The 54,193-nt window shown below is 58.9% G+C and carries 59 protein-coding genes (2 of these 59 running past the window's edge); 30 read left to right on the top strand and 29 right to left on the bottom strand.

Annotated features, from left to right (window positions below):
* Window positions 1-404, top strand: the 3' portion of a protein-coding gene (locus A3OQ_RS0103705) for a hypothetical protein (protein ID WP_020174014.1). 67 nt of this gene lie to the left of the window's left edge; the window shows 404 of its 471 coding nt (coding positions 68-471); its start codon lies beyond the left edge, outside the window; the stop codon is at window positions 402-404.
* Window positions 405-554: 150 nt separating this feature from the next.
* Here A3OQ_RS0103705 and msrP read toward each other — a convergent pair whose 3' ends face one another.
* Window positions 555-1,541: a protein-methionine-sulfoxide reductase catalytic subunit MsrP gene (msrP, locus tag A3OQ_RS0103700; RefSeq protein ID WP_020174013.1), complete on the bottom strand. Its 987-nt coding sequence runs from the start codon at window positions 1,539-1,541 to the stop codon at window positions 555-557.
* 190 nt (window positions 1,542-1,731) lie between these two features.
* Here msrP and A3OQ_RS0103690 point away from each other — a divergent pair, with 190 nt between their 5' ends.
* Complete coding sequence (locus A3OQ_RS0103690) at window positions 1,732-2,604, top strand: S-methyl-5'-thioadenosine phosphorylase (RefSeq protein ID WP_020174011.1); 873 nt, start codon at window positions 1,732-1,734, stop codon at window positions 2,602-2,604.
* On the top strand, window positions 2,601-3,140 hold the full coding sequence (locus A3OQ_RS0103685; RefSeq protein ID WP_020174010.1) for an adenine phosphoribosyltransferase: 540 nt from the start codon (window positions 2,601-2,603) through the stop codon (window positions 3,138-3,140). Before A3OQ_RS0103690 ends, A3OQ_RS0103685 begins: the two co-directional genes overlap by 4 nt.
* A gap of 2 nt (window positions 3,141-3,142) precedes the next feature.
* On the opposite strand, the gene A3OQ_RS0103680 is transcribed toward A3OQ_RS0103685, so the two are convergent.
* Together A3OQ_RS0103680 and A3OQ_RS0103675 are read right to left on the bottom strand one after the other, a co-directional pair.
* Complete coding sequence (locus tag A3OQ_RS0103680; RefSeq protein WP_083931473.1) at window positions 3,143-5,044, bottom strand: DUF4236 domain-containing protein; 1,902 nt, start codon at window positions 5,042-5,044, stop codon at window positions 3,143-3,145.
* Window positions 5,045-5,142: 98 nt separating this feature from the next.
* Complete coding sequence (locus tag A3OQ_RS0103675; protein WP_020174008.1) at window positions 5,143-5,985, bottom strand: DUF4339 domain-containing protein; 843 nt, start codon at window positions 5,983-5,985, stop codon at window positions 5,143-5,145.
* Between the two features lie 400 nt (window positions 5,986-6,385).
* Here A3OQ_RS0103675 and A3OQ_RS0103670 point away from each other — a divergent pair, with 400 nt between their 5' ends.
* Both A3OQ_RS0103670 and A3OQ_RS0103665 read left to right on the top strand, forming a co-directional pair.
* Entirely contained in the window at window positions 6,386-6,673 is a 288-nt protein-coding gene (locus A3OQ_RS0103670) for a DUF4282 domain-containing protein (RefSeq protein ID WP_020174007.1), read from the top strand.
* 93 nt (window positions 6,674-6,766) lie between these two features.
* The gene (locus A3OQ_RS0103665; RefSeq protein WP_083931651.1) at window positions 6,767-7,702 is read left to right on the top strand and encodes an alpha/beta hydrolase; all 936 of its coding nucleotides are present in this window, start codon (window positions 6,767-6,769) and stop codon (window positions 7,700-7,702) included.
* A gap of 87 nt (window positions 7,703-7,789) precedes the next feature.
* Here A3OQ_RS0103665 and A3OQ_RS0103660 read toward each other — a convergent pair whose 3' ends face one another.
* The 6 genes from A3OQ_RS0103660 to A3OQ_RS0103630 all read right to left on the bottom strand — a co-directional run bounded on the left by A3OQ_RS0103660 (window position 7,790) and on the right by A3OQ_RS0103630 (window position 13,934).
* On the bottom strand, window positions 7,790-8,056 hold the full coding sequence (locus A3OQ_RS0103660) for a hypothetical protein (protein ID WP_152428309.1): 267 nt from the start codon (window positions 8,054-8,056) through the stop codon (window positions 7,790-7,792).
* Window positions 8,057-8,357: 301 nt separating this feature from the next.
* Window positions 8,358-8,567, bottom strand: coding sequence for a cold-shock protein (locus A3OQ_RS0103655; RefSeq protein ID WP_020174004.1), 210 nt, complete (start codon window positions 8,565-8,567; stop codon window positions 8,358-8,360).
* Between the two features lie 221 nt (window positions 8,568-8,788).
* Entirely contained in the window at window positions 8,789-11,041 is a 2,253-nt protein-coding gene (locus A3OQ_RS23920; RefSeq protein ID WP_020174003.1) for a methyl-accepting chemotaxis protein, read from the bottom strand.
* 170 nt (window positions 11,042-11,211) lie between these two features.
* Window positions 11,212-12,309: a redox-regulated ATPase YchF gene (ychF, locus tag A3OQ_RS0103645; protein WP_020174002.1), complete on the bottom strand. Its 1,098-nt coding sequence runs from the start codon at window positions 12,307-12,309 to the stop codon at window positions 11,212-11,214.
* Between the two features lie 122 nt (window positions 12,310-12,431).
* On the bottom strand, window positions 12,432-13,028 hold the full coding sequence (gene pth / locus A3OQ_RS0103640; RefSeq protein WP_020174001.1) for an aminoacyl-tRNA hydrolase: 597 nt from the start codon (window positions 13,026-13,028) through the stop codon (window positions 12,432-12,434).
* Between the two features lie 210 nt (window positions 13,029-13,238).
* Window positions 13,239-13,934, bottom strand: a complete 696-nt coding sequence (locus A3OQ_RS0103630) for a 50S ribosomal protein L25/general stress protein Ctc (RefSeq protein ID WP_020173999.1) — start codon at window positions 13,932-13,934, stop codon at window positions 13,239-13,241.
* Between the two features lie 183 nt (window positions 13,935-14,117).
* Here A3OQ_RS0103630 and A3OQ_RS0103625 point away from each other — a divergent pair, with 183 nt between their 5' ends.
* Together A3OQ_RS0103625 and A3OQ_RS0103620 are read left to right on the top strand one after the other, a co-directional pair.
* Complete coding sequence (locus A3OQ_RS0103625; RefSeq protein WP_020173998.1) at window positions 14,118-15,029, top strand: class I SAM-dependent methyltransferase; 912 nt, start codon at window positions 14,118-14,120, stop codon at window positions 15,027-15,029.
* A 123-nt stretch (window positions 15,030-15,152) separates the two neighbouring features.
* The gene (locus A3OQ_RS0103620; RefSeq protein WP_040580533.1) at window positions 15,153-15,386 is read left to right on the top strand and encodes a con-10 family general stress protein; all 234 of its coding nucleotides are present in this window, start codon (window positions 15,153-15,155) and stop codon (window positions 15,384-15,386) included.
* 72 nt (window positions 15,387-15,458) lie between these two features.
* Here A3OQ_RS0103620 and A3OQ_RS0103615 read toward each other — a convergent pair whose 3' ends face one another.
* On the bottom strand, window positions 15,459-15,740 hold the full coding sequence (locus tag A3OQ_RS0103615) for a con-10 family general stress protein (RefSeq protein ID WP_040579858.1): 282 nt from the start codon (window positions 15,738-15,740) through the stop codon (window positions 15,459-15,461).
* Between the two features lie 644 nt (window positions 15,741-16,384).
* Between A3OQ_RS0103615 and A3OQ_RS24615 the strand changes: the two genes are divergently transcribed.
* From A3OQ_RS24615 to A3OQ_RS0103600, 3 genes are read left to right on the top strand one after another with little or no spacing between them, the layout of a single operon-like run.
* Window positions 16,385-16,525: a hypothetical protein gene (locus A3OQ_RS24615; RefSeq protein WP_020173995.1), complete on the top strand. Its 141-nt coding sequence runs from the start codon at window positions 16,385-16,387 to the stop codon at window positions 16,523-16,525.
* Window positions 16,509-16,823, top strand: coding sequence for an ElaB/YgaM/YqjD family protein (locus tag A3OQ_RS0103605; protein WP_020173994.1), 315 nt, complete (start codon window positions 16,509-16,511; stop codon window positions 16,821-16,823). Before A3OQ_RS24615 ends, A3OQ_RS0103605 begins: the two co-directional genes overlap by 17 nt.
* Complete coding sequence (locus tag A3OQ_RS0103600; RefSeq protein WP_020173993.1) at window positions 16,820-17,395, top strand: phage holin family protein; 576 nt, start codon at window positions 16,820-16,822, stop codon at window positions 17,393-17,395. The genes A3OQ_RS0103605 and A3OQ_RS0103600 overlap by 4 nt, the downstream gene beginning before the upstream one ends.
* Window positions 17,396-17,455: 60 nt before the next feature.
* Here the strand turns inward: A3OQ_RS0103600 and A3OQ_RS0103595 are convergent, their stop codons facing one another.
* A complete protein-coding gene (locus A3OQ_RS0103595) occupies window positions 17,456-18,280 on the bottom strand; it encodes a response regulator (RefSeq protein ID WP_020173992.1) in 825 nt (274 codons plus the stop codon).
* A 208-nt stretch (window positions 18,281-18,488) separates the two neighbouring features.
* Here A3OQ_RS0103595 and A3OQ_RS21250 point away from each other — a divergent pair, with 208 nt between their 5' ends.
* Complete coding sequence (locus A3OQ_RS21250; protein ID WP_020173991.1) at window positions 18,489-18,809, top strand: NepR family anti-sigma factor; 321 nt, start codon at window positions 18,489-18,491, stop codon at window positions 18,807-18,809.
* A 41-nt stretch (window positions 18,810-18,850) separates the two neighbouring features.
* Window positions 18,851-19,408: a sigma-70 family RNA polymerase sigma factor gene (locus tag A3OQ_RS0103585; RefSeq protein ID WP_040580532.1), complete on the top strand. Its 558-nt coding sequence runs from the start codon at window positions 18,851-18,853 to the stop codon at window positions 19,406-19,408.
* Between the two features lie 67 nt (window positions 19,409-19,475).
* Here the strand turns inward: A3OQ_RS0103585 and A3OQ_RS0103580 are convergent, their stop codons facing one another.
* The 5 genes from A3OQ_RS0103580 to mnmE form a co-directional block, all read right to left on the bottom strand.
* Window positions 19,476-20,357 carry a ParB/RepB/Spo0J family partition protein gene (locus A3OQ_RS0103580; protein ID WP_020173989.1) on the bottom strand — a complete coding sequence of 294 codons (882 nt, stop codon included), beginning with the start codon at window positions 20,355-20,357 and terminating at the stop codon, window positions 19,476-19,478.
* 83 nt (window positions 20,358-20,440) lie between these two features.
* On the bottom strand, window positions 20,441-21,262 hold the full coding sequence (locus A3OQ_RS0103575; RefSeq protein ID WP_020173988.1) for a ParA family protein: 822 nt from the start codon (window positions 21,260-21,262) through the stop codon (window positions 20,441-20,443).
* 41 nt (window positions 21,263-21,303) lie between these two features.
* Entirely contained in the window at window positions 21,304-21,972 is a 669-nt protein-coding gene (rsmG, locus tag A3OQ_RS0103570; protein WP_020173987.1) for a 16S rRNA (guanine(527)-N(7))-methyltransferase RsmG, read from the bottom strand.
* 109 nt (window positions 21,973-22,081) lie between these two features.
* Window positions 22,082-23,935, bottom strand: a complete 1,854-nt coding sequence (gene mnmG / locus A3OQ_RS0103565) for a tRNA uridine-5-carboxymethylaminomethyl(34) synthesis enzyme MnmG (protein WP_020173986.1) — start codon at window positions 23,933-23,935, stop codon at window positions 22,082-22,084.
* 200 nt (window positions 23,936-24,135) lie between these two features.
* The gene (mnmE, locus tag A3OQ_RS0103560) at window positions 24,136-25,602 is read right to left on the bottom strand and encodes a tRNA uridine-5-carboxymethylaminomethyl(34) synthesis GTPase MnmE (RefSeq protein ID WP_020173985.1); all 1,467 of its coding nucleotides are present in this window, start codon (window positions 25,600-25,602) and stop codon (window positions 24,136-24,138) included.
* Window positions 25,603-25,679: 77 nt separating this feature from the next.
* On the opposite strand from mnmE, the gene A3OQ_RS0103555 reads away from it, so the two are divergent.
* Window positions 25,680-27,740, top strand: coding sequence for a thioredoxin domain-containing protein (locus A3OQ_RS0103555; protein ID WP_020173984.1), 2,061 nt, complete (start codon window positions 25,680-25,682; stop codon window positions 27,738-27,740).
* A gap of 18 nt (window positions 27,741-27,758) precedes the next feature.
* Here A3OQ_RS0103555 and A3OQ_RS0103550 read toward each other — a convergent pair whose 3' ends face one another.
* A complete protein-coding gene (locus A3OQ_RS0103550; RefSeq protein ID WP_020173983.1) occupies window positions 27,759-28,562 on the bottom strand; it encodes a hypothetical protein in 804 nt (267 codons plus the stop codon).
* Between the two features lie 358 nt (window positions 28,563-28,920).
* Between A3OQ_RS0103550 and A3OQ_RS0103545 the strand changes: the two genes are divergently transcribed.
* Window positions 28,921-29,307, top strand: coding sequence for an acyl-CoA thioesterase (locus tag A3OQ_RS0103545; protein ID WP_020173982.1), 387 nt, complete (start codon window positions 28,921-28,923; stop codon window positions 29,305-29,307).
* Between the two features lie 376 nt (window positions 29,308-29,683).
* On the opposite strand, the gene A3OQ_RS25180 is transcribed toward A3OQ_RS0103545, so the two are convergent.
* A complete protein-coding gene (locus A3OQ_RS25180) occupies window positions 29,684-29,806 on the bottom strand; it encodes a hypothetical protein (protein WP_020173981.1) in 123 nt (40 codons plus the stop codon).
* On the opposite strand from A3OQ_RS25180, the gene A3OQ_RS21245 reads away from it, so the two are divergent.
* Window positions 29,783-31,369, top strand: coding sequence for a methyl-accepting chemotaxis protein (locus tag A3OQ_RS21245; protein WP_020173980.1), 1,587 nt, complete (start codon window positions 29,783-29,785; stop codon window positions 31,367-31,369). The two genes, A3OQ_RS25180 and A3OQ_RS21245, sit on opposite strands and share 24 nt — an antisense overlap.
* A gap of 102 nt (window positions 31,370-31,471) precedes the next feature.
* Here A3OQ_RS21245 and rho read toward each other — a convergent pair whose 3' ends face one another.
* From rho to hemE, 3 genes are all read right to left on the bottom strand, one after another.
* Window positions 31,472-32,740 carry a transcription termination factor Rho gene (gene rho / locus A3OQ_RS0103530; protein ID WP_020173979.1) on the bottom strand — a complete coding sequence of 423 codons (1,269 nt, stop codon included), beginning with the start codon at window positions 32,738-32,740 and terminating at the stop codon, window positions 31,472-31,474.
* A 211-nt stretch (window positions 32,741-32,951) separates the two neighbouring features.
* Entirely contained in the window at window positions 32,952-33,386 is a 435-nt protein-coding gene (gene hemJ / locus A3OQ_RS0103525; RefSeq protein ID WP_020173978.1) for a protoporphyrinogen oxidase HemJ, read from the bottom strand.
* A 3-nt stretch (window positions 33,387-33,389) separates the two neighbouring features.
* Entirely contained in the window at window positions 33,390-34,439 is a 1,050-nt protein-coding gene (gene hemE / locus A3OQ_RS0103520; protein WP_020173977.1) for a uroporphyrinogen decarboxylase, read from the bottom strand.
* A gap of 385 nt (window positions 34,440-34,824) precedes the next feature.
* Between hemE and A3OQ_RS0103515 the strand changes: the two genes are divergently transcribed.
* From A3OQ_RS0103515 to dnaQ, 5 genes are all read left to right on the top strand, one after another.
* Window positions 34,825-35,658: a pyruvate, water dikinase regulatory protein gene (locus A3OQ_RS0103515; protein WP_020173976.1), complete on the top strand. Its 834-nt coding sequence runs from the start codon at window positions 34,825-34,827 to the stop codon at window positions 35,656-35,658.
* A gap of 3 nt (window positions 35,659-35,661) precedes the next feature.
* Entirely contained in the window at window positions 35,662-36,288 is a 627-nt protein-coding gene (locus tag A3OQ_RS0103510; RefSeq protein WP_026595457.1) for a Maf family protein, read from the top strand.
* Window positions 36,285-37,133: a shikimate dehydrogenase gene (locus tag A3OQ_RS0103505; protein WP_020173974.1), complete on the top strand. Its 849-nt coding sequence runs from the start codon at window positions 36,285-36,287 to the stop codon at window positions 37,131-37,133. The genes A3OQ_RS0103510 and A3OQ_RS0103505 overlap by 4 nt, the downstream gene beginning before the upstream one ends.
* Entirely contained in the window at window positions 37,130-37,720 is a 591-nt protein-coding gene (gene coaE, locus A3OQ_RS0103500; RefSeq protein ID WP_020173973.1) for a dephospho-CoA kinase, read from the top strand. The genes A3OQ_RS0103505 and coaE overlap by 4 nt, the downstream gene beginning before the upstream one ends.
* An 84-nt stretch (window positions 37,721-37,804) precedes the next feature.
* Window positions 37,805-38,512 carry a DNA polymerase III subunit epsilon gene (gene dnaQ, locus A3OQ_RS0103490; protein WP_020173971.1) on the top strand — a complete coding sequence of 236 codons (708 nt, stop codon included), beginning with the start codon at window positions 37,805-37,807 and terminating at the stop codon, window positions 38,510-38,512.
* Between the two features lie 30 nt (window positions 38,513-38,542).
* Here the strand turns inward: dnaQ and secB are convergent, their stop codons facing one another.
* Together secB and A3OQ_RS21240 are read right to left on the bottom strand one after the other, a co-directional pair.
* The gene (gene secB / locus A3OQ_RS0103485) at window positions 38,543-39,034 is read right to left on the bottom strand and encodes a protein-export chaperone SecB (RefSeq protein ID WP_020173970.1); all 492 of its coding nucleotides are present in this window, start codon (window positions 39,032-39,034) and stop codon (window positions 38,543-38,545) included.
* 111 nt (window positions 39,035-39,145) lie between these two features.
* Window positions 39,146-39,640 carry an FxsA family protein gene (locus A3OQ_RS21240; protein WP_020173969.1) on the bottom strand — a complete coding sequence of 165 codons (495 nt, stop codon included), beginning with the start codon at window positions 39,638-39,640 and terminating at the stop codon, window positions 39,146-39,148.
* Between the two features lie 224 nt (window positions 39,641-39,864).
* On the opposite strand from A3OQ_RS21240, the gene A3OQ_RS0103475 reads away from it, so the two are divergent.
* From A3OQ_RS0103475 to A3OQ_RS0103460, 4 genes are read left to right on the top strand one after another with little or no spacing between them, the layout of a single operon-like run.
* A complete protein-coding gene (locus A3OQ_RS0103475) occupies window positions 39,865-40,572 on the top strand; it encodes a Tim44/TimA family putative adaptor protein (RefSeq protein WP_020173968.1) in 708 nt (235 codons plus the stop codon).
* 18 nt (window positions 40,573-40,590) lie between these two features.
* The gene (gene mltA / locus A3OQ_RS0103470) at window positions 40,591-41,703 is read left to right on the top strand and encodes a murein transglycosylase A (protein ID WP_020173967.1); all 1,113 of its coding nucleotides are present in this window, start codon (window positions 40,591-40,593) and stop codon (window positions 41,701-41,703) included.
* Window positions 41,700-42,323 (top strand): Smr/MutS family protein, encoded by a 624-nt coding sequence (locus A3OQ_RS0103465; protein ID WP_020173966.1) that lies wholly within the window; start codon window positions 41,700-41,702, stop codon window positions 42,321-42,323. The genes mltA and A3OQ_RS0103465 overlap by 4 nt, the downstream gene beginning before the upstream one ends.
* A complete protein-coding gene (locus A3OQ_RS0103460; RefSeq protein WP_020173965.1) occupies window positions 42,313-42,747 on the top strand; it encodes a metallopeptidase family protein in 435 nt (144 codons plus the stop codon). The genes A3OQ_RS0103465 and A3OQ_RS0103460 overlap by 11 nt, the downstream gene beginning before the upstream one ends.
* Window positions 42,748-42,764: 17 nt before the next feature.
* Here A3OQ_RS0103460 and A3OQ_RS0103455 read toward each other — a convergent pair whose 3' ends face one another.
* Window positions 42,765-43,268, bottom strand: a complete 504-nt coding sequence (locus A3OQ_RS0103455; RefSeq protein WP_020173964.1) for a pyridoxamine 5'-phosphate oxidase family protein — start codon at window positions 43,266-43,268, stop codon at window positions 42,765-42,767.
* Between the two features lie 111 nt (window positions 43,269-43,379).
* On the opposite strand from A3OQ_RS0103455, the gene leuD reads away from it, so the two are divergent.
* The 3 genes from leuD (at window position 43,380) to rpmB (ending at window position 44,839) form a co-directional block, all read left to right on the top strand.
* Entirely contained in the window at window positions 43,380-43,985 is a 606-nt protein-coding gene (gene leuD, locus A3OQ_RS0103450) for a 3-isopropylmalate dehydratase small subunit (protein WP_020173963.1), read from the top strand.
* A gap of 199 nt (window positions 43,986-44,184) precedes the next feature.
* Complete coding sequence (locus A3OQ_RS23915) at window positions 44,185-44,340, top strand: DUF3309 family protein (protein ID WP_083931650.1); 156 nt, start codon at window positions 44,185-44,187, stop codon at window positions 44,338-44,340.
* Between the two features lie 208 nt (window positions 44,341-44,548).
* Entirely contained in the window at window positions 44,549-44,839 is a 291-nt protein-coding gene (rpmB, locus tag A3OQ_RS0103440) for a 50S ribosomal protein L28 (RefSeq protein ID WP_020173961.1), read from the top strand.
* Between the two features lie 100 nt (window positions 44,840-44,939).
* Here rpmB and A3OQ_RS0103435 read toward each other — a convergent pair whose 3' ends face one another.
* The gene (locus A3OQ_RS0103435; RefSeq protein WP_020173960.1) at window positions 44,940-45,932 is read right to left on the bottom strand and encodes an aldo/keto reductase; all 993 of its coding nucleotides are present in this window, start codon (window positions 45,930-45,932) and stop codon (window positions 44,940-44,942) included.
* A 106-nt stretch (window positions 45,933-46,038) separates the two neighbouring features.
* Here A3OQ_RS0103435 and A3OQ_RS0103430 point away from each other — a divergent pair, with 106 nt between their 5' ends.
* On the top strand, window positions 46,039-46,932 hold the full coding sequence (locus tag A3OQ_RS0103430; RefSeq protein WP_026595453.1) for a LysR family transcriptional regulator: 894 nt from the start codon (window positions 46,039-46,041) through the stop codon (window positions 46,930-46,932).
* A gap of 113 nt (window positions 46,933-47,045) precedes the next feature.
* On the opposite strand, the gene acpA is transcribed toward A3OQ_RS0103430, so the two are convergent.
* From acpA to A3OQ_RS0103410, 4 genes are all read right to left on the bottom strand, one after another.
* Window positions 47,046-48,419 (bottom strand): acid phosphatase, encoded by a 1,374-nt coding sequence (gene acpA, locus A3OQ_RS0103425; RefSeq protein WP_020173958.1) that lies wholly within the window; start codon window positions 48,417-48,419, stop codon window positions 47,046-47,048.
* A gap of 103 nt (window positions 48,420-48,522) precedes the next feature.
* Entirely contained in the window at window positions 48,523-50,457 is a 1,935-nt protein-coding gene (gene cobT, locus A3OQ_RS0103420; RefSeq protein WP_020173957.1) for a cobaltochelatase subunit CobT, read from the bottom strand.
* A 240-nt stretch (window positions 50,458-50,697) separates the two neighbouring features.
* The gene (gene cobS / locus A3OQ_RS0103415) at window positions 50,698-51,693 is read right to left on the bottom strand and encodes a cobaltochelatase subunit CobS (protein WP_020173956.1); all 996 of its coding nucleotides are present in this window, start codon (window positions 51,691-51,693) and stop codon (window positions 50,698-50,700) included.
* Between the two features lie 124 nt (window positions 51,694-51,817).
* Window positions 51,818-52,420: a J domain-containing protein gene (locus A3OQ_RS0103410; protein WP_026595452.1), complete on the bottom strand. Its 603-nt coding sequence runs from the start codon at window positions 52,418-52,420 to the stop codon at window positions 51,818-51,820.
* 98 nt (window positions 52,421-52,518) lie between these two features.
* Between A3OQ_RS0103410 and A3OQ_RS0103405 the strand changes: the two genes are divergently transcribed.
* Together A3OQ_RS0103405 and A3OQ_RS21230 are read left to right on the top strand one after the other, a co-directional pair.
* Window positions 52,519-52,824 (top strand): BolA family protein, encoded by a 306-nt coding sequence (locus tag A3OQ_RS0103405; protein WP_020173953.1) that lies wholly within the window; start codon window positions 52,519-52,521, stop codon window positions 52,822-52,824.
* Between the two features lie 308 nt (window positions 52,825-53,132).
* On the top strand, window positions 53,133-54,193 hold the 5' portion of the coding sequence (locus tag A3OQ_RS21230) for a serine hydrolase (RefSeq protein WP_020173952.1). Its footprint extends 472 nt past the window's final position; 1,061 of the gene's 1,533 nt are visible here — the first part of the coding sequence; the start codon lies at window positions 53,133-53,135; its stop codon lies off the right edge, out of view.

Here is a 54,193-nt window from a genome sequence, read left to right as displayed (position 1 = left end):
CATTTTCCTTCGCGTCTTTGCAGATAAGGTATCCGCATCAGGACGAACTCGTCGCCGCCTTGAAACAAATGGGCGACGAGGGCGTGATCGAAGACGCCACCGCGGGCTCCTACAAAATGACCAAAGCCGGATATGTGAAATTCTTCGGCGCGCCGCCGTCCGAGGACGACACGATCAAAGCGATCATGAACGAGATCGGCGCGCGCGGCATCAAGGTCGGCAAATCGTTTCTCTGGGCGCCGCTGCAAGAAAGCCTGCAGTTGAAACGCTTCCGCGACGGCGATCTCAAACCGGCCTTGGACAAGATCGTCGGCAGTGGCTGGATGGCGAATGCGCCCATGCCGGGTTTTTATAAACTGACGGAAGCGGGGTTGGCCGCGTTTAGAACGGCCGAAGCCAAGTAACCGAAAAAGCCCTCACCCTGAGGAGGTGGCGAAGCCACCGTCTCGAAGGGCGACGGCGGTTATCGCATGTGTTGAAACCCTCGTCCTTCGAGACGCGCTCCGCTGCGCGAAGCGCTCCTCAGGATGAGGGTTTCGGAAGACGCCTCTTTCTCACATAAACAGCGGCTCTTTTTCGAGGCCGGTGTAGAGCGAAGCAACGTAATCCCCATAGCCGTTATAGAGCATCGTCGGACGGCGTTGCCCCGTGCCGAGCACTTCCTCGCTCGCCTGGCTCCAGCGCGGATGCGGCACGGCCGGATTGACGTTGGCCCAGAACCCATATTCCGACGGGCCCAATTGCTCCCAGAAGGTCTTGGGCCGCTCGGCGACGAATGAAATCTTGGTGATCGATTTCACCGATTTGAACCCGTATTTCCACGGTGTCGCGAGCCGCAAAGGCGCGCCCATGCTTTTCGGCAGAGGCTTGCCATAGGCGCCCGTCACGAGGAAGGCGAGATCGTTCGTCGCTTCCGCCATGGTCAGCCCCTCGACATAGGGCCAGGGGTACCAGAACTGCCTTTGCCCCGGCGCCATTTTGGAATCGAGGAAAGTCTCCATCCGCACATATTTGGCGCCCGATTGCGGCTTGGCGTAATCGATAAGCGCTTTCAGCGGGAATCCCGTCCAGGGCACCGCCATGGACCAGGCCTCGACGCAGCGGTGCCGGTAGAGCCTTTCTTCGAGCGGCATAGCCTTCAAGAGATCGTCGATCGCGATCATGCCCGGCTTTTCGATCAAGCCGTCGAGCTTTACCGTCCAAGGCCGGATCTTCAACGCCTCGGCGGCGTCGGCGATATTCTTGGTCATGCCGAATTCGTAGAAATTATTGTAATGCGTATTCACCGCTTCGGGCGTGATCTCGCGGTCGAGCGTGAACATCTCGTTGCGCTTGGCGGGATAGAGCCCGAGCGAAGGATCGGGCATGGCCGGCGCGGGCGCATCCGACGAAAAGAAGCCCGCCTCCGCCAAACCGCCGCTGGCGAGCAACGCGCCCGCGGCAACCGCGCTTTTGACCAGAGCCCGGCGGTTCAGAAAGAGGGATTCGGGTGTTGCCTCCCGCTCGGGGATTTCCCAGCCCTTTTTATGGCGAATGAACATTGGCAGCTCTCCTCGGAGATCATTTTATATCAATTCGCCCAAGATCCGGTTTTGTTTCATGCCACCGAAAGCGTTGGGGCAGAGATCCATTGCGGGCGTAACGTAAAAAATCCGCAAGCCGCTGCCCATCATCGCAAAAATGGTCTAAGCAACGCCGCTGCGGCTCTGCTTGCGTTGGACGGATAAACCCATGACCAAAGCCCTCGTCGGCATTATCGGCGGCTCCGGCGTCTATGACCTTCCGGGTCTCGCCGATCAGCGGGAAGAGAAGATCGAAACGCCCTGGGGTGAGCCTTCGGATATTTTGCGCTTCGGCCGTATCGGCGCAACGGAGGCCGTGTTTCTGCCGAGGCACGGGCGCGGCCATAGACTCTCGCCGTCGGGCATCAATTATCGCGCCAATATCGATGCTTTGAAACGCGCCGGCGTCACCGACATCGTATCGGTCTCGGCCTGCGGCTCGTTCAAGAACGAGCTGGCGCCGGGGCTTTTCGTGCTGGTCGATCAATTCGTCGACCGCACGGTCGCGCGGCAATCCTCCTTCTTCGGCAATGGCTGCGTCGCGCATGTTTCGATGGCGCATCCCATCGCGCCGCTTTTGGCCAAGAGGATCGCCGCCGCGGCGGCGGCCGAATCCATCGCCCTCGTCGAGGGCGGCACTTACGTCTGCATGGAAGGCCCGCAATTTTCATCGCTCGCCGAATCGCTCGCCTATAAGGGTGCCGGCTATGACGTCATCGGCATGACCGCCATGCCGGAAGCCAAGCTCGCGCGCGAGGCGGAAATCTCCTATGCGACGGTCGCCATGGTCACCGATTACGATTGCTGGCATCCGGGTCACGACAATGTCGACGTCGCCTCGGTCATCAAGATCGTGCAGGCCAATAGCGGCAATGCCGCGCGCCTCCTGGCCCGCCTGCTGCTTGACTTCCCGGCCGAACATGAGCCCTGTCCGATCGGCTCCGACCGCGCGCTCGATGCGGCTTTCCTCACAGCGCCCGAGGCGCGCGATCCGGCGCTTTTGCAGAAACTCGATGCCATCATGAAACGAGTGAATTCATGAACGAACCTTTCGATCTCAAGGCCTCGATCCGCACCATTCCGGATTATCCCAAGCCCGGCATCATGTTTCGCGACATCACGACCTTGCTCGGCGATGCAAGAGCCTTTCGCCGCGCGATCGATGAATTGGTGCAGCCTTGGGCCGGTACCAAGGTCGACAAAGTGGCGGGGATGGAGGCGCGCGGTTTTATTCTGGGCGGCGCCATCGCGCATCAGCTCTCGATCGGCTTCGTGCCGATCCGAAAGAAAGGCAAATTGCCCTACAAGAAAGTGACGATCGGCTATTCGCTCGAATATGGCATCGACGAAATGGAGATGCATGTCGATGCCGTTCTTCCCGGCGAGAAAGTGATCCTCGTCGACGATCTGATCGCGACCGGCGGCACGGCGGAAGGCGCGGTGAAGCTCCTGCAGAAGATCGGCGCTGACGTGATCGCGGCCTGTTTCGTTATCGATCTGCCGGAACTCGGCGGCGCCAAGAAGATCGAAGCGCTTGGCGTGCCGGTGCGCACGCTCATCGAATTCTCAGGCCACTAGCTTCATTGGCATCTGTGATATTGAGTTAAGCGTCCGTCTCTTCCAGTCCAAATCAGCGTTTCTCCACTAACCGCTAAATGGATGTTCGCTTTCCATCTCTCTCCAGCATTCGAACACGCGGTTTCAACACTCCAACCATACGGCGACCGTCGGATATTGAAAAACTCACAAATGCCTCCGGCGGATGAGACGGCACGGCGAGAGGTGATGAAAATATCGGGCTTGGCATCGGTTCTACAGGCGCTTTCCGACCATGAACCGATAAATGTTTGCTCCATCCCAAACGCGGGACCAGACGCGAGTAGTTCTTGCGCTTTCAAATCCCACTTGTCATCGGCAGCGAGGTTGTTTGTCGTTTTAAAATCGCGAAGAGCCAACCGTGAAACGGAATCCCAACCCTTTGTACGGCCGCGCAAGAACCCTAGCTCTCTGAGGCGCGATTGCGCCCAAACGACATTCTGCGGGTCCTCCAAGTTGAGAAGGTGATCCGAATTCTGCGCGTCAGTCGTGGCCGGCGGCCCAGAATCGGAGGGTGCGGGAGGCTGTTTCAAGTCGAGTGGCGCGTTTTGTGGCTCCGCAGCTACGTAGTTCTTGCCGCCAATTTCTGGAGACGCTTCGACATCAGGCTGAATGATCGGTCCGGTCGCGGTTTGCCTTCTATCGGATGCCCCGTGCGAATTGAGGCCCGCGAAACCCCTGAGAGCATCGTCTTTAAGAAAGGCAATTTGAAACGACGTTAAAACTGCAAAAACAAGGATAAATGCTATAGTCGGCCAGCGTTTCGCTGTTTTTATGTATGTGACCGATTTAGGTATCTTGGCCGATGTTTGTCTTAGCGCTTCGATCACCTTGTAAAGGGAATCGATCGCTGATGATTTCGATACCTGGACTTTGCAATTCAATCCTCCAGCAGAATGAAACGCCACTTCGCCGTAAAGGCAGACAGGCAGCTGTCTGTTATTGATGAAGCGGCGGTCTGGACCACCTGACTTGTTTACGTAGCGCCAAGTGTGCTCAACGATTGTCGCATCTGAGGGCACTCTTCCTTCCTCAATAAATTGGACGACGTGGCTGGAGAATTCCAATTCGCGATAACTGACAGACGCAACCTTACCTCTAACAACAGCTAATGCTGCGTCGGGCAAAAGATAAAGCTGATCAGAACCTATCTGAAAGGCAGGGAACTTTTTTCTTCCCCGAATACAAGTTGGTTTCCCGAAATGCAGCAATATTTGTTTACGCCCAGCAAGACTTGTTGCTCCGGCATTTCGCTTCCAATCAGTTGTTCGCCCTTCAGCGTGCACGATCCATGTAACCTTGCATTGCATAAGCTCGGTGAAAGCTGCGGATAGAGCGTCGGAGGTGCGAGCAATCACGCCTTCCGGGTCGAGAGTCACTTTCACAGAACGGCGATAACGGTCTACCGCAATTGCAATCGGAACGAAGATCGCTGCGTAAAGGGCTGTTAAATTAACCCACGCCCGATTGGTCTGACTCAAAGCCGCAACAAACAGCAAGAGGCAGAAGACCAATACTGTCGGTGCAAGTCGGATACGACGATTTGCACGATCTAAAATGGGCGCTAGTTCGCTGGTAGAGAGGGCGTTTATTTGATCCGCAGAAGCATTTTGAATGATCTGAAGCGATTCGTGATGCTGTAGTAGAGGTGGATCGGGAAGTGGCGGTGGTAAGATATCCGGGACTTCGGGGTGCTTCTGTACGTACGGACTATATTCAGTCCAAGACAGGCCCGTTCCCGGAATCCCGGCTGTGACTCGCGTCCCCTTCGGCCCGATTGTGTAGTGGAAGCCTCGCCCACCCAGCGACACCGATGCGCTGCTCTTGCTGAGATTTATTCTTACGCCCGGTAGTATTTTAACCGAACGACGAAAACGGAATCCCATCTGGCTACCCCGATCCTAATTAGGATACTGGTAGTCACGCACCATTTCTGCAAGCAAAAGTTTGCGGAACGAAGGCTTTGGAGAAGAGCTGGATTAGCTTACGTCGTCGGCGCACCGACCGAGAATTGCGACACGTACCAACGCGCGAGCCAACGCGTCATCCATGGGATGGGTATGATGAAAATGCAGGTCAGGACGTAGACCCATGTCCGCCACAGCACCTGCCATCCGCTGGCGTTGAAGAAAACCTCGCGGTGCGTGCCGGCGATGTTCCGGCACATCCAGCGCATGAAGGCTGTAGCCACCCAGGCCCAGCCGATGATCGTGATGAACGACACATAGAGGAAAATATACCAGCCGATATAGGCCCAAAAGCTGCCTGTGAAACTCAAAGGAAGAGGCTGTCCCTCAGAGCTGAAATGACTGATCACCCATCGGATCACGAGCCAGCTCAAAAACACCTGTATCGGCAGGAAAAGATAGGGCAGGTACCAGTAATGATGCGCGAGCCCGGCGTAGCTGCCGAGCGCGATGAGAATGAAAACCCACCAGATGTCGCCGGGCTGCCCCGTGAACGCGAGGTTCGGCCTTTGCGGCACGCGCACATGCGCAACGGCCCACCGGTAGAACCCTGTCATGACCCATGGCGCCGGGATGACCAACAAAGTGCCGACCAGCACGAGAAGGGTCCAGCCGAACAGCGACCAGACGCCGAAATCGGCTTCGACCGGACCGCCGGCCGTCAGGGCCGGCGGCTGTCCCGCGCCACCATATATGAGGCCGGGAACGTCACTCGCCTTTTCCCAGCCGGACATGCCGTCGCTCCACACGAGCGTATCCGGCGTGACACGCCCGGTCGCGATTAGGTCGCGAAATTGGGGCTCCGGAAAAGGGCCCTCCTGCTTGCCCGCGGAGGCAAAGAACCAAGCTCGCTCCGACATGCCGTCCCCCCGAAATGCGCGAAATTGGCGAACCTCTTCGCCATATCCCGCTTAAGGGGAATGCTACAGGCCAAGGACAGAACCTAGCAATTGCTTTTTCGGATTCTCCCCCGCCTCGCCTTAATAATGCTCTTTTACAGGCGGCTGTGGCACCGAACCTATCACCGGCATGTCGCATGTCGAATTTTTGAGACGTTGAAAGATAGAAGAATTCAAAACCCGTCTTATCTTTGAAGAAATCATTCATCAAAACATAAACATAAACGGAAGTTCCGCGACTTCGGGCGGCATGCCCGGCATTTGCGCGTCGTCAACCGGTCAATCGCCCGTGACAAAATCCGGCGAAACGGTATTTTCGGCGCCAAGGCAAAGAAATAGAAGCCGTCATGTGGGGAACAACATGCTTCAGGATTTTCTGAATTTCGACCGCTATCTCACGCCGTCGATCATCCGCCTTTTCTATTTCCTTCAGATCGCACTGATCTGCGTCTTCGGCCTTTCCGGAATTTTCGCGGCGCTGACGATTCTCTTTTATTCCTTTTTCGCGGGTGTTCTTATGCTCTGCGAGACATTGATCGCAATGGCCGTCGGCATTGTCGCGGCGCGAATCGTGACCGAGATCATCATGGTCCTGTTTCAGAACAACGAACATCTCGCCGCGATCCGCGCGCGGGCGGAAGGGCGCTAAGCCCGGGACTTGCGCGCGATCGATCGCAAGGCTTTCAAGCGATTCGACAGGCTCATGCTGCCGGAATCACTCAGCGTTTTTGAGACGCCCATCATGCCCCATATTGATCGCCGATCCCTGCTCGGCATGGCAGCCGTGCTCGCCGCGTCGGGCAAAGCCGGCGCAGAGACACAGCCGGAAACCATCGCGCTTTGGCCCGATGCACCGCCCGGCAACATGGGCCCTTCAGGCAGGGAAACCGTCAGCTCCAAAGGATCGCTCACGAATGTGTCCCGGCCGCGTCTCATCGTCTATCGCCCGGCACATCCGGACGGCACAGCCGCCGTCGTGATCGCAGGCGGCGGTTACGCGCATATAGAGGCGGGCAATGAAAGCACGCCGACGTGCCAGTGGCTGCAGTCTTTAGGCATTACGGCGTTCGAACTCATCTACCGGCTCCCGGAAGATGGCTGGCCAGCGGCCGCGCCGTTTCAGGATGGGCAGCGCGCCATGCGGATCGTGCGCGGTCGCGCGACAGACTTCGGCATCGATCCGGCGCGTATCGGCATCATCGGCTTTTCCGCCGGAGGCCATCTTGCCGGTATGACGGCCGTGCAACCGGCAAAATCGCTCTATGCGCCGGTCGATTCCACCGACAGCGTTTCAGCCCGGCCGGATTTTGCCGCGCTGATCTATCCGGTGCTGACGATGATGCCGCCCTTCGACCATACCCATTCGCGCCGCGAGATTTTAGGCTCGCATCCAAGTGAAGCAGACAGCATCGCTTATTCGGTCGAGCGCCATGTGGATGCGCAAACGCCGCCGACCTTCCTCGCCCAAGCCGCGGACGATCCAATCTCGCCATTGGACAATAGTCTGATGATGTTTGCTGCGCTTCGCGCCGCAAAAGTCGCGGCCGAACTGCATGTCTTCCAATCGGGCGGGCATGGATGGGGCTTGGGGCGGCCGGGAACAGAGGTTCACGCGTGGCCGGAGCTCTTCATCACCTGGGGAAAGGCCGATCCATTCCGGGCGCCGCAGCCGGGATGACTGTGGCGCAAAAGCACAGGGCGCCGTTCGGAAGAACGGGCCCTGTTGGCTTTCATGTCGGAAAGGCTGGATGGACGCCGGGTGGCGTTATTCGCGGCCCCAAGCGACGTAACCAACCGGTGCTTCGACCGTGCCGGCTTCGGTGAGCGTCACGAATTTCGAGTCCTTACCGATCGTATACCAGCCCTTTTCGACGCCGTATGGCAGACCGGCCTCGAGATCGGCCATGGTCCAGCCGTCCTGAGCGAAAGGCAGGGTGAGGTTGTTCATCAGCACGGTGCCGTTCTTACGGGTGTTATGCCGCTGAAAAATCGTCAGAATATAGCGGGCGCCCTCTTCTGCGCTCTTAGCCATCATTTTCTCCTATAATGTCAAAGCTTTGCTGATCTTCCGGACCCGCCCCAAGGGGCCGGCCCGCCTCAGCGGGTTGAGTTACACCACCGGCTCATTCGAATCCACATCATTTTTTCGAAGCGTCATGAAGGTGCCATGGCGCCGCATGTGGGCACCCGCCGTAGAGGACTCTCAACGGAACAGGCTGAGCTTTAAATGAAAAGGGCCAGGGCATAGCCCCGACCCTTTCAATATTTGGAAGATCCGCTTGTCAAAGCGCCATTACATCCATGGTCGCCGACGCGGATTCATTTGGTTTGCTTCAAGCAGCCTGAAGCTGATCGGCCGAGGTCTTGCCGGAACGACGGTCGGTCGTCAGCTCGAAGCTGACCTTCTGACCCTCGACGAGGCTGCGCATGCCAGCCCGCTCGACGGCGCTGACATGGACGAAAACGTCCGGGCCGCCATCGGCGCTCTGAATGAAGCCATAGCCCTTTTCGGTATTGAACCACTTAACTGTGCCGGTGCTCATGACGAACTCCCTTTTAGGTAGATAGAAATGCCACGCAGGCGCCATAGGCACCGTGCGGCGTGAAATCGAAATTTGAGGAGAAGGTCTTGAGCATGCGCACGACACCTGAGTGTTTTCGCGCGCGGGGGCTTAAACGTACAGCCTTTAGTTCGATGAGCTATCGTGAGCCCGGCGATGGCGAAAGTCAAGTTCGCGAGTTGGAAGCAGCCTGAATGGCCGCCTCAGAACTCTTCCCAGCCGCCCGCCGCGGCATTCACGGCCGCCTTCGGCGCGGCGCGGGTCCCGCGTGGCACGGGCTGTCGAAACGCATGCGGTGCCACCTTCTGCAATTCGCGGCGCATGGCTTCGGCGCCTTGACCGGAGTCAACCCGGAATTGGCCGATCAGGCTCGACAATTGTTCGGTCTCCTGCGACAGCGAGTGGCTGGCCGCCGTCGATTGTTCAACCATCGCCGCATTTTGTTGCGTCACCTGATCCATTTGATTGATGGCCGTGTTGACCTCGGCAAGGCCGGTCGCTTGCTCTCTGGCCCCGGTCGCGATCTCGGCGACGACAGCATTGATGTCGTTCACCTGGGTCATGATACGTTCCAGCGCCTTGCCGGTCTCGGCGACGAGCTTGACGCCATGATCGACCTGCGTGGTCGAAGTCGAAATCAGGCTCTTGATCTCTTTCGCGGCTTCGGCCGAACGCTGCGCCAGCGCCCGCACCTCCGAAGCGACGACCGCGAAGCCACGGCCTGCGTCACCCGCGCGCGCCGCCTCGACCCCCGCGTTCAAGGCGAGCAGATTGGTCTGAAACGCGATTTCGTCGATGACGCCGATGATCTGGCTGATCTGCTGCGCCGATTTGGCGATGCCCTCCATGGCTTGAACTGCCTCGCGAACCACGACCGCGCTCTTTTTCGCGTCCTCATCGGCAGCGCCAACCACCTGACGGGCATGGCTTGCGCCTTCCGCCGATTTCCGGACAGTCGCCGTGATTTCATCGAGCGCAGCGGCCGTCTCTTCAAGGCTCGCGGCCTGCTGTTCGGTGCGGCGCGACAGATCGTCGGAGGCCTGAGCGATCTCACCCGTACCCGATCTGATGCCCTGCGTGGTTTCGGCGATGACCTTCATCGTCTGGCGCAGCCGCGAAACAGCGCGGTTGAAATCATCCTTGAGTTTTTCATATTCAGGCGCGAAAGCCGCATCGATATTGGAGGTCAGATCGCCTTCGGACAGACGTTCGAGGCTCGCGGCTAAAGCCTGCACAACCTCTTCCTGCTGGCGTGCGAGACTTTGCCGTTCCGCCTCGTTGCGGCGCCGGTCTGTATCGGAAGCCGTTTCCATGCGTTCGCGATCGGCGGTCGCCTGTTCCAGGGCCACGGCATTGTCCTTGAAAACCTGGACCGCGGCGGCCATGGCGCCAATCTCGTCGGGCCGCCCCTGGCCTTCGATCGGCGATTGAAGATCGCCGGACGCCAGCCGGCGCATCGTGAGCGTCAGATTGCGGATCGGCCGCGATAGCGAAATGGCGAATATGACGAACAAGACGAGCGACAGAGCGGCGATCAGCGCGGAGCCTACAATCGTCACCAGAAGGGTCGTACGGCCCCGGCCGACGATCGCCGAGACATCGTCGACCAATTCGAGAAGGCCGATTTTGCGGCCGGAAAAATCCGGCAATGGAAGCGCCGTGACCGCGAGGCTTCTGCCGCCCTCGTTCACGATCTTCTGGATCTCGTGTCCATCGATAGCCGACCGGGCCTCCTCGGGCGTCAGATATGTCTTCGCCGCGAAGGTCGCATTTTGCGTATGGAACTGACCATCCGCGTCGATCTGGATGGCGAGATCGACGTTATTGGTCTTTTTCACCCGCTCGAAATAAGCATCGGTCAATTGCGTGCCGACATCGACAGTACCGACAACCCCCTTGGCAGTGATGAGGGGAACCGTCGCGAAAGTGCTCAGCGCCCCGCTGCGCGCCGGCTCAATGCCGACCATGGTTTTCCCCTGACGGAGCGCCTCGACGATCATTCGACGGCGCTGTGTCAGGTCGTCACCGAAATCGTTAGGGGTCTGTATACGCGCGACAACGACACCCGGCGCCTTGGCGAAGGTGACCAGCTGGAGGTTCGCGTCGTTCTTAAGAATTGGCAGAGCATTGATGTAACGCTGTATCAAGTCTTCACGGGCGCCGGCGGCGACCAACTCGGCGATACCCGGTTCGCCCGCGATTGTTGCCGCGACGCTGGCCGCCGTGCGGTTTTGAGCGCCAAGGGCATCGAAGACCGAACTTCCAGCTCGGGTCAGTTCGGTCTCGATCGCATGATCGACCATGTTCGACTGCATGACCCAAGACAAAGTGCCGATCGCAGCGCAGGCGAGAAACACGGTGCCCGATCCGATCGCCGCCAGGCGTTTCCATAAGGGACTGCGGACTTCGAGCGAGTCAGACCCGCGGGCAAATGAAGACGTATCGGAAAATGACATTGCGATGACCCAGACGAATGAGTTTTCGTTTGAGTCGATAGTGGCTTACAAACCTTAAAAAAAATTACATCGCTGCATTTGCCGACGACGTTTCCCAGGCTGGGATGCGGGAGAAAATATGTCTCCGCCTTGTCATCCGCCGTCGGCACCCACTCGAACAGGCTAGTGCGTTAATTCGCAAACCGGAAATGCATCACGTCGCCGTCCTCGACGACATAATCCTTGCCTTCGAGCCGGAATTTGCCCGCCTCGCGTGCGCCGGACTCGCCCTTGAACGCGATGTAATCGTCGCAGCCGATCGTCTCGGCGCGGATGAAGCCCTTTTCGAAATCCGTATGGATGACACCCGCTGCCTGCGGGCCCTTGGTGCCTTGCGGGATCGTCCAGGCGCGGGCCTCTTTCGGACCAACGGTGAAATAAGTGATCAGCCCCAGGAGCTGATAGCCGGCGCGGATGACGCGATTGAGGCCCGGTTCTTCGAGACCGACGGCTTCGAGATATTCCTTCTGCTCGTCCGGCGGGAGAACCGCGATCTCGCTTTCGATCTTGGCTGAGACGATGACCGCGACCGCGCCTTCTTCGGCGGCGCGCTTTAGCACTTCCGCCGAGAAGTTATTGCCTTTGTCGGCAGCCGACTCTTCGACATTGCAGACGTAGAGCACCGGCTTCGACGACAAAAGCCCGAGGCCCTTGAAGGTCTTCATCTCCTCCGGCTTCACTTCGGCAAGACGCGCCGGCTTGCCCTCGCGCAGCAGCACGAGACAGCGCATCATCAGATCCAAGAGTTCCTTAGCCTCTTTGTCGGCGCCCTTGGCTTTCTTTTCGAGCGCGCTTGCGCGTTTCTCCAGGCTTTCGAGATCGGAGAGCATCAGCTCAGTCTCGATCGTCTCGATGTCGTTGATGGGTGCGATCTTGCCTTCGACATGGGTGATGTCGGAATCCTCGAAACAGCGCACGACATGGGCGATCGCATCGCATTCGCGGATGTTTGCGAGAAACTGATTGCCGAGGCCTTCGCCCTTGGAGGCGCCGCGCACGAGCCCCGCGATGTCGACGAAGGTCAGCCGCGTCGGGATGATCTCTTTCGAATGGGCGATTTCAGCCAAGGTCTCAAGCCGAGAATCCGGCACGGCGACGTCGCCGACGTTAGGCTCGATCGTGCAGAAAGGATAATTCGCCGCTTGCGCCGCAGCCGTCTGCGTGAGCGCATTGAAGAGGGTCGATTTGCCGACATTGGGCAGACCGACGATGCCGCATTTAAAGCCCATAATTCATCCTCGATCGATCGTCATGCCCGGACTTGATCCGGGCATCCAAGCAGCTATCTCTTCGATTGACCATCGCGCCTGGATGCGCGGGTCAAGCTCGCGCATGACGCCGTATTCATAATTTAAAAAAGCCCCTCGGACGTGAAGCCCGCGCTCTCCATGGCGAGATAGACTTTGTTCTGAAATGTCGCATCGTCGCCTTCGACAAGCTCGCCGACATTTTTGGCGACGGCCCCGCAGAGAGCCTCGACCCATAACTGCTCGACCTGCGGGAAATTGCCGAGCACATAATCATGCACGCGGGCTTTGTCACCCGGATGGCCGATGCCGAGGCGTACGCGGCGATAGTCGTTGTTGAAACGCTCGGTGATCGAACGCAGGCCGTTGTGGCCGGCATTGCCGCCGCCCTTCTTCACCCGCACCTTGCCCGGCGCAAGATCGAGCTCGTCGTGAAAGACCACGACTTCGCGCGGGCTCAATTTATAAAAATGCGTGGCATCGGAGACCGACCGGCCAGAGTCGTTCATGAAGGTTTCGGGCTTCAACAGCAGCACTTTTTCGCCATTGATCGGCGCCTCGCTGACCTGGCCCTGAAAACGCGATTTGAACGGCGGAAAATTATGAACGCGGGCAATCGCGTCCACGGCCATGAAACCGATATTGTGCCGGTTCATGTGATAGGCCCTGCCCGGATTGCCGAGGCCGACGAAAAGAAGCATGGCGCCGCCTAAGGCTTTTAGGCCCATTCGCTTGACTCTCGCCCTTCGAGACGCGCTTTGCGCGCTCCTCAGGGTGAGGGGCAAGTGGCTTGGTTTTATCAAAACCCTCATGCTGAGGAGCAGCTCCTATTGGAGCTGCGTCTCGAAGCACGAGGGTTTTTGAATGGAATCGGCGCGCTCTCTTTGGTCAGGGAGCCCGCCGAGCATGTCTTACTTCTTCTTGGCGGCCGGCTTCGCAGCGGCCGCAGGCGCGGCGGCAGCCTTCGGAGGGGCCTTGCCGCCCTTGCCGCCTTTGGCCTTCGCGGCGGCTGCGGCTGCGGCGGCCGGATCTTCCGCTACAACCACAGGCGGCACGATCGTCGCGATCGTAAAATCGCGCTCCGCCGACATCAGCTTGCAGCCTTCCGGCAAGGGAATGCTCGAAATGCGCATCGATTCCGCGACGTCGAGCGTTGCAAGATCGGCGATGATCGCATCCGGGATATTGTCCGCCGGCACCCGCATGTCGAGATCGTGGCGCACGATGTTCAGCGTACCGCCCTTCTTGATGCCGGGGCAGGTTTCCTGATTGATGTAATGCAGCGGCACATGCACGCGCAGGCTGGCGCCCGGCTTCAACCGCAGAAAATCGACATGCAGCGGCTGATCCTTGATCGGATCGAGCTGATAGTCGCGCGGGATCACGCGCTGTTTCTTGCCATCGACGTCGATTTCGAAAATCGTCGTGAGGAAATGTCCGGCATAGATCAGCTTATTCACTTCGCGGTAATCGAGCGCGATCGGTTCGGCGGCATCGCCGCCGCCATATATGACGCCTGGAATGCGGCCCTCACGGCGAACGCTACGGGCGGCCCCCTTGCCTATCCCGTCGCGCACCGCGGCCGCGAGCATTTTCGTCTCAGCCATGGTGGTGTCCTTTGATTGAATATGGCCGCAGCTGCGGCCGTCCGGTTCTTGCCTCCAGGGGTGTCGGAGAAACCGGTGGGCCACTCTATAAACGGGCCGGGGGCACGGCGCAACGGCGGGTTCGGCGGGCGTGAAGCCGGTTCTGCCGCCGCAGCGCCGCAAAACCTTGTTAAGCAGAGCGGCATGGAACCTGAAACCGCAAGCCTCAATGCCGCGCAGATCGAACTTTGGAACGGACGCGGCGGCGAGATCTGGACGCGTCTTCAAGCCCGTCTCGACCGGCTCTTCGAACCTCTCACCGCCATATTGCTATCGGCAGCGGCGGCAAAGCCAGGCGAATCGATCCTCGACATAGGCTGCGGCTGCGGCGATCTGACCCTGAGAGTTGCCAAAGCCTGCGGCGCGCAAAGCTATATCCGCGGCATCGATATTTCGGCACCCATGCTCGAACGCGCCAAGGCCCGTGAGGCTGAATGGCGTGCGGCGGAGCCCGGCATGGGGCGTATCGAATGGTCTCTTTCGGATGCCATGCTGCATCGCTTCGAACCGCGAGCCGATCTGGTGATGTCGCGCTTCGGCGTCATGTTTTTTGCCGATCCCGTCGTTGCTTTCACCAATATCAGGCGGGCTCTGAAACCAGGCGGCCGCCTCGCGATTCTGTGCTGGGCGGCGCTCGACGACAATCCCTGGATCAAGGTGCCGCTCGCAGCCGTGCATCAGCTGATCGATCCGCCGCCGCCATTGCCGGATGGTGCTCCAGGACCCTTCGCTTTCGCCGATACTCAGCGCGTCCAAGCCATTTTGGGGGAGGCGGGTTTTGCCAATGCCGCCGCGCGATCGGTCGAGGTACCGCTTCGTTTGGGCCAAGCATCCGCCTACGCCGGCGATCGCGCCCAATCGGCATTGGAAGATGCGCTTTGTCTCGCGCTAGAATCGGGACCCGTCGCCGCCTTGCTGCGCAACGCCGACGAAACGACGCGTCTGAAAGTGCGGGAAAAACTCGCCGCAGCGCTTCAGCTTTCCTACGATGAAACCCGGGGCGAGATCGTGCTCGCAGCCAGATGCCGGCTCTACGAGGCGACTGCGGCGGGCTAGATATATTTCGCTCTCTTATGGCCTAGGCAAGGACCTGAACTCTCTTCGCAACCGCAAACTCTCGTGAGGGAACCGTCTGTGGATTTGACGGTTAGCCTGACGATTGTCGATGAGGAGACCGGAATGGTAGAGAACAGGAAGACTTCGGCTCGCGGATTTGCGTCGATGAACGCGGAGAAACAACGCGAAATCGCCCGCAAAGGCGGACGTAGCGTTCCGAACGAAAAACGCAGTTTTTCGCAGAACCATCAATTGGCGTCGGAAGCCGGCCGCAAAGGTGGCCATTCCTCGCATGGGAGCCGCCGCTCACCGGATTCGGAAGACGCCGCCACCACACCACACCCAACCGAAGTCTAAACACAGATATGCGGCCGGCGGCGTTATAGAACGCCACCGGCGCTATTTGCGCATCACGCAAGCTTCAGAAGCTTATGCTTCCTCGACGGCCTTGCGCGCGACGCCATGCGACGCGTGCCCGCCCTTGCGGCCGGCTTCAGAGGCCAGCGTGTGATTCTGAGAAAAGCTGCGTTTCGTCGGGCTGACGCTTTGCCCTCCCTTGCGACCGGCTTGCGCCGCCAGCTCGGGATTTTGCGAAAAGCTGCGCTTCTCATGGGGCACGCTTTCGCCCCCTTTGCGCGCAATCGCGCGCTGCTTTTCAGGATCCATCGAAGCGAAGCCTCGACTTGATCTGACCTTTTTGACCGTGTCCATTGTAATGCCTAGCCTCAGCAGAGAACTACCTGGGAGCATAACGAAAAGGTCAAGCGAAGGTTCCAGATTTAAAGTCAGGGCAAAGCCGGCCCGAATCTAGAATGTATCCGGTAAAATACCACCGTTTTCAGTTAGAATAGGTCTCGTGATCGATAATTTACGTATTTATACTTAGAATATAAATGGCTTGATCGACTTGAGAGATCATATGCAGCTCTAGGATCATGGCAGAAAGAGTTGCGTGGGACCCGCTAAGCTCATGCATTATTATTTTAGTCCAAGAAATTGGATTGTGTTCTGTCTGGCCGACTGGAGCTTGAACTCCACCAAAGCGGAACCGCCGCGACTTCCTCGGTTTTGACCTCGGGCCTTCAATTTCAATCTTGCGCTTGGGCTTTTGGCCCCAAGCAACCCTGGCTCAAGTGATTTTGGCTCAAGTGATTTGAATCAAGGCTCCGCCGGCCGTGATGGACAATTGTAGACGGGCTTTGCTTCATCGAACAAAGGCTCTCGCAATTCGGCTCATGAGATTTTGCCGGAAGCATCGAGGCTCAAGGAACTCCGCATCAAGCGCCACGTTAAGCCGTCAATCCGATAGCACCTACATCATCCTGTAACGTGCAAGGTCGAATCTGCGTGGATGAATGACAGAGGAAATCGCCGTGGCCATCAGCCCTCTGTTTTTGTTTCCGCACGTTTCAGATCATGACCTGTCAAGCAGCCGCAATTCGATCCTCATCACCACGCTCAAGGAGTTGGAACATGCAGATGACAAAACCTATTGAAGAAGCCACACAAGATTTCACCGCCGATCTCGCCGCGCTGCGTGATGACATCACCAAACTGACGCAATCGGTCACCGACCTCGTACGGTCGCAAGCAACGAGCACCGCCGATTCCATGCTCGGCGCCATCGATTCCACACGCCGGAAAATTTCGGATACGGCCGCCGACGCCCAGGACCGCGTCGGTGCCATCAGCTCGGATCTCGAAAGCACGATCGAGCGCAATCCTCTGACCGCCATTTTCGTCGCGATCGGCGCCGGCATTCTGATTGGACTGTTGAGCCGCTCGCGCAAATGAACTTTGGACTTCGGGGGCTCGTCCAGCAGTCAATCATTCTCCCGTTGCAACGCAAAGGCGCCCGCCTTCTGATGAAGGCGGCGCTTTTTCTCGTTGCCCTCATCGCTTTGCTGGTCGCCGCGATCTTTCTGACTGCGGCCTTCTTCATCTGGATCGATCAGCTCGCAGGTCCGCTGATCGCCGCTCTCGCGGTCGCCGGTCTCTATCTCGTCATAGCCGTCGGCGCGCTTTTATTCGCTATCTACGGCGGCAATGAAAAGCCGCGCGACGTATCGAAGGAAGCCAAAACAGACGGCGTCAAAAGCCAGCGTCAAGAAAATGCAAGCCCGGAAAATGCGAGGGACGAGGAAGACCGCGCAGCGGTGATCGCAGAGGCCATCGTGCCCTATGTCGAGATTCTGCGCGCCCTCGGCTGGAAGCGCGAAGAAATGGCGCTGCTCGCCGGCGCCGAATTGGCCAAAACCCTGCCGCCCTTGACGCTCGTCGGATTTGCAATCGTCTGCGGATTTTTAATTGGCCGCATGGCCAATCTGAAACTGCCTTTCGATTGGGCGCAGAAAAAATCCGCATAAAAAACCTCCGGGCCGACACCCGGAGGTTTATCTCTTTGCGAGAACAAGATTTCAGCCGGATCAAACCAGGGCGTCGCGCGCTTCCGGTTCGTCCTTGCGATGCGATTTCCGATCGAAGAACAGCGCCTGGCTGATCACCGCTTTCAGACTGTCGACACCAAAAGGCTTGGTGATGAGGAAGGCGGGTTCCGGCGGCGTGCCCGTCAGAAAACGCTCCGGATAAGCCGTGATGAAAATGACCGGCACGGAAAAACTGGCGAGGATCTGATTGACCGCTTCAAGCCCCGAGCTTCCATCGGCAAGCTGAATATCGGCGAGGATGAGCCCCGGCCTGATATCCTTGACGGCCTCGACCGCCTCGCGATGCGTGCGCGCGACATTGACGACCTTGTGACCCAATTCTTCAACCAGCGTCTGCAGGTCGAGTGCGATGAAAGGCTCGTCTTCGATGATCAAAACATCGGTCCGAATTTGAGTGGCGATTTCCTTGCCCGCCGTATCGATGAGCGCGGTCGCTTCCGCTGGCGTGCAGTCGAGCGCACGCGCAACCTCTTCGGTTTCGAAGCCTTCGAGAGAGCTCAGGAGAAAAGCGATCCGCGGCCGCAGCGAGATCGCTTCGAGACTGCGGCGCGCGCCTTCTTCGTCCTTGGAAAACTCAATCTGGTCGGTATGATTGTTGAGAGAAACCGAGCCCCAAACCTTCAGGAACATGTTATAGAGCGTCGTCCTGACATCGGCTGTCGCAGTGAAAGCCGACGAGTCCGCGACAATGGCTTCTAACGTGGCAAGAACATAGGCGTCTCCGCCCGCTTGATCTCCTGTGAGAGCCCGCGAAAACCGGCGTAGATAAGGAATATGTGCGGAAATGGCCTGGGAAATCGACATTGGCTACATATGCCCCTTGAGGTTCGACCTATGTACTTAGCTTGGCACGAAAATTCGGCAAAACGAAATTGGTTCCCTTCGTTGGAACTTTCGCCAGACAAATTCGTTTGAGCACAGTTGTTTAGAATTTTCTGAATGATTGGTTTTTCTTCTGCTCCGGGGAAATCGGTGCGGGGCGTAGCGTAACTGCACGGGTCTTGGAGGATCGATGGAAGAAAAAACGAAGGCGAGCAAGGGGGCCTCCGTGGCGAAAGCGGGAACAGTAAGTGGCCAGTCTTCAGCGCTGAAAACCAAGCCCCACTGGGATCAACAAGTCGAAGCGGCGGCAGTCTGCCAGGACAATTCGCCCAATGGCGATCCTCTTTCGCGCATTCCGGCATCGGTACGCGCCAAGAAACCCGCCGAAAAGCAAGCCATCGGAGAACAAATTGGACGCCAATTACGCAGCGTTTACAACGATGTGTTGGCTCAACCCGTCCCCGACCGCTTTCTCGACCTCTTGAGGGAACTCGAAAAGGACCCCAAGTGACTGGTGTGCAGACCGAAACCGCATCCACGACCAGCGCGCAGATGAAGGCAGATCTGATCGCCGTCATTCCGAACCTGCGTGCTTTCGCGGTTTCGCTATGCGGCAATCCAGATCGTGCCGACGATCTTGTGCAGGAAACGCTGGTTAAGGCATGGAGCAATCTCGGCTCCTTCGTCGAGGGCACCAACCTGCCGGCCTGGCTCTTCACGATCCTGCGCAACATCTATTATTCGGAATATCGCAAGAGGCGCCGCGAGGTTGCCGATTCCGATGGCGCGATCGCAGCCAAACTGGCTACGGCTCCTGCGCAAAACGGGCATATGGATCTTCTGGATTTCCGCGCGGCCTTGCAGCAATTGCCGACGGACCAGCGCGAGGCCTTGATCCTGATCGGCGCTTCGGGGCTTTCATACGAAGAAGCCGCGCAGATTTGCGGCTGCGCCGTTGGCACGATGAAAAGCCGCGTCAATCGCGCCCGCAATCGTCTCTCCGAACTTCTGTCGATTCATTCGAGCAGCGAGCTCGGTCAGCAGGAAGATTGGTCATCGGTCGAGTCGGCGCTTTTGAGCCAGCGCTATTCGCAAGCCGGCAGCGACTGACCCAAGCCATCAGCGATGCGTTTCGTCATGGCCGTGCTTGTCACGGCCATCCACGAATGGATGAACGCTACCCGCCGGCCTTTAGTTTTGCGCAGAGCGCCTCGAGCTGATCGAGCGAATTGAAGCGGATCCGCACTTCGCCCTTCTCGCCTTTGTGGCTGATCGCGACAAACAATCCGAGATCATCGGACAGGCTTTTTTCAAGCGCCCGCGTGTCGGCATCTTTTTCTTTCGCCGCTGGCTTCTCGCCGCGCGCCGGCTCGGCGTGCTGCGCTTCCTTTTGCCCGATGCGTTCGACATCGCGCACCGACAGACCTTGGCTCGAAATTTTTTCGGCCAAAGCATCGGGATCGGCGATCGCCAAAAGCGCACGCGCATGACCGGCAGAGAGCTTGCCTTCCGCTAAAAACGCTTTCGTCTTTTCGGGCAGTTTCAAAAGCCGCAGCATATTGGCGACATGGCTACGGCTCTTGCCGATGACCTTGGCGAGATCGCCTTGCGAATAATTGAATTCACTGCCGAGCCGCTCATAGCCCAGGGCTTCGTCGAGCGCATTGAGATCGGCGCGCTGCACATTTTCGATAATGGCAATTTCGAGCGCCTGCTTGTCGTCGGCCTCGATGGTGAGGATCGGCACCTCATGCAGGCCTGCGCGCTGCGCCGCGCGCCAACGTCTCTCGCCCGCGATGATTTCATAAGCATCCGCGACGCCCGGCACGGTGCGCGCGAGGATCGGCTGAATGATCCCTTTGACCGCGATCGAATCTGCCAATTCCTGCAATTCGCCTTCATCGAATTGATGGCGCGGATTGCGCGGATTGGGCCGCAAAAACTCGATCGGAATTTTCTTTTGGCCGCGCGCGCGCTGGACGGCGCCCGCCTCCTCGCCGGATTCGCCGATCAAAGCGGCTAATCCACGACCGAGCCGGGGACGCGTTTCATCTGCCATGGCCGAGGGTTTCATTGATTTATCCGTTGTTGATGAGTTGTGGATTCGGCCGGGCTCGGGGCCCCAGCCATTTGTGTAGAGTCTCATGCGGCGCGCAGGAGCCTCTCACGCTGGATCACTTCGGACGCCAATTTCAGATAGGCTTGGCTGCCGCTGCATTTCAAATCATAGAGCAGCACCGGCTTGCCATGGGACGGCGCCTCCGAGATCCGGACATTACGCGGTATAATTGTCTGGTAGACTTTCTCGCCCATGAAGCTTCGGACATCCGCCTCGACCTGATTGGCAAGGTTGTTTCTTGGATCGAACATGGTCAAAACGATCCCATGGATCGTTAAAGCTTGATTCAGCGTCGACCTAACCTGCTCGACGGTCGAGAGAAGCTGCGACAAACCTTCAAGCGCGAAGAATTCGCATTGCAGCGGCACGAGAACGCTTTGGCTCGCCGCCAGAGCATTGATCGTGAGTAGATTGAGCGAGGGCGGACAATCGATCAGCACATAGGTCAGGCGTTCGGCTTCCGGCCGCTCGCGCTGACCCTCTTCCAGGCGCTGGATCGCCGCCTTCAGCCGGAAAGAACGGTCCTTCTGCGAGGCGATTTCCATTTCGACGCCGAGAAGATCCAAAGTCGAAGGTGCAATGAAAAGCCGCGGCACTGCCGTCGCCAGGGTGACAGCATCGAGCGTTTCCTCGCCCAGCATCACATCATAAGTCGAAAGCCTGCGGTCGCGCCGGTTGATGCCAAGGCCCGTCGAGGCATTGCCTTGCGGATCGAGATCGATAATGAGGACGCGTTCGCCGATGGCGGCCAAAGCCGTGCCGAGATTGATCGCGGTCGTCGTTTTGCCGACGCCGCCCTTCTGATTGGCGAGAACAAGGATGCGCAGCGCGGGCGACAGAGACACGTTCGATCCTCGGGTTCGGCGCAACTAAAAGCGATCACGCTCTAAGGTCTTGTTTTCACTCGAACGATCGCGAGCCAAGACCCAGGCGACACCAAACTGGGCCTTTCATTGAGCTCGAATCTATCGTTGAGACGCGAGTCGGTCAATTCGCCGGAGGCCTTTTCACCCTGCGGAAAGACCCCGATCGCGCCTTTTTCCAAAAGCTTTTCCGCATAAAGCACGAGTTGCGGCAACGGCGCCAAGGCGCGCGCCGTCACGGCTTCGATGGGTTCTGCGAAATCCGAAAGCAAAGCCTCGATGCGTTCCCTGTGGATTTCGACCGGAGCGCCTGTTTCACGTGAAACATCGCGGAGAAACGCGCATTTGCGCTGGTCGCTTTCAACGAGGTGGATTTTGGCGCCCGGCACATCGGCCAAGCGGATCGCGATGACAAGCCCCGGAAAGCCGGCGCCGGAGCCGAGATCCATCCAAAGTTTCGCACCTGGAACGGCTTCGAAAACCTGCAGCGAATCCGCGAAATGACGCGTCCAGATGTGGTCGAGAGTCGATGGCGCGACGAGATTGATGGTCCGCTGCCATTTGCGCAAAAGCGCTGCGTAAATTTCGAGGCGCGCGATCGTATCCGGCAGCAGATCGAAACTTCGCAAAGCTTCCGGGCCTTCGGCCGCCCCGTCTTTCGATGATGTCTGGACCGCTACGGGCTTTTTCACAAAAGAACTCCCTCATGCTGAGGAGCGCCGGAGGCGCGTCTCGAAGCATGGGCCACGCCTCGTCCTTCGAGACGGCGGCTCCGCCGCCTCCTCAGGATGAGGCGGAAATCTATGGTACGATGCGCCGGACCTGCGAAGCCAGCAGCGTCAAAGCCGCCGGCGTAATGCCCTCTATCCGGCCGGCTTGGCCCATGGTCCCCGGCCGCACGGCTTCGAGCCGCGCCCGCACTTCGTTCGAGAGGCCGGGCAGGCGGCGGTAATCGAGATCCATCGGGATCGCGAGACTCTCGTCGCGCCGGAAGGCCGCGATATCCTCCGCCTGGCGGTCGAGATAGACTGCGTATTTCGCGTCGATCTCGATCTGCACCATGGTCTTGGCATCGATCGCGCCAAGCTCCGGCCAAACCCTTTGCAGGGCTTGCGCATCAATGTCCGGAAAGGACAGAAGCTCGAAAGCGGTACGGCGGATGCCATCCTGATTGAGGCGCAACCCCTGCCGCGCCGCCTCGTTCGGACTGAGGCTCAACCCGTCGAGCTGCTTGCGGGCGGCATCGAGCATGGCACTCTTAGCCTCGAAAGCGCGGGCGCGCACGGCGCCGATACAACCGATCATCTGGCCCTTCGCCGTCAGCCTCTGATCCGCATTGTCAGCCCGCAGCGTCAGGCGATATTCGGCGCGCGAGGTGAACATCCGATAGGGCTCCGTGACGCCGCGCGTCACGAGATCATCGACCATGACGCCGAGATAAGCCTCCGACCGGTCGAATGAGATTGGCACCCCGCCGCCAGCCTGCGCCGCCGCATTGAGACCCGCGAGCAGGCCTTGCGCGCCGGCCTCTTCGTAACCCGTCGTGCCATTGATCTGCCCGGCGAGGAAAAGCCCCGCAACCTGCTTCGTCTCCAGGCTCGGCTTCAGCGCGCGCGGATCGATATAGTCATATTCAATCGCATAGCCCGCCCGCAGGATCTTCACCTCGGCGAGGCCCGGAATAGTGCGCAAAAAGGCGTCTTGCACCTCTTCCGGCAGCGAGGTCGAAATCCCGTTCGGATAGATGGTCGGATCGTCGAGCCCTTCCGGCTCCAGAAAGATTTGATGCGAGCCGCGCTCGGCGAAGCGCACCACCTTGTCTTCGATCGACGGGCAATAACGCGGGCCGCGCCCTGAGATCGCGCCGGAATAGACGGCCGACTTACCAATATTGTCACGGATGATCTGATGGCCTGCCTCGGTCGTCTGGGTGATGAAGCAATCGACCTGTGGCGTGTCGATCGTCTCCGTCAGAAAGGAGAAGGGCTCCGGCTCCGGGTCACCCGACTGGCGCTCGAGAACCGTCCAATCGATGGTCCGGCCATCGAGGCGCGGCGGCGTTCCGGTCTTGAGGCGGCCGAGCACGAAACCCTGCGCGAGCAGACTTTCGGAGAGCCTGTTTGCCGGATTTTCCCCGACGCGGCCGGCGGGGATGCGCTTATCGCCAATATGGATCAGGCCGCGCAGAAATGTGCCGGTCGTGAGCACCAGCGCGCCGCAGATGATCTCGCTCCCGTCAATCAGGGCAAGCCCCGCGATGCGGCCGTCCTTCAGCCGCAGATCGGCGGCCTCGCCTTCGATCAGCGAAAGATTGGGCGTCTCTGCGAGCGCTGCCTGCATGGCCTGCGCATAAAGCCGCCGGTCGGCCTGCGCGCGCGGCCCGCGCACGGCAGGGCCCTTGGTCCGGTTCAAGACGCGAAATTGAATCCCGGCCGCATCGGCGACGCGGCCCATGAGTCCGTCGAGCGCATCGATCTCGCGGACGAGATGACCCTTGCCCAAACCGCCGATGGCAGGATTGCAGGACATGGCGCCGATCGTCGCGAGGCTTTGTGTGACCAACGCCGTGCGGGCGCCCATGCGCGCAGAGGCCGCCGCGGCCTCACAGCCGGCGTGCCCGCCACCCACAATGACGACATCAAAAGATAAGGCCATTCCAACTCCGGGGCCATCGCCTGAAAATCCTCATCCCGAGGAGCCGCTGAAAGCGGCGTCTCGAAGGATCGGGGATTTTCAGCTGTATCGCATTATTTGCCGCCCTCGTCCTACGAGATGCGGCCCGTTTCGGGCCGCTCCTCAGGATGAGGGGCAGTTGATCCACTGGGCTCTCGCTGTTTCACGTGAAACAGCTCAAATCATTTCCCGACGCAGAAGCGGGAGAAGATTTCGCCCAAAACATCTTCGACGTCTACCCCGCCGACAAGGCTTTCGAGCGCGCGGGTCGCAAGGCGCAAATCCTCAGCCAGAAATTCGATTGGACGGTTAAGATCAGCAAGAATCCGCTCCAGGGCCGATGCGGCAGCGCCAAAGGCCTGCCTATGCCGCTCGCGGGTGATGAGCCCAGCTTCGCCATTGAAGGTTGCGCTTATAGCGAAAGCGCCAAGCTTCTCAACAAGCTGATCCACGCCTTCGCCGGTTGCCGCCGAAATCGACAGACCCATGTCAGCCTCGATGGATGAAAGCCTCTCACCCTGAGGAGGCTGCGCAGCAGCCGGCTCGAAGGGCGAGGGGCGAGGCTTCTCCATCCTTCGAGACGCGAGCTTCGCTCGCTCCTCAGGATGAGGGTCAGGGGCCGAACCCCTTTGAGCAAGATCGGCCTTAGTGAAAACGGGCCAGACCTGTGTTTTCAATAGAGCCGGATCGGGCGCGATGGGGGCCTCAGCCTCGCTCAGCCAAAGAACGAGATCGGCATCTTTGGACCGTTCCCGTGCGCGGGACATGCCGATTTGCTCCACAGGGTCGGCGCTTTCGCGCAGGCCTGCTGTATCGATCAGCGTGATTGGCAGCCCCTCGATATCCAGATGGACCTCGATCGTATCGCGCGTCGTACCCGCATGTTCGGAGACGATCGCCACATCGCGGCGCGCGAGCGCATTCATAAGCGTCGATTTTCCCGCATTGGGCGGACCCGCGATCACGATGGTCAGTCCGTCGCGAATACGTTCGGCCGCGCGGGCCGAGAGCTCTTTCGTCAAATCCGCGCGCAGCGGCATCAGAAGATCGCGCAAGCGCCCGGCAACCGCTTTTGGCACATCAGCCTCGTCGGAAAAATCGATTTCGCCTTCGATCAAAGCCGCCGCCTCAAGAAGCACCGCACGCCACCGCGAGACTTGGCCACGCAACCGCCCCGACATTAGCCGGACCGCTTGGCGTCTTTGCGCCTCGGTTTCGGCGTCGATCAGATCGGCCAGGCCCTCGGCGGCGGACAGATCGAGTTTACCGTTCAAGAACGCCCGGCGGGTGAATTCACCCGGCACTGCTGGGCGTAAACCTTCCATCTTCCCAAAGGCTTGCACAAATGCGGCCTGCACGGCCGGACCGCCATGAATATGAAACTCGGCGGCGTCTTCCCCCGTAAAGCTTGCCGGGCTCGGAAACCAGAGCACAAGCCCTTGATCTATAATATCTTTTGACCGCGGGTCGATGAACTTCACCAGCTGCGCATAACGCGGCTGCAATGCAACAATACCCTCACCATGAGGGCTACCGGGAGCGGTCATCGCCTCGACGATGTCCCTAACCTTCGGCCCCGACAGGCGGAAAACGCCGATCGCCGCCCGTCCGGCCCCAGACGCAAAGGCAAAGATCGTATCCTCTGTCATTTGACGCGGGCGCTCATGGCTTCCTATTTGCCTCAGAAATTTGAAATCCGCCGATCAGCCAGTTGGGACGACCGAATATGTCAGGCAATGAATTGAGCAAGGCCGCAAGCCCCTATCTTCTCCAGCATGCGCATAATCCGGTTCACTGGCGGATGTGGTCGCAAGAGACGCTCAAGGCGGCGCAAGAGCAAAACAAACCGATTCTTCTCTCGGTCGGCTATGCCGCCTGCCATTGGTGCCATGTCATGGCGCATGAAAGCTTCGAGGACCCGGAAACGGCCGCGGTGATGAACGCGCTCTTCGTGAACATCAAGGTCGATCGCGAAGAACGGCCCGACATCGACCATATCTATATGCAGTCCCTCCAGGCTTTCGGCGAGCGCGGCGGCTGGCCGCTCACGATGTTTTTGACGCCGCAAGGCGAGCCCTTTTGGGGCGGCACTTATTTTCCCAAGGTCGAGCAATATGGCAGGCCCGCCTTCGTCACCGTGTTGAGGACGGTCGAGGATGCGTTTCGCAAGACGCCGGACCGCATCGCAACCAATACCAAGGCCGTCCGCGATGGTTTGAGCAAGGCCCACACGAAAGAGGGCGGGCCGCTCACCATGGAGCAATTGAACAATCTCGCACCGCAAATGCTGAATTTCGTCGATCAGGTCGATGGCGGCTTACGCGGTGCGCCGAAGTTCCCGAATACGCCCATCTTCGAATTTCTGTGGCGGGCCGGATCGCGGCTCGGCAAAAGCCCCTATCGCGATATCGTGCGACACACGCTCGACCGCATGTCGGAAGGCGGCATCTACGATCATCTCGGCGGCGGCTTCGCGCGCTATTCGACGGATGAGCGCTGGCTCGTGCCGCATTTCGAAAAAATGCTCTACGACAATGCGCAGCTTTTGGAACTCATCGCGCTCGCCTGGCGCGAATTCAACGACGATCTCTTCAAGACGCGCGCTTATGAAACGGTCGGCTGGCTCGCACGCGAAATGACAGGCAGCGAAGGCGGCTTCTGCTCGGCGCAGGATGCCGACAGCGAAGGTGAGGAAGGCAAATATTACGTCTGGACCTGGGATGAACTCGTCTCGATTCTCGGTCTCGAAGACACAGTCTTTTTCGGCAAGTTTTACAACGCCGCGCGCATCGGCAATTGGGCCGAGGAAAAGCACGGCAAGATGGTGACGATCCTCAATCGTCTCGAGATCAAAGCGCGTCCGACCGAGGAAGAAGAGGCGCGTCTCGCACCGATGCGGCAGAAGCTTTTCGACGTGCGCGACAAACGCGTGCATCCGGGTCTCGACGACAAGATCATGGCCGATTGGAACGGGCTGATGATCTCATCGCTCGTCAATGCCGCGACAATCTTCAACGAGCCGGACTGGATCAAGCTCGCGGCCAAGGCCTATAGTTTTATCGTCTCGACGCTGCATTTCACCGATGGCATGGGCAAGAAGCGGCTCGCGCATGCCTGGCGCGACGGCGTCCTTGTCACGCCCGCCATGGCACTCGATCATGCGGCCATGACGCGCGCCGCGCTTGCCCTGCATGAAGTACGGCATTTCCCCGGCCTCGAATCGATACTCACGCGCGATTATCTCGCCGACGCGATCGACTGGGCCGAAGCCATGTATAGCTATCACGTCGATCCCGAGACCGGTCTTCTGGCCATGGCGGCTTCCGACCAGAGCGATGTGATCATGCGCCTCGCGCCGACGTCGGACGATGCCATTCCGAACGCGCATCCTGTCTTTCTCACCGCGCTCATCCGGCTCGCAGGCCTCACCGGCGACGACAAATGGCTGAAGCGCGCGGATGATCTTTTCACCGCCGTGACACCTTCCGTGCGGACCAGTTTCGTCGGCCATTCGGGGATCTTGAATGCCTTCGATCTGCGCCTGCGGGTGAAGGAAATCGTCACTGCCGGACCGAAACGCGAGCCGCTTTACGAGGCGGCGCTAGCCTCACCCTTCTTCGAGCGCATCGTGATGGATCTCGACAAGCCGGACGAACTGCCCGACGGCCATCCCGCCAAAGCGCAGGCCGATAAAGCCGGCGATGCGGCGGCTTTCGTTTGCTCGGGCGGTGCGTGCTCCTTGCCGGTGCATGATGTGGCGGCGCTGGAGGCGAGTCTGGCGGGATGATTACGATTAGGATTCAATTTATCGATTGATTGCCAAACTTTCGGTTTCCCAAAACTGATGAAGAAAGCCCATGTCAATAAAATGGAAATTGGCGGAGGACGCGCTTCCCCGCATAACTATTCCGGCAAGTCCCACAAAATACCCGCAAGTATCTCTACCAATGTGAAACACTGCTCCTCCACTCATCCCGTCCGCTTCGAAAGTATCCTTTCGAAGCATCTCCGCTTGATGCACCCACCGAGCATGACTTTTCCTAAGATAGCGAGCACCGACGACGAGAGTGCGAAAATTAATTCCCGCCATTTTTGAATCTATTTCAGAAATCTCAACCCTCTGAAGACAGGAAGGCATACCAAAAACTATAAAATACCCCAGCGAGTTTGAGGGCCAACAATCATCAGGGACTATCTCAAAAAACTCGGAGTCCAAGTTCTCAATCGTGTATCTATTGGGCTGAAACTCAATTCCACATACGTCCGTAAACTCCTCATCTTCGTTAGAAGTATCAGGCGAAATATCGCAAAACGTACCACCTCCAATATAAACGGCGCCTCCAGCAGTCTGGGGGAGCCAACTCACGTCCCCGGGGCTCAAATCAGCAATTTGATGCCTACAAAAAATCGCAAAATAACGACCTCCGAATTTCAACATCGCCATCGCACCGCGTAGCGAGTAAGGAAACTCTGCGCTGCCAGTTTGACAAACAAGGGCTTTGACATACCGATGTAGTGTCGCTTCGATTAATCTCGCAGGAATTATTAGCCTGCCCATTCGAACAGCACTGTTCTGGATAAACGAATGAAGCTCTAAAATTCGCGTCATGTCTTGAGCCGAATCAGTTTGGATCTCTTATAATCTTGGATCCGCTGCAGACGGTTCATCCGACGTATTTGACGATATCCCCAGACACCACATAAAAATTGTAATACCTAAGCTTAGAAATACGTCACACGCTGCCATTCATTTCTTGGCGGCGAGTTTGGCGAACAGGTTCACTTTCGTCAATGGCGGCCCTTCGGGCCGCCGCCGAAGGCGGTCGCAAAGCGATCATTGACAAAAGTGAACCTGTTTCGCCGATAATACCCGCCGTGACATGAATGCCATCATCTGAATGGTGGGCTGGGGGCGCCGCACAGACTGTGCGATAAGTGAATTCAACCGTCACCCCCAAAATTAAATCATGAACGACACACCCCCAAACGAAGCTCCGGTCATTCGCACCATCGCCATGCCGGCGGATACCAATCCCTATGGCGATATTTTCGGCGGCTGGCTGATGTCGCAAATGGATCTCGCCGCCGGCAATGTGGCAGCGCGCGTCGCGCGCGGCCGCGCCGCGACGGTCGCCGTCGAGGCCATGTCTTTCTTGAGCCCCGTCTTCGTCGGCGATGAAGTAAGCCTTTACGCGAGGCTTACCGGGCGCGGCAAAACCTCGATGAAAATCGATGTGGAGGCCTGGCGGCGGTCGCGCGACAGCGAAGAGACCGTCAAAGTGACGGAGGCCATCTTCACCTTCGTCGCGATCGACGACGCCACGCGGCGGCCGCGCCTCTTGCCGGAGACGTAAAACTCGAGCGCTCCGATCACGAACGCTGGAACCCGAAGCTCTTAATTGCTTTCAGCCCCTCGAGGTCCAGTCGTTATCTTATTGCCCCGTCGGACGTCCCGCATGATGGCATCCTGTGCGAAAGGACCAAATACGATTTGCTCCGGCTGCAATATCGTTGAAAAATCTTTCTTTCTGAAACGAATCAGCCAATTTCCGGCGGCTTGAGTGACAATCTAGCTGGCTAATGCCCTGTCTCCGGCCGAACAATTAGATGCTGCCGCCTTATAAAAGGTAGCCAATGAAATTATTTGCGGAACCGAATTTTTTACTTCGGCCATGGCGCGCATCACAAATGCACGCCGCGGCATCTGACGTGCCCTTGGAAGGGCTGCCGTCAGTCGTGGCTGGCGAGCCGATAGACGATGGGATTGGGCGGCAGCGAGAAACCTTCGATCTGCTTGAAATCGACGTCGTCCGCCTGATTGGCGAGGTCATGCGCGCTGGCGCCGGCGCGCATGGCGACATCAGCGATCTCGCCAAGTCGACCAGCGAAATCAGCGCCGGTTCGGCGGAGCTCGCCTCTTTGGCCGAGGATGCCGCCCGGCACGTGAGGCGGCTCGCCGAGGCGAGCATGGAGCTGAAAGCATCCGGAGAGGAAATCAATCGGCGCATACACGATGTCAGCACACTGGCCAACGAAGGCAAACAAGCGACAGACGACGCTCACGCACGCGTCGCCAGCCTCAAAATTTCGTCTGGTGAAATCGGCTCGATTGTCGGCCTCATTAGCTCGATTGCCCGGAATATCGATCTCGTTGCACTGAATGCGATGATCGAGGCGGCGCGGGCGGGCGAATCCGGCAAGGGCTTCGCCGTCGTCGCCGGCGAGGTAAAACTGCTCGCCTCTGCGACCCAGAAGGCCACCGACGACATCGCCCGGCGCATCGAACAGTTGCAAAGCAATTCGAACCGCCTGATCGCCTCCGTCGAGAGAATCGGCGGGCTCATCGAAAATCTGTCACCGGTTATCGTGGCGATTTCCGCTGCCGTGGAAACGCAGACAGCCATGACAGCCGATCTCAGTGCTTCGACCGATGAAGCTTCGACCTTCGCGAATGACGTCCGCTTCGGGGCCGATGCGATTGCCAAGATCAGCACCAAGACCGCCCGTTCCGCGGTTTCGGCCGATCAATCTGTTCAACGTGTATTGCTCGACTCCGAAAAGCTGCGCTCTCGTTTCATCGTCTTTCTCCGCCAGATGGAGATGGGAAACCGGCGCCAGCATGACCGTCTGCCATGTGACCTGAGCGTGACCTTTATCAACCCGCAAGGTTTCGCCGCTGGCCGCGTCATCGACATTTCAGAAGGTGGAATGCTCGCCAAGACCGATATTGAGACGGATCTCGCAACCGGGGAGCATGTCGAGGCTAAAATCGAAGGCATCGGAAAGAGCCCCGCCCTTATTGTGGGGCGATCGGCGATCGGCTTGCACATAAAATGGCTCGAGCCGCCCCTGGACTTCATCGCAGCGCTACGTGTGACGCTGACGCATATCCGCGACGATCATGCCGACCTCATCAACGCCGTCATCGAGAACGCCGGCTGCGTTGCAAGGGCGATGGAAGCAGCCATCAGCGACGGGCTCTTGAGCGTTGAGGCCTTGTTCGACGCCGAATATGAACTGATCGCGGGTACCAATCCGGCCCAATATCGCACCCGCGCCTTGCCCGTTCTCGAGGCCATATTGCCGCCGATCCTGAACCCCGTGCTGGATTCAAATCCACGGATCGTCTTCTGTGTCGCGCTCGATCGAAATGCCTGGATGCCCATCCATAATCCCGAATATTCGCATCCCCAGCGTCCGGGCGAATATGAATGGAATGTCGCCCACTCCAGAAACCGGCGGATTTTCGACGATCGTGCCGGGCTCGCCGCAGCGCGCAACATCCGGCCTTCGCTGATCCAGATCTATAATCGCGATCTCGGCGGCGGCAATTTCGTACTGATGAAGGAAGTTGATGCGCCGATCCGCGTCTTCGGACGGCACTGGGGCGGCTTGCGCGTCGCCTATAAACGGTGAGCTAAAGAAATCACGTGCTAAACGAAGCGCATGATCCTCGCCGCAAAGCACTCACACGTCGCATTTTCAGGCGAACTGGTGACCACTTCGCCTGAAAATTTCTTACGTATTCATCGCCTCGAAGAAGGCCGCGTTGCCCTTCGGCGTTTCGCGCAATTTGCCGAGCAAAAATTCGATGCCATCGACGGTGCCCATCGGATTGAGGATGCGGCGCAGCACGTACATTTTCTTCAGTACATCGTTCGGCACGAGCAATTCTTCCTTGCGGGTGCCGGAGCGCGTGATGTCGATTGCCGGGAAGGTCCGCTTGTCCGCCACCTTACGGTCGAGGATGATTTCCGAATTGCCGGTGCCTTTGAATTCTTCGAAGATCACTTCGTCCATGCGCGAGCCAGTATCGATCAAGGCCGTCGCGATGATGGTCAGCGAGCCGCCTTGTTCGATATTGCGGGCGGCACCGAAGAAGCGCTTCGGCCGCTGCAAGGCATTAGCGTCGACGCCGCCGGTCAGTACCTTGCCGGAGGAGGGCACCACCGTGTTGTAGGCGCGGCCCAGCCGCGTAATCGAGTCGAGCAGGATCACCACATCGCGGCCATGTTCGACCAGGCGCTTGGCTTTTTCGATCACCATTTCGGCGACCTGTACGTGGCGCACCGCCGGTTCGTCGAAGGTCGAGGAGACCACCTCGCCATGCACCGAGCGCTGCATGTCGGTGACTTCCTCCGGCCGCTCATCGATCAGAAGGACGATCAGATAGCATTCCGGGTGATTGGCCGTGACGGATTGCGCGATATTCTGCAAAAGCACGGTCTTGCCGGTGCGCGGCGGCGCCACAATCAAAGCGCGCTGGCCCTTGCCAATCGGCGCGACGATGTCGATCACGCGGGAGGAGAGATCCTTGCGGGTCGGATCGTCGATTTCGAGCTTCAGCCGCTCATCGGGATAGAGCGGTGTCAGATTGTCGAAATGGACCTTGTGGCGGATTTTTTCGGGATCTTCGAAATTGATCGTATTGACCTTCAGGAGCGCGAAATAACGTTCGCCTTCCTTGGGGCTGCGGATCAGGCCCTCGACCGTGTCGCCGGTGCGCAGGCCGAAACGCCGGATCTGCGACGGCGAGACGTAAATATCGTCGGGGCCCGCCAGATAATTGGCCTCGGGCGAGCGCAAAAAGCCGAAGCCGTCCTGTAGAACTTCGATCACGCCTTCGCCGACGATCTCGATTTCGCGGCTGGCCAGTTGCTTGAGGATCGCAAACAATAATTCCTGTTTGCGCATGATGGAGGCATTTTCGACCTCGTGCTCTTCGGCAAAGGCAAGCAATTCGGTTGGTGACTTGAGCTTCAAGTCTTGAAGTTTAATTTCCCGCATCGGGATTTAGTCCTTGGAAAGACGCACGATTCGTGTCGCGCATGGCAGGCGGCCCTGGGATGAATGGGCCTAAAGGAGGTGGGATTGTTCTTGCGGCGCTCGAAACGCGCCTGCTCAACGCCAGTACCTGCGAGGAGAGAACCTAAAGATAGAGCGAATCAGCCGTTTTGACAACCTCGTCCCGCCGATCTTGAAGATTCTCCCCGTTTTTTCAGAACGGTTTCAGAACGACCAGGATAACGATAAAAATCAGCAAAAGCGTCGGAATTTCGTTGATCACCCGGTAGAATTCCGGCGAATGACCAATATACCCCATGGCGAAATCCTTGCGGGTCTTGCCCAAAAACCCGTGCAGCCCGCTCAGTCCCAAGACCAAAAGAAGCTTGGCATAGATCCAGCCGCTGGACTCGAAGAACCCACCATTGATCGCAAGGTAGAGACCGCTCGCCCATGTCGCAAGCATCGCAGGCAGCATGATGATGCGTTGCAGCCGGAGCTCCATCACCTTGAAGGTTTCGGCTTGCGGCGAGGCCGCCCCCGCCTCGGCGTGATAGACGAAGAGCCGGGGGAGATAAAAAAGCCCGACCATCCAGGAAATCAATGAGACGATGTGCAAAATCTTGATCCAAGAGTAAACGACGTCCATCTCTCAGCCTTCCGATCTCACGATTTTCAATAATTGTTCGACGTGCTCAATCGGTGTTTCGGGCAAAATCCCATGCCCGAGATTGAAAATATGCGGCCGGCCGGCAAAGGCCTTGAGGATATGCCGCGCCGCATCCTCTAAAGCTTTCCCTCCGGCGACAAGCGCCAAGGGATCGAGATTACCTTGCAAAATAATATTTCGATCGATCGCAGCTGCCGCCCAGACGGGATCGACCGCTGTGTCGAGACCGAGAGCCTCGGCTCCACTGCTCGCCGCGAAGGAGGAAAGCCTTGGCCCAATTCCGCGCGGAAAAGCGATGATCCGGATGCTGGGATATTTTGCCCGTAATCCATCGACGATGGCTTTGACCGGGGCAAGACACCAGGCTTCAAATTCATGCGCCGGCAGAACGCCTGCCCAGGAATCGAAAATCTGAACAGCCTCGACGCCGGCTTCAATCTGGGCCGACAGATAATCGATCGAGGCCGAAACCAGAAGATCGATCACTCTGTGAAAAAGATCCCTGTGGCGATAGGCAAAGAGCCGGGCAGGTGCCTGGTCGGGCGTGCCTTTGCCGGCGATCATATAGGAGGCAACCGTCCAGGGCGCGCCGCAAAAACCGATGAATGCGGTCTCCGGCGGAAGCGCGGATTTAACCCGGTCGATCGTCTCAAAAACGGGCGCCAGCTTTCGAAGATCGATCTCGGGATGGAGTTTGGCGATATCCTCCGCCGTCTGCAAAGGGTCGAGTCTTGGGCCTTCACCCGATTCGAAACTGACCTTTTGCCCGAGGGCATCCGGAACCACGAGAATATCGGAAAAAAGAATAGCCGCATCGAAACCGAAACGCCTGATCGGTTGCAGAGTGGCTTCCGCCGCTAGCCTCGGCGTGTAGCAAAAATCGAGAAATGTAATCGCGGTGGCGCGGATCTCGCGATATTCCGGCAGATAGCGCCCAGCCTGGCGCATCAGCCAAACAGGTGGTGGCAAGACGATCTTGCGATTGAAGACATCGTTGAAAGGCTTGGCCTTACTGGGAGGGAATGGCTCCAAACCTATTCAAACCTTTTTGAATCTTTGAATCTGTGTCTGTTAAGGCTTGGCGTTGGATTACCCTTATTCTGGGCTATGCACAATTTAGGATCTTGGCCGAGCTTATCCCTGTTTTTCACAGCAACCGGCTGTAGGCGAATTGGTTAACAAAACCTTAACCAATTCAAAGCTCAAGCTTAGACCATCAACTGTCACAATATCTTCCAAATCACTTAGTCCCTTGATTCACATCATGGCCATAGGCCGAAGCCTACATTTGTGCTTGTGCACGAAGGGGCGGTACTTATCCCCGTAGTGAGTTGGGGCTTGAGCCGCCGTCCGTTTTATCCACCAATGTCCCCTGTTCTCCCCGATCCCGCCGGGAGAACGGGCGGGGGGTATAAGATTGGGCCGCAGTTATTTCCATCTTCATCTCGTTTCGGACGCGACGGGCGAAACCTTGATCGCCGTCAGCCGGGCCGCGGCGGCGCAATATCAAGGCGTCTCCTCGATCGAGCATATTTATCCTTTGGTGCGGTCCAAGTCGCAGCTCGATAAGGCGATCGCCGAGATAGAAGCGGCGCCCGGCATGGTGCTTTTCACGCTGGTCGATCAGGACCTGTCGCAAGGTCTCGAGGAGGCTTGCAAGAGGATCGGCGCGCCGTGTCTTTCGATCCTGCAGCCGATCCTCAATCTTTTTCAATCCTATATCGGTATGGAATCAACGCCGCGGCCTGGCGCGCAGCATATGCTGAACGCCGAATATTTCCGCCGGATCGACGCTCTGAATTACACCGTGCTGCATGACGATGGTCAGCAGGTCGATGAATATGAGGAAGCCGACGTGCTCTTGATCGGCGTCAGCCGGACCTCGAAGACGCCGACGAGCATCTATCTCGCCAATCGCGGCATCAAGACCGCCAATATTCCTCTTGTGCCCAATGTCCCCCTGCCGCCGGGGCTGCGGAAACTGAAACACCCTCTGGTGGTCGGTCTTCTCGCCTCGCCCGAGCGGATCGTGCAGATGCGCGAAAACCGGCTTTTGGCCTTGAATGCCGATTATGACTCGCTCTATGTGGACCGGCTTTCAGTTGCCGACGAGGTCGCGCAATCGCGGCGGCTATTTGCCGAACTGGGATGGCCGACGATCGATGTGACACGCCGCTCGATCGAGGAGACGGCGGCGGCCGTCATCGATCTCTATCGTGTCCATTCCATGAAATTTATCGCGCAGGCCTGACGCATGTCCGGTTCTAAGGCTCTTTGGCAAAACCCTTTGCCCTTGATTCTTGCGTCCAAAAGTGCGGCGCGGCAGGCGCTGTTGACCTCGGCCGGTCTGCCGTTTGAAGCGGCCGACGCCAAGATCGACGAGCGCGCCGTCGAGGCTTCGCTTCTGGCGCAAAAAGCCGGCGCGGCCGAGGTCGCAGCGCATCTGGCGCGGGCCAAGGCATTGGCGGTGAGCGCCTTGAGACCGGATCATCTCGTCATCGGGGCGGATCAGGTGCTTGATCTCGATGGGCGGCTTTTCGCCAAGCCGAAAGACCTTGCCGAGGCAGCCGAGCATCTGGCGCTTCTCTCCGGCCGCACGCATGAATTGCATTCGGCCTTCTGCGTCGCGAGAGCTGGCAGGATCCTGAAGGAGGAGGTCCCGACCGCGCGTCTCACATGCCGGATATTGGGCCAATCCTTCATCGCGGCCTATGTGGAAACCGCCGGAGCGGAGCTTTTAAACAGCGTGGGCGCCGGCGCCGTCGAAGGTCTCGGCATCCATGTGCTTGAGAAGATAGAAGGCGATCACGCGACGATCATGGGCCTGCCGCTCATTCCTTTGCTGCAATTCCTGCGCGAAGAGGGCAGTCTTCTCGCATGAGTACAAATCCGCCCCGCGCTTGCGTCATCGGCTGGCCGGTCAAACATTCGCGCTCGCCCTTGATCCACACCTACTGGCTGCAACAGCTAGGCATCGAAGGAAGCTATGGGCGGGCCGAAGTCGCACCGGCGGATTTCCAGAATTTCGTGAGTCATCTCGCCGAAAAGGGCTATCGCGGTGGCAATGTCACTCTGCCGCATAAGGAAATGGCCTATCGGCTTGCGACGCGCCGAACTGAACGCGCCGACTCTCTCCAAGCTGTGAATACCCTATGGATAGAGGGTGGAGAGCTTTGGGGCGATAATACTGATATTATTGGCTTTCTCGGTGGTCTGGATGCCGAAGTCCAAGGTTGGGAAAAGACCGGGGATAAAGCCGTCGTGCTCGGCGCGGGCGGAGCGGCCCGGGCAATCGTCCAGGCGCTTTTGCTGCGCAACATAAAAAATATTTTAATATTCAACCGGACGCTTGAACGGGCCGAAGAGCTGGCCCGTCTGTTTGGGTCCGGTGTGACGGCGCGGCCCTGGCAGCAGCTAGGCGAAAGCCTCGCGGGCGTCGATCTTCTCGTGAATACCACATCGCTCGGCATGGCCGGTCAGCCGCCCCTCGATATCGATCTCTCCGCTCTGCCCAGCTATGCGGTGGTAGACGACATTGTCTATGTGCCGCTCGAAACGCCGCTGCTGGCGCAGGCGCACCGTCGCGGCCTGCGCACGGTCGGTGGCCTTTCCATGCTGCTCCATCAGGCGGTGCCCGGATTCGAACATTGGTTCGGGCAAAGACCCGAGGTCACGCCGGAATTGCTCGCCTTGATTGAAGCCGATGTGACGAGCACGCCAAAATGATCGTCCTCGGCCTCACCGGCTCGATCGGCATGGGCAAATCGACCACGGCGAATCTGTTCCGGGCCGAAGGGATCGAGGTTTTCGACGCGGATGCGGTCGTCCACGGGCTCTATCGAGGCAAAGCTACGCCTTTGATTGAAGCAGTTTTTCCCGGAACGACGGAGGCCGGCGTCGTCGACCGGCTGCGCCTCGGCGCCCGGGTTCTCGGCGATCCTGCTGCGCTGCAACAACTTGAGGCGATCGTGCATCCGCTCGTGCGCGAAGCCCGCGAAGAATTTTTGTGCAGTGCAAAAGAGCGCGGCCTACCGCTGGTGGTGCTCGACATTCCGCTTCTGCTTGAGAATGCCGCCGATACGCCAGTCGATGCCGTACTTCTGGTGACGGCGCCGGAAGCAGTGCAAAAGGAAAGATTAGCCCAACGTCCCGGCATGACAGAGGCGCGATTGGAAGCCATATTGGCGCGTCAAATGCCCGATGCCGACAAGCGCAAAAAGGCGAATTACATCATCGATACGAGCCTCGGCCTGGCCTCGGCGGAGGCGGATGTGCGAGACATCTTGCGAAAGCTGATTCCGGGACCAAAATGAGCTTGGATCAAATTCAAATGACGGATTTTTATCTGGCGCATAATCTGATCCGAAAAGTCTGCAACTTTTCGGGATTATGCGCTGATGCGTGAGATCGTCTTCGATACGGAAACGACCGGTCTCGACCCCGCCAATGGCCATAGGGTCGTCGAGATCGGCTGTATCGAGATCCTGAACGCCATCCCGACCGGCCAGCATTTCCACGTCTATATCGATCCCGAACGCGACATGCCCGAGGAGGCTTTTCGCGTTCACGGCATTTCGGCGGAATTTCTCAAGGGAAAGCAGGTCTTCGCGCAGATTGCCGAGGATTTCTTGAAATTCGTCGGAGATGGGCAGCTCGTCGCCCATAATGCCGAATTTGACATGCGTTTCATCAATGCCGAACTCGCGCTCCTCGGCCTTCCGCCGATCGGTTCCGACCGTGTCATCGATACTTTGACGATGGCGCGCCGGCGCCACCCTGGTTCGCCGAACAACCTCGACGCACTCTGCCAGCGCTATGGAATCGATAATTCCCGCCGCACAAAACACGGCGCGCTGCTCGATGCCGAGATCTTGGCGGAAGTCTATGCGGAACTGACCGGTGGCCGGCAGGCCAATCTGCTGCTCGGCGGCCCCAACCGGGGCTTTGATCGATCAGCCGAGGGCCTGATGAAGGCGCGGCCGGAGCCGCTGCCGTTTGCCATTGAGGCGATGGCGACCTTGCGCCATTGGGCCTTCATCAAAACCTTGGGCGACAAGGCGATCTGGCATCAGTTCAAACTGCCCGAGCCGCCATCCGATCCTTGATTTGCTGCGGCCTATGTTGCGCAGCAAAGCTCAGTTCGGCGCCGTGGCCGGAGCGCCGGTCGCCGCGACTTCGGCCATTTTCTGCCGGTAAAGCGAGGCGAAATCGATCGGATCGATATAAAGCGGCGGAAAACCACCGTTGCGCACCGCATCGGCGACGATCTGCCGGGCGAAGGGAAACAGCAGGCGCGGGCATTCGATCATGATGACCGGATGCTGATCGGAGGCCGCGATATTCTGCAGCCGGAAGATGCCGGCATAATCGAGCTCGAATTTGAACAGAAGGTCGGCACCCTCGCCGGCGGAGCCCTCGAGCAGGATTTCGACCTCGAAATCGGCTTCGGCGACCTGCTTGGCGTTCACATTGACCTGGATGGAGATGTTCGGAGCCTTACTTTGCGGCCCTAAAGACCGGGGCGCATTCGGGTTCTCGAAGGAAAAGTCCTTGATATATTGAACCATCGCGTTGAGGGCGGGCACACCATTGTTCGGCTGTGCGTCATTGCCGTTCGCTTCGGCCATTTTCAAAAATCTCCCTCGAAGTCCGCTTGACTGTGCCGGACGGAATGCGGCTGCCGGTAGCATGGATAGAAGAGCGGAACAAGGTGAAGCTGAAACGCCCCGGCCGCGGCTTTAGCTCTGGCCGCGCGGATTGGGCGCGCTATCGTCGAGACGCCGCCACTCGCCATCGGTGAGATCAATCACCTCATCGCGGCGTCTTGGCTGCGATTGCGCCGTGAAAGACGCGCCTTGCCAATGCATCCGATTGGCGAGCCAGAGCCGGATCATCGGTGCCGAAAGCGCAAGCCCGACCAGATCGGACAGAAAACCCGGCAGGATCAGTAATACGCCGGCGATGGCCGAAATCGTGCCATCGACCATAGATTCCGGTTTGAGAACAACGCCTTGGGTACCCAACACCTGTCTCAGGCTCGAAGCGGCGTCCTGGCCGAGCCGCCGCAACAGCGAAAATCCCATCAGGCTTGTCAGGAGGCCGAGCAAAAGCGCGCCCGCCAGGCCGATATAGGCGACAACCAGCGCAAAAGCGCAAAGCTCGGCCGCAAACCAGAGTGCAAACCCGAGCAGAAGGCGTTTTGGAAGTTCGACCGGGCCGTGCGTGATCTGCATCTCTATGAACTCTTCGTAAGCCGCCGCGTGCTCTTCGCGATTTCGCTGGACAGGTGGGGACCTGCTTCCCAAATGGTGCCGGACAGGCGTTTCGAGGCGGTTTGGCGAACTGGCCTCCAGATTGCCAATATATATGATAAGAGATGGGGCATCCGGCAACCACGCTGCCTATCGCTTAAGACCTCTTCTAAGCCACACCGGATCCGATGCACGAGCCATTTGACATGACGACCATTATTTTCGCGCTTCTGGCCATTTTCGTGGTGTGGAAGCTGAGTTCCGTTCTCGGCATGCGGACGGGGCATGAAAAGCCGCCGGTCGATCCTTTCGCCCGGCCGCGCGACGATGCGCGGCGCGAGGCCACCGAAACCGACGGAAATGTCATCAGGCTGCCGGGTGCGGCCAATGACGACAAGCGGGCGCAAGAGCAAAAGGGTGGGGGTCCTGGCCGCTGGGCTGGCTTTGCCGAGCCAGCCACGCCGCTTTGGGCCGATCTCGACGCTTTGGGCCGTGCCGATCCGAATTTCGATCCCAAGGCCTTTCTCGAAGGTGCGAAAGCCGCCTATGAGATGATCATCAATGCTTTTGCCAATGGCGATAAAGCCACCTTGCAAAATCTTCTGGCCGAGGATGTCTTCGCAAGTTTTTCCGGGGCGATTTCAGATCGCGAAGAGCGCGGCGACAAGGTCGAAACCACTTTGGTGTCGATCGACAAGGCGGCCTTCGATCACGTCCAATTGCACGGTAGCGTGGCGCAGGTCAGTGTGATTTTCGCGGTCAAGCTGATCACGGTCACGCGCGACAAGACCGGCGCGGTCATCGACGGCGCCGCGGACAAGGTCATCGATGTCAATGATCTTTGGACCTTTGCCCGCGATACCAGCTCGCGCGATCCGAATTGGAAACTGATCGCCACGGAAAGCCGCCACTGACCCATATCGGGGTTGACGATGATTCGCGGTTTCCTCACGCCTCCCGAGATGTCGCAAGACGCAGTGCCTTTCGCGGCGCTCGACGGATTTGACGGCGAGGATTGCCACGCGGCCTTTCGCGCCTTTTTAGTCTCCTGCAAGGCGATCGTCGAAAACGAGCCGGCTTTGCGCCCGGCCGCCGATCCGGCGCCTTCCTTCCTGAAGACCGTCTGCCTCAAGGCGCTCGCCGAGCCTGCTTCGAATGCGCGGGAGGCGCGGCAGTTCTTCGAGACATTTTTCGCGCCGCATCGCATCCGGCCGAAGACGGCCTCGGGCGCCGGTTTCGTCACCGCCTATTACGAGCCGGTCGTCGAAGGGTCCTTGGCACCGCATCCCGATTTTGCCGCGCCGATCCTAGGCCGGCCCGACAGTCTCGTCGATTTGCGGCAAAGCGAAAGCCTCGCAGGTGCCGCGGCGCCATTTTTGGAGCCCTATCCAGATCGCGCCGCGATCGATGCGGGGGCACTCGAAGGCCGGGTGAAACCGCTCGTCTGGGTGAAGGATAAGGTCGAGGCCTTCTTCATTCATGTGCAAGGCTCGGCACGCGTCAAACTGCGCGACGGGGCAGAGGTCCGGCTGACTTACGCGGGGCGCAATGGTCATCCCTATACGTCGATTGGCCGGATTCTCGTCGTGGAACATGATATCCCGCCGGAAAAGGCCGGTCTCACCGGGCTGAAGGACTGGATCAGGACACAGGGTCAAGGACCGGGCGAGGCCGGTGCTGCGCTCATGTTGCGCAATAAATCCTATATTTTCTTCGCTTTGACGGAGGTATTGCGGCCCGAGGAGGGTCCTATAGGCGGCCAGGGCGTCAGCCTGACCGCTTTCCGGTCGATCGCCCTGGATCGTGCCATCTGGCCCTATGGCTTGCCGATGTGGATCGATGCGGAGATCCCTTGGCAGTCGCCGGCTTCATCGAAATTTCGCCGGCTGATGATCGGGCAGGATACGGGTTCGGCCATCGTCGGCGCCGCGCGCGGCGATCTTTATTTTGGTTCCGGCGATGCGGCGGGCGCGCTCGCAGGTGCGATCAGGCATAAAGCCGAATTCACGGTGCTGCTTCCGCGCGATCTCGACGGATCGTCATGAAGAAAGGCCAGTCCGTTCATCGGTCGCCGCGCGCGCGGTCCCTGACCGATGAAGAAATCGAGCTTTGGATCGAGGTCGCGCGCAGCGTGACGCCCCGGCATGGCAAAAGCCTGCCGCATCTTCCAAAGGAACCAGCAGTCGTCGAGATCGAACTCTCCATTGAGGCTGGACCGGCGCAGACTGCGGAGCGGACTCAGCCTGCGCCTTCGGCCAAGGCCCCGGCGCTTCCGGCTTTGGCCGGCGTCGAGCGGCGGCTGAAGGCGAAACTCTCGCAAGGCAGGGCCGGCGTCGACGCGGTTCTCGATCTTCACGGCATGCATCAGCACACGGCCTTTGGCGCGCTGCGGCACTTTTTGAACACGGCGCAGCGCGACGGCGCTAAACTTGTCCTCGTCATCACCGGCAAGGGCGAGCGGGCTTCGGCCGATCCGTTCGAGCAAGGCGGCGTCTTGCGCCGCAGCGTGCCGCATTGGCTGAGCGCACCCGAACTGCGCTCAATTGTGATCGGTTTTGAAGAAGCGACACGACCGCATGGCGGCGCCGGCGCGCTATATGTGCGGATCAGGCGGCGCGATCGAATGGCTCCGGCAAAAGCTGGAAGGGGATGGCATGGCGAATGAAACAAGCGGCTTGAACGGTCATGGTCCCGACTGGAACGCAATTAAGGCGCCGTCGCTGGCCGATTTCGAAACTCTGGCAGAGGTGGCCTATGCGCATTTGCCGGAGCGTTTCCGCAAGCTCTGTGAGGATCTCGTCATCCAGGTCGATGATTTTCCCGACGACGACACGCTCGATTTGATGGAATGCGAGACCGAATTCGATCTTCTGGGTCTCTTCCAGGGGCGTGGCCTCGCGCAAGGCGGCACGGGCGTGGCAACGGGTCAAATGCCGAATATGATATGGCTTTATCGAAGGCCCATTCTCGATTTCTGGGCCGAGCACGAGGAGAGTCTGGGCGACATCGTCACTCATGTCCTCGTCCATGAGATTGGCCATCATTTCGGGCTTTCCGACGACGATATGCATGCGATCGAGCAGGCCTGATCGCGGAGGGCGCGAGCTCAGAAATAGACCACTTTGTTTTCGCCGATGAGATCGGCCGGCCGGCCGGTCAGCCGGGTCTTGATATAATGATAGGCATAGATGAGCGGCATCGTCGGCCGGTCCCAATATTCGGCGCTTTCGACCGTGACGCAGATCAGGCGAATATCGTCTTCGTCGGGGCCTTTGGGAAACCAAAGCCGCTGATTGGCATCCCATATCTCCCTGACCTTGGCGGGATCGACGCGGATTTCCGCAGTCCCGGAAATGGAAACATAGCGCTGGCTCTTAGGATCGGAATAGGCGACGAGCACGTTCGGATCGGCGAGAAGCTCGGAGATTTTGGGCGAGCCCTCCTGTGTGATGAACCAGAGTTTGCCGTCGAAATGCTTTTGCGACGCGGCGAGCGGCCGCGAATGGAGCCGGCCATCGGCGCCATGCGTCGTCAGGAGCGCAATGCCTATATCCTTGATGAGGTCGAAGACCTTGCGGCGATCCGCCTCGGACCTGGATATGTCGGGCATTTCCGTCTCCCCTCCTCTTGGGCCGAACGGGCGGGCCGCCGCAAAGGTTCCGGGCGTGACATAAGTTAGGCCGCGCGTTATTTGGTCTTTCGGAACGAGGATTGGGAGAGAATGGACAAGTTTACGACGCTGACCGGCGTTGCGGCGCCCCTGAAGATCACCAATGTCGACACCGACATGATCATCCCGAAGCAATATTTGAAAACCATCAAGCGCACGGGCCTTGGCGCTGGGCTCTTTCACGAGATGCGCTTTACGGAAGACGGAAAGGAAAATCCGGATTTCGTCTTGAACAAGCCGGCCTATCGCAAGGCGCAGGTTCTTGTCGCCGGCGATAATTTCGGCTGCGGCTCATCGCGCGAGCACGCGCCTTGGGCTCTGCTCGATTTCGGCATCCGCTGCGTGATCTCGACGAGTTTCGCGGATATTTTTTACAACAATTGCTTCAAGAACGGGATCTTGCCGATCAAGGTCTCGCCTGAGGATCTCGCCAAGCTGATGGACGATGCCGAGCGCGGCGCCAATGCGACGCTCACCATCGATCTCGAGGCCCAGGAAGTGCGCGGCCCGGACGGCGGCACCGTCAAATTCGACATCGATCCGCACCGCAAACATTGCCTTTTGAATGGCCTCGACGACATTGGCCTCACGATGGAAAAGGCGAAAAAGATCGAGCATTTCGAGGAAAAGGCGCGCGCGCTCCGGCCCTGGCACTAGAGCATGATCCCGAAAAGTTGCAGACTTTTCGGATCAAGATCATGCGTCGAAACAAAAGCTTAAAGCGCGATTGCGGTTTAACTTGAAGCGATCGCGCTTCAAAGCTGGGCGCGGCGGAACCGGAGCCGCTTTTCGGGATTGTGATGCATACGAGCTTGGCGGGCTGAGGCGCCGGGCTGATCTGCATGAGGTTTCCGAAATGCTCTATACAATTCTGATTATTCTTCTGATTTTGGCGTTGATTGGTGGTCTGCCGGCTTGGCCCTATTCCTCCGGTTGGGGGTATTACCCGTCCGGCGGCCTCGGCCTTATCCTTCTGATCGTCATCATTCTGGCTCTGACCGGCCGGGCTTAGGGCGCGGCCTCGAAATCCTGCCTTAAAACAGAATGTTAAACGGGAGCAGGAGCCGTCTGAGGCGGGTCCTGCTCCGTCTTAAAAAGTTCGGAAAACCTTGACGCGGCGGCTCTCCTCGCTTAGAGACTGCGCTCTCGCCCGATCCGCTGGAGACGGGTTTCCGCGCTTCGGGTCAGGCTCCCGCGCTTAGACTATAAGGAAGAATTCGATGTCACGCCGTTGCGATTTGACGGGTAAGGCCGTTTTGACCGGCAATCTCGTCAGCCACTCCAATCGCAAGACGCGGACGCGATTCCTGCCGAACCTCTGCAATGTCACGCTGCAATCCGAAATCTTGCAGCGGCCCTTCCGTCTGCGCGTGACGGCCGCGGCCTTGCGCTCGGTCGAACATCGCGGCGGCCTCGATGCCTTTCTGATCAAGGCCAGCGAGAGCGAATTGTCGCTCGGCGCCAAAAAGATCAAATCCGAAATCGCCAAAGCGAAAGCCGCCGAGGCGTAAGCTTCCTTCGCTTTCCGTCGACCGCTTGCCTCAGGCTATGAAGGCGCGAGCCTGTTCGGCCGCGCCTCCAATTTGCCAATGTAACCGTCTCGCGACCCGCTCAGACGCGTTCGCTGTCGAGCATGGCCATCTGCTCGGTTGCATAGCGCTCGCCGGCGGCGGCGCCTTTCGGCACCACGCGTTCGATCGCCGCGAGATCTTCAGGCGTCAGCATCACATCGAGCGCGCCCAAGGCTTCTGTCAGCCGGTCGCGGCGGCGGGCTCCGACGAGCGGCACGATGTCCTTGCCTTGCGCCACCACCCAGGCGATCGCGATTTGCGCGACGCTGGCGCCTTTTGCTTCGGCCAGCCCCCGGAGCTGCTCGACGAGCGCCAGGTTCTTCTCGACATTGCCTTCCTGGAAGCGCGGACTGTAGCCGCGAAAGTCGGTCGCGCCCGCGGGCTTCTGCCAATGCCCGCTGATGAGTCCGCGCGAGAGCACGCCATAGGCCGTGATGGCGATGCCGAGTTCGCGGCAGACGGGCAAGATCTTATCTTCTATGCCGCGTGAGATCAGCGAATATTCGATTTGAAGATCCACGATCGGATGAACGGCCGCGGCCCGGCGGATGGTTTCCGCGCCCACCTCCGACAGGCCGATATGGCGGACGAAACCAGCTTTCACCATGTCGGAGATAGCGCCGACGGTATCCTCGATCGGAACGTTGGGATCGAGCCGCGCCGGGCGATAGATGTCGATATAGTTGAGGCCGAGCCGGCGCAGCGTGTAAGCCAAGAAATTCTTCACAGCGGCGGGCCGGCCATCGAAGCCGAGCCAGCCACCCGCCGGATCGCGCATGGCGCCGAATTTCACGCTGACCTGGAAGCGATCGCGCGGCACGCTTTTCACCGCTTCGCCGATCAGCATTTCATTATGGCCCATGCCATAGAAATCGCCGGTGTCGAGAAGCGTGATCCCCGCGTCGAGCGCGGCATGGATCGTCGCTATGCTCTCCGACCGATCCGAAGGGCCGTAAAGGTCCGACATGCCCATGCAGCCAAGACCCATGGCCGACACGCGCGGTCCAGCCGCGCCCAATTGCAAAATTTCCATCGTGAACCCCGTTTTCGAAAAGCCATTGCGAACAGCCTAAAGGTGGGGTCTACGAGCTGTACGATAATACGTTCTTTTGAGAACAGCCTGTGCTAAAAACGAAACAATGGCTGACATGGATCTTGCGGATCTCGATGCTTTCGTTGCCGTCGCGCAAGCGCGCAGCTTTCGCGGCGCCGCCAAATTGCGCGGCGTTTCGCCCTCCTCGCTGAGCGAGGCCCTGCGGCGCCTCGAATTGCGATTGGGCGTACGGCTTCTCAATCGCACGACGCGCAGCGTGACGCCGACGGAGGCTGGCGCGCATTTGCTCGAGCGTCTGGCACCGGCGCTTGGCGATATTTCAGGCGCGCTCGATGCGGTGAATCAGTTTCGCGACAGCCCGCGCGGCACGCTCAAGCTCAACGTGCCGACCATTGTGGCGCGGGAAATTCTGCCGCCGATTGCGACGCGTTTTCTCATCGCCCATCCGGGCATTACGCTCGACGTGACGGCGAGCGATACGTTCATCGACGTGCTCGCCGCTGGCTTTGACGCAGGCATCCGTTACGACGAGCGGATCGAAAAGGACATGATTGCCGTGCCGATCGGCCCGAGCGTTCAGCGCTTCGTGCTGGCAGCCTCGCCCGCCTATATCGCAGCGCGCGGTGCGCCGAAAGAGCCGCGGGAAATCTTGGATCACCCTTGTATCCGGCATCGCTTCCTGAGCGGCGTCCTCATCTCGACCTGGGAATTCGAGCGCGACGGCGAGATCGTCCGTGTCAGCCCGGAAGGCCCGATGATCGCCACAATGGGTGAACTCGAAATCGGCGCGGCCCTAGCGGGCCTCGGTCTCATCTATTCATTCGAAGAGTTTCTACGCCCCTACCTGGATAAAGCCGAACTTGTCGAACTATTGGCCGATTGGTCGCCGCGCTTTCCCGGGCCTTTTCTCTATTATCCGAGCCGCAAACATATGCCCGCGCCGCTCAGAGCTTTTGTCGATTTCATCAAGACGCGGTAGGTCAAGACCTAGCGTCATTGCGAGCGCAGCGAAGCAATCCGGGAAAGTTGCCACATGGATTGCTTCGTCGTTTCACTCCTCGCAATGACGATGACCAAGCGGCTTATGCCTGCTCAATTCAAATCGAGTGCATTCGTCATATCGGGTGCGGCCGCGTCGCGCTCGCCGAGCGGCACGATCCCAAAACGGGTTTCGATCAATTTCAGAATCGCCGTCGTGTCATAGTCCGTATGATCGATGAAGCCTTTCTTGGCGAAAGGCGAAATGACGAGCGTCGGCACCCGCACGCCCGGACCCCAACGGTCCTTCTTCGGCGGCGCCATATGATCCCAAAGGCCGCCATTCTCATCGTAAGTGATGACGATGAGCGTGTCCTTCCAGAGAGGACTGTCTTCGATCAGTTTCACGAGATCGGCGGCATAGCGCTCGGAGGCGAGCACCGTCGAATAGCCCGGATGTTCGTTGAATTCGCCGATCGGCTTATAGAAGGTCACGGCAGGAAGCTGGCCCTTCTCGATTCCTGCGGTGAAATCGAGCGCATCCTTGATATGTGCCTTGCTGTCTTCTGTGCCATTGGCATAGCGGCCAAAGAAGGCGAAGGCCTGATGATGGAATTGAAACAGCGGGTCTGGCTTGCCTGCCAGCGCATCGTTCCAGCCGCCCGAATACCAGGCCCAGGGCACGCCTTTTTCACTGAGCCTGTCGCCGATATTCGGCATGTCCTGTGGCGGCAATAATTTAGCCTCGGGGACGCTTTGCGCATGCGGTCCGAGCTTCGGCTGCAACGTATTGACCGCATAAAAATCAGGCGTCACGGCATTATCGGCTTTGTCGCTGGTGATCACGCCATTTTCATCGAGCGTGGCGACAAGCTCCGCAGGCGCGTTTTCGAAACGCGGCGTGCAGGCGCAAATCGTCCAGAAATGGTTGAGGAACGAGCCGCCGAAAGCCGCATGGTAAAAATGATCCATCAGCACGTAGCGCTTGGCATAATCCCACAGCGGAAATTTGCTGCCATCATAAGTGCTCATGACAAGGCCGCCGGCATCCGACCAAATGGCGAACTTGTCCATCTTGCCGTCGTCGATCTGCAATTGCTCGTGGTAGAAACGGTGCACCAGATCGCCCGTGGTCTGTTCCGGCCCGACATAGGGTTCGGCGCGAAACGGCGCATTCGGCAGATTGGCGGGAAAGCGCGTGTCGACGATCGGCACCTTCGGATTGGTGTTCATCACCGGCGGCAGGGTTTCGAGCACTTTGCCGTCTTTGCCGACCTGCGTCGCCGTGGCGCCAGCGTTGGCGAGACCATCGGCACCTGGAAACAATCCATAGAGATTGTCGAAGCTGCGGTTCTCGAGATAAATGACGATAATATGGTTGATCTTGTCGAGACCGGGTACCGGCTTTGGTGCGTCCTGTGCGGCGGCCAAGGGGATGCCCGCGAACAGAGCGCCGAGGGTCAAAAATCCAGCTAAAAAGCGCGTCATCGGAAAACTCGGCGAATAATATCAAGCTTTGCCGCGTATCAGATCAATCTGCTGTTCCTATGACAAGCGCCGTTTCCGTCATTCGCGAAGACTGGATGGCCGCTCAGTGCAGGGTAGGTGCGACGCCGGTCTTGCCCGGCGCATAGCCGCGCCGCCCACTTGCGGGCTGCGCATCGCCCTTCTCGCTGAAGAGCTCGGCGAGCTTGTCGGTCATCGCGCCGCCGAGCTCCTCCGCATCGACGATCGTCACCGCGCGGCGATAATAGCGCGTCACATCATGGCCTATGCCAATGGCGATGAGTTCGACTGGCGATTTCGTCTCGATCTCTTCGATCATCTGGCGCAAATGCCGCTCGAGATAATTGCCGGGATTGACCGAGAGCGTCGAATCATCGACCGGCGCGCCGTCGGAGATCATCATCAGAATCTTGCGCTGCTCGGGCCGGGCCAGCAATCTCTTGTGCGCCCAATCGAGCGCCTCGCCGTCGATATTCTCCTTGAGCAGGCCTTCGCGCATCATCAGGCCGAGATTCTTGCGCGCCCGCCGCCAGGGCGCATCAGCGGATTTGTAGATGATATGGCGCAGATCGTTGAGCCGGCCCGGGTTCGGCGGCTTGCCCGCCTGCAGCCAGGCCTCGCGCGCCTGGCCGCCTTTCCACGCGCGGGTCGTAAATCCAAGGATTTCCACTTTCACGCCGCAGCGCTCCAGCGTGCGGGCCAGAATATCGGCGCAGGTCGCGGCAACCGTGATCGGCCGCCCGCGCATCGAGCCGGAATTGTCGAGGAGCAAGGTCACGACCGTATCGCGGAAGTCGGTGTCCTTCTCGCGTTTGAAGGACAAGGGCTGCTGCGGATCGATGACGACGCGCGGCAGGCGCGAGGCATCGAGCATGCCTTCTTCGAGATCGAATTCCCACGAGCGGTTTTGCTGCGCCATCAGCCGGCGTTGCAGGCGGTTGGCGAGACGCGAGACGATCGACGAGAGATTTTGCAATTGCTTATCGAGATAGGCACGCAGCCGGTCGAGTTCGTCGGCATCGCAGAGGTCTTCGGCCATGACGGTTTCGTCATGGCGTTTCGAGAAAGCCTTATAGTCTTGCAGCCGCGGTTCGGTTTTGCCTGGCGACGGCTGGCGGCGCGACTCGGAGCCTTGTTCCGCGTCGGCATATTCGGCGTCTTCTTCGAATTCTCCGGAAGGCGCCTCGGCCGATTCGGTCGTGCCGTCGTCCAAAGACTCCTCGGCCGAGTCCGTCTGCTCCGACTGCATGGCCTCGGCGGTCTGGTCTTCTTCGCCGTCATTATTGAGGCCGGCATCGCCCTCGTCGGCCTGATCCTGCGGCAGGTCCTCGTCGTTTTCGTCCTGGCCGAGGCTGCCTTCCTCACCCATTTCGAGCGAGCTGAGAAGCTTGTGAACCGCTTGCGCAAAAGCCGCCTGGTCTTCGATCGCCGTGCCGAGCCTGTCGAGATCGCTTTTTGCGCGTTCCTCGACCCAGGGGCGCCAGAGGTCGACGAGCTTTTGCGCATTTTTTGGCGGTTTGCGGCCGGTGAGCCGCTCGCGCACGATCATGGCGACGGCGTCTTCGAGCGGTGCATCGGCGCGCGCCGTCACTTCGGATGCGCGGCTGCGATAATAGCGATCGTCGAGCATGGCATCGAGATTATTGGCAACGCCCTGCATGCGCCGTGAGCCAATGGCTTCGACGCGCGCCTGTTCGACGGCATCGAAGACCGCGCGGGCCGCAGAGGCCTGCGGGAGAAGCTTCCGGTGAATATCGGTGTTGTGGCAGGCGAGCCGGAGCGCCATCGAATCGGCGTGGCCGCGCAAGATCGAGGCCTCGCGCGGATCGAGCTTGCGCGCCGGTTCGGGCAGGCGGGCTTTCGCAGTCGTGCCCGTACGGATGAGGTTCGGCCGTTCCGACGCATAGGCGACTTCGAGCTGCGGCATGTGCGACAGCGCGCGCATGCAGCCGGCCAAGGCCCGTTTGAAGGGCTCCTGCGGCGCTTCGGCCTTGCTTGGCGGCTTTGAGTTCGAAGTCATTAGGCTCAACGGTCGTGCGAACCCCTCTCCCCTTGTGGGAGAGGGTGGCCAGCGGAGCTGGCCGGGTGAGGGGTTACGCTCTGTCGGCGGAAGGGTTTAGCCCCTCATCCGCTTCGCATTCGCTCGGCACCTTCTCCCGCAAGCAAGCCGGGCTTGCCCGACTTGCGTCTTTGAGAATGCCAAACTCGGGCAAGCCCGAGTTTGGTCGGGAGAAGGTGCCGCCTTCATCGGCAGGGTTAGCTAGCTCATCACCACATTCACAGCGCTTTCGGGCAGATCCTGGCCGAAGCAGCGCTGATAGAATTCGGCGACGAGCGTGCGCTCCAATTCATCGCACTTATTTAGGAACGTGAGCCGGAAAGCGAAACCGATGTCGCCGAAAATTTCGGCATTCTCGGCCCAGGTGATCACCGTGCGTGGGCTCATAACGGTCGAAAGATCGCCGGCGATGAAGGCGTTGCGGGTCAAATCGGCGACACGCACCATCTTGTTGATCGCGTCGCGGCCTTCCTTGGTCTGCTGATAGGATTTGACCTTGGCGAGGACGATTTCGACTTCCTTGTCGTGCGGCAGATAATTCAGCGTCGCGACAATCGACCAGCGGTCCATCTGGCCCTGATTGATCTGCTGCGTGCCGTGATAAAGGCCGGACGTATCGCCAAGCCCGATCGTATTCGTCGTCGAAAACAAGCGGAAGGCCGGATGAGGACGGATAACCCGGCTCTGATCGAGAAGCGTGAGCCTGCCCGAAACTTCGAGCACGCGCTGAATGACGAACATCACATCCGGCCGGCCGGCGTCATATTCGTCGAAGCAAAGCGCGATATTGTTTTGCAGCGCCCAGGGCAGGATGCCGTCCTTGAACTCTGTGACCTGCTTGCCGTCCTTCAGGACGATCGCGTCCTTGCCGACGAGATCGACGCGTGAGACATGGCTGTCGAGATTGATGCGCACGCAAGGCCAGTTGAGCCGTGCGGCCACCTGCTCGATATGCGTCGACTTGCCGGTGCCGTGATAGCCGGTCACCATCACGCGGCGGTTCTTGATGAACCCCGCGAGAATGGCAAGTGTCGTATCGCGATCGAAAATATAATCGGGATCGGTGTCGGGAACATGTTCTTCGGCTGTGGAATAGGCCGGGGCCTCAAGGTCGGTGTCGATTCCGAAAACCTGACGAACCGATATTTTCATGTCGGGCAGGCCACTCACCCCGCCTGACGCTGCTGCGCTTTGCATTCATCCTCCTTCGGACGGGAGTCGCGCCAGCATGTGCCGAAACCCGGAACGCTGTTGTAAACTCGGTCGCAACTCGGCACCGCTGAAATGCCTGACATTATGCCTCAAGGCGCCGAAGCAAGATTCAGGCGAGCTTGACCGACTTTAGATAATTATAGGCGCGGATGATTTCCCGCAATTTGTCTTCATTCGACCGGTCGCCGCCATTGGCATCCGGGTGGAGACGTTTGACCAGATCCTTATAGCGGGTCTTGATCGTTGGCGCATCTGCTCCGTCGTCAAGTCCCAATTGATCCAAGGCTTTAAGAGCAGCGACGCCGGTCCTTGGCTTGGGCGCTGGCTCGGCCGCCTGCCGCATCCGCGAGCGGAACAAGCCAAGCGGATCCGAGGTCCGCGACGGATCGTCACCCTCCTCCCGGAAGCCGCTACGGCTGCGGTTCACCCCCATCGACCAGGTCGGGCGATGGCCGACCACGTCTTCTTTTTGGTAAACGGCGACGTCTTCGGCGGTCATCCCGTTGAAATAATTGTAGGAGGCGTTGTATTCGCGCACATGATCGAGGCAAAAGCTGAAATATTGCCCCTCGCGCAATCGTCCCATTGGCGCGCGAAATGCTCCAGGTTCGTTACAACCTGGATGATCGCAGCGCACCTGATTGGTTTGTACGGTTTGTTTTCGCGCAGGCTTGACCCTGATGCGATCGAAGAGTCGAGAATTCAAATCCATGTCGTCCATTATGAAGCTCTTTGGGGTGGCCGCAAGGCGCTCGAAGCGATAAAATGAAAAATGAACGAACCGAGCCGGTTTGATGAGGAGTCTAAAAAATGAGCGAACACGCCGAAGCCACAATGGCACAGCGAATCAAAAGCAAACTTGAAGCCGCTTTGGCCCCGAGCCTGCTTGAAGTCATCGATGAATCGCATAAGCACGCCGGTCATGCGCATGCCGCGATGAGCCCCGGCCGGGCGCATGGCGATGGCGGAACGCATTTCCAAGTTAAAGTGATCTCGCAAGCCTTCGCTGGCAAGAGCCGAGTGGACCGTCATCGTACCATCAATTCTGTTTTGCAGGCCGAGCTGAACGACACCGTGCATGCACTGTCGATCGAAGCCAAAGCCCCTGGCGAATAATCCCGCCGGAGAATTCAGCATCTTCGAATTAAAGCAAACGCCAATGTGAGAGACATCGATCCGCGATGTCTCAAACTTGCCATGAAAATCGGGCTGATCTTAGAGAGCATATGCCCTAATACGTATAGGTGATCGAACCAATTGGGCTGATTTTCAAACAGATGGCCTCAAAGGGTGCTGGAGTATCCGGCTAGTCCCTTTTCAATTTGGCCGGAGCACGGTAGGAAGGCATTGGCGCTATTCTGCGTTGCCGAAGCCTTTCGATCGTTCAGGATCATGTGATGGGCCGTTCAAACGCTGGAAGTCGGATGCTCCGTTTTGCGGCTTTCGCTCTTGCGGCGAATGTCTTCACAGCGGGTTGGTTGTGCGGTCCCTTGGCTCTCTCTGCCGAAGCGGCGCCGGCCCTCGTCGTCGACGTCGCCTCAGGCGCGGTTCTCTACCAGCAAGAGGCGACGGAGCCCTGGTTTCCGGCCTCGCTTACCAAATTGATGACGGTTTATGTGGCCCTGCAGGCCGTGCGCGACCACAAGATCGCGCTGGACACGCCCTTGGTCGTTTCGCCGCGCGCGGTTTCGATGCCGCCGTCCAAAATGGGTTTCGCAGCGGGCACCGAAGTCACTCTCGACAATGCGCTCAAGATGTTGATGGTGCGCTCGGCGAACGATCTCGCCGTCACCGTCGCGGAAGGCGTATCGGGCTCGGTCGAAGCCTTCGCCGAGGATATGAATGCGGCGGCAGCTCAATTGGGCATGCAGGAATCGCATTTCGTCAATCCGAATGGCCTGCCCGATCCGCGCCATGTGTCGTCGGCGCGCGACATGGCGATACTCGGCCGGGCGCTTTACAAAACCTTCCCAGAGCATATCGATCTCTTCAATCTCGGTGCCTTGGCTCTGGGGTCCGAGGTCATCACCAATCACAATAATCTTCTCGGGCGTTATCCGGGTGCCGAAGGTATGAAGACGGGCTTCACCTGTCCGGCGGGATTTAACATTGTCGCCAGCGCCGCGCGCGGCAGCCAAAGGTTGATCGTCGTCGTCATGGGCGCGCCGACCGTGCCGCTGCGGACGCAGAAGGTCTCCGCTCTGTTCGACCGCGGCTTTGGCGGTGTCGATCACGCCATTGCGTCCTTGGACAATCTCGGGCCCGCAGGCGGGACGAACGCGCCGGACATGCGCGATCAGATCTGCCGCCGCCGCGGCAAGGCGATCGTGCAATTTAATGCCGAAATCGCGCAGTTGACGGCGCCGCTCGTCGCCGAAGCGGGACCGGCCGCCAATCCGGCGGGCCAGCGCTCGTTTCCCTTCGTGACGAACACGCCCTTCCATACGACGCCGGTCCTGACGCGAATCGATCTGGTGCCGGCGCC

The sequence above is a fragment of the Methyloferula stellata AR4 genome, assembly GCF_000385335.1.
GTDB lineage: Bacteria > Pseudomonadota > Alphaproteobacteria > Rhizobiales > Beijerinckiaceae > Methyloferula > Methyloferula stellata.
Note: the sequence above shows the minus strand (reverse complement) of the source record. Positions and strands in the feature narration are given on the sequence as shown.

Excerpts from the sequence above, each read along its gene's own strand:
- msrP (WP_020174013.1), bottom strand. The coding sequence starts at position 1,541 with ATGTTCATTCGCCATAAAAAGGGCTGGGAAATCCCCGAGCGGGAGGCA.
- A3OQ_RS0103690 (WP_020174011.1), top strand. The coding sequence starts at position 1,732 with ATGACCAAAGCCCTCGTCGGCATTATCGGCGGCTCCGGCGTCTATGAC.
- A3OQ_RS0103685 (WP_020174010.1), top strand. The coding sequence starts at position 2,601 with ATGAACGAACCTTTCGATCTCAAGGCCTCGATCCGCACCATTCCGGAT.
- A3OQ_RS0103680 (WP_083931473.1), bottom strand. The coding sequence starts at position 5,044 with ATGGGATTCCGTTTTCGTCGTTCGGTTAAAATACTACCGGGCGTAAGA.
- A3OQ_RS0103675 (WP_020174008.1), bottom strand. The coding sequence starts at position 5,985 with ATGTCGGAGCGAGCTTGGTTCTTTGCCTCCGCGGGCAAGCAGGAGGGC.
- A3OQ_RS0103670 (WP_020174007.1), top strand. The coding sequence starts at position 6,386 with ATGCTTCAGGATTTTCTGAATTTCGACCGCTATCTCACGCCGTCGATC.
- A3OQ_RS0103665 (WP_083931651.1), top strand. The coding sequence starts at position 6,767 with ATGCCCCATATTGATCGCCGATCCCTGCTCGGCATGGCAGCCGTGCTC.
- A3OQ_RS0103660 (WP_152428309.1), bottom strand. The coding sequence starts at position 8,056 with ATGGCTAAGAGCGCAGAAGAGGGCGCCCGCTATATTCTGACGATTTTT.
- A3OQ_RS0103655 (WP_020174004.1), bottom strand. The coding sequence starts at position 8,567 with ATGAGCACCGGCACAGTTAAGTGGTTCAATACCGAAAAGGGCTATGGC.
- A3OQ_RS23920 (WP_020174003.1), bottom strand. The coding sequence starts at position 11,041 with ATGTCATTTTCCGATACGTCTTCATTTGCCCGCGGGTCTGACTCGCTC.
- ychF (WP_020174002.1), bottom strand. The coding sequence starts at position 12,309 with ATGGGCTTTAAATGCGGCATCGTCGGTCTGCCCAATGTCGGCAAATCG.
- pth (WP_020174001.1), bottom strand. The coding sequence starts at position 13,028 with ATGCTTCTTTTCGTCGGCCTCGGCAATCCGGGCAGGGCCTATCACATG.
- A3OQ_RS0103630 (WP_020173999.1), bottom strand. The coding sequence starts at position 13,934 with ATGGCTGAGACGAAAATGCTCGCGGCCGCGGTGCGCGACGGGATAGGC.
- A3OQ_RS0103625 (WP_020173998.1), top strand. The coding sequence starts at position 14,118 with ATGGAACCTGAAACCGCAAGCCTCAATGCCGCGCAGATCGAACTTTGG.
- A3OQ_RS0103620 (WP_040580533.1), top strand. The coding sequence starts at position 15,153 with ATGGTAGAGAACAGGAAGACTTCGGCTCGCGGATTTGCGTCGATGAAC.
- A3OQ_RS0103615 (WP_040579858.1), bottom strand. The coding sequence starts at position 15,740 with ATGGACACGGTCAAAAAGGTCAGATCAAGTCGAGGCTTCGCTTCGATG.
- A3OQ_RS24615 (WP_020173995.1), top strand. The coding sequence starts at position 16,385 with ATGACAGAGGAAATCGCCGTGGCCATCAGCCCTCTGTTTTTGTTTCCG.
- A3OQ_RS0103605 (WP_020173994.1), top strand. The coding sequence starts at position 16,509 with ATGACAAAACCTATTGAAGAAGCCACACAAGATTTCACCGCCGATCTC.
- A3OQ_RS0103600 (WP_020173993.1), top strand. The coding sequence starts at position 16,820 with ATGAACTTTGGACTTCGGGGGCTCGTCCAGCAGTCAATCATTCTCCCG.
- A3OQ_RS0103595 (WP_020173992.1), bottom strand. The coding sequence starts at position 18,280 with ATGTCGATTTCCCAGGCCATTTCCGCACATATTCCTTATCTACGCCGG.
- A3OQ_RS21250 (WP_020173991.1), top strand. The coding sequence starts at position 18,489 with ATGGAAGAAAAAACGAAGGCGAGCAAGGGGGCCTCCGTGGCGAAAGCG.
- A3OQ_RS0103585 (WP_040580532.1), top strand. The coding sequence starts at position 18,851 with ATGAAGGCAGATCTGATCGCCGTCATTCCGAACCTGCGTGCTTTCGCG.
- A3OQ_RS0103580 (WP_020173989.1), bottom strand. The coding sequence starts at position 20,357 with ATGGCAGATGAAACGCGTCCCCGGCTCGGTCGTGGATTAGCCGCTTTG.
- mnmG (WP_020173986.1), bottom strand. The coding sequence starts at position 23,935 with ATGGCCTTATCTTTTGATGTCGTCATTGTGGGTGGCGGGCACGCCGGC.
- mnmE (WP_020173985.1), bottom strand. The coding sequence starts at position 25,602 with ATGACAGAGGATACGATCTTTGCCTTTGCGTCTGGGGCCGGACGGGCG.
- A3OQ_RS0103555 (WP_020173984.1), top strand. The coding sequence starts at position 25,680 with ATGTCAGGCAATGAATTGAGCAAGGCCGCAAGCCCCTATCTTCTCCAG.
- A3OQ_RS0103550 (WP_020173983.1), bottom strand. The coding sequence starts at position 28,562 with ATGACGCGAATTTTAGAGCTTCATTCGTTTATCCAGAACAGTGCTGTT.
- A3OQ_RS0103545 (WP_020173982.1), top strand. The coding sequence starts at position 28,921 with ATGAACGACACACCCCCAAACGAAGCTCCGGTCATTCGCACCATCGCC.
- A3OQ_RS21245 (WP_020173980.1), top strand. The coding sequence starts at position 29,783 with ATGCGCGCTGGCGCCGGCGCGCATGGCGACATCAGCGATCTCGCCAAG.
- A3OQ_RS25180 (WP_020173981.1), bottom strand. The coding sequence starts at position 29,806 with ATGCGCGCCGGCGCCAGCGCGCATGACCTCGCCAATCAGGCGGACGAC.
- rho (WP_020173979.1), bottom strand. The coding sequence starts at position 32,740 with ATGCGGGAAATTAAACTTCAAGACTTGAAGCTCAAGTCACCAACCGAA.
- hemJ (WP_020173978.1), bottom strand. The coding sequence starts at position 33,386 with ATGGACGTCGTTTACTCTTGGATCAAGATTTTGCACATCGTCTCATTG.
- A3OQ_RS0103510 (WP_026595457.1), top strand. The coding sequence starts at position 35,662 with ATGTCCGGTTCTAAGGCTCTTTGGCAAAACCCTTTGCCCTTGATTCTT.
- A3OQ_RS0103505 (WP_020173974.1), top strand. The coding sequence starts at position 36,285 with ATGAGTACAAATCCGCCCCGCGCTTGCGTCATCGGCTGGCCGGTCAAA.
- coaE (WP_020173973.1), top strand. The coding sequence starts at position 37,130 with ATGATCGTCCTCGGCCTCACCGGCTCGATCGGCATGGGCAAATCGACC.
- dnaQ (WP_020173971.1), top strand. The coding sequence starts at position 37,805 with ATGCGTGAGATCGTCTTCGATACGGAAACGACCGGTCTCGACCCCGCC.
- secB (WP_020173970.1), bottom strand. The coding sequence starts at position 39,034 with ATGGCCGAAGCGAACGGCAATGACGCACAGCCGAACAATGGTGTGCCC.
- A3OQ_RS21240 (WP_020173969.1), bottom strand. The coding sequence starts at position 39,640 with ATGCAGATCACGCACGGCCCGGTCGAACTTCCAAAACGCCTTCTGCTC.
- A3OQ_RS0103475 (WP_020173968.1), top strand. The coding sequence starts at position 39,865 with ATGACGACCATTATTTTCGCGCTTCTGGCCATTTTCGTGGTGTGGAAG.
- mltA (WP_020173967.1), top strand. The coding sequence starts at position 40,591 with ATGATTCGCGGTTTCCTCACGCCTCCCGAGATGTCGCAAGACGCAGTG.
- A3OQ_RS0103465 (WP_020173966.1), top strand. The coding sequence starts at position 41,700 with ATGAAGAAAGGCCAGTCCGTTCATCGGTCGCCGCGCGCGCGGTCCCTG.
- A3OQ_RS0103460 (WP_020173965.1), top strand. The coding sequence starts at position 42,313 with ATGGCGAATGAAACAAGCGGCTTGAACGGTCATGGTCCCGACTGGAAC.
- A3OQ_RS0103455 (WP_020173964.1), bottom strand. The coding sequence starts at position 43,268 with ATGCCCGACATATCCAGGTCCGAGGCGGATCGCCGCAAGGTCTTCGAC.
- leuD (WP_020173963.1), top strand. The coding sequence starts at position 43,380 with ATGGACAAGTTTACGACGCTGACCGGCGTTGCGGCGCCCCTGAAGATC.
- A3OQ_RS23915 (WP_083931650.1), top strand. The coding sequence starts at position 44,185 with ATGCTCTATACAATTCTGATTATTCTTCTGATTTTGGCGTTGATTGGT.
- rpmB (WP_020173961.1), top strand. The coding sequence starts at position 44,549 with ATGTCACGCCGTTGCGATTTGACGGGTAAGGCCGTTTTGACCGGCAAT.
- A3OQ_RS0103435 (WP_020173960.1), bottom strand. The coding sequence starts at position 45,932 with ATGGAAATTTTGCAATTGGGCGCGGCTGGACCGCGCGTGTCGGCCATG.
- A3OQ_RS0103430 (WP_026595453.1), top strand. The coding sequence starts at position 46,039 with ATGGCTGACATGGATCTTGCGGATCTCGATGCTTTCGTTGCCGTCGCG.
- acpA (WP_020173958.1), bottom strand. The coding sequence starts at position 48,419 with ATGACGCGCTTTTTAGCTGGATTTTTGACCCTCGGCGCTCTGTTCGCG.
- cobT (WP_020173957.1), bottom strand. The coding sequence starts at position 50,457 with ATGACTTCGAACTCAAAGCCGCCAAGCAAGGCCGAAGCGCCGCAGGAG.
- cobS (WP_020173956.1), bottom strand. The coding sequence starts at position 51,693 with ATGCAAAGCGCAGCAGCGTCAGGCGGGGTGAGTGGCCTGCCCGACATG.
- A3OQ_RS0103410 (WP_026595452.1), bottom strand. The coding sequence starts at position 52,420 with ATGGATTTGAATTCTCGACTCTTCGATCGCATCAGGGTCAAGCCTGCG.
- A3OQ_RS0103405 (WP_020173953.1), top strand. The coding sequence starts at position 52,519 with ATGAGCGAACACGCCGAAGCCACAATGGCACAGCGAATCAAAAGCAAA.